We start from the raw sequence: 57,671 nt of genomic DNA, 5'->3' as shown, positions 1-57,671 counted from the left end.
CGGCCGAATCCTCACCAGCGCGGAGGATTTCATTTACCGTTACGATGAAGATGCATTGCCCAACATGGCAATCAGCTTGACGATGCCCGTTCGCCCCGACGAGTTTCGTCGACGAGACCTGCACCCTATCTTTCAGATGAACTTGCCGGAAGGCTACGTGCTGGAGCAGCTACGTAATCGCCTGGCTAAAACCGTAAACGTTGACCCCATGCTATTACTCGCTCTGTCCGGTAGCAGTTCACCCATCGGCAGGGTTCATGTGCACTCGGAGGCGGTCGATGCCCTGTTGGGGGAGCAGACATTTGCGGGAGAAAAACTTGAAGAGATTCTGACGTGGGACGGCACGGAAGATATCTTTGCAGACCTGCTTGATCGCTACATCCTGCGTGCAGGTATTTCAGGTGTTCAACCGAAAGTTCTGGTGCCGGAGCAGCAGGAGTCGCGACCACGAATCACCTCGAAAACTTCCGATTTGATTATCAAAAGTGGCCGAGACGAGTTTCCAGGTCTGGCGATCAACGAGTTCCTTTGCATGTCCATCGCCAAGGAGGCGAGCATACCCGTCCCGGAGTTTTTTCTCTCCGACAATGCCAAGTTGTTTGTGATGCGTCGTTTTGATCGAGACGACCAACTCAATCCACTTGGCTTCGAGGACATGGCGGCGTTGATGGGGCTTTCAGCCGATCAGAAGTACAGCAAAAGCTATGCAGCAATCGCCAAGGCGATTCGCCTGTTCTGCCCCGCGCAGCATCTGCGATCCTCCCTTGATCAACTCTTCGATAGTGTGGCGCTGAGCTGCATCGTCGGAAATGGCGACGCTCATCTGAAGAATTTTGGCTTACTTTACTCGGAGCCTACGCAACGTGATGCGCACCTGGCGCCAGCTTATGACATCGTCAATACCACCGCTTATATCCCGGAGGATGTATTGGCTCTGGATCTGGCGGGCAACAAGTCAATGTTTGCCTCGCGACAAGGATTGCTGGAGTTTGCGCAGACATGTGAAGTCATCCATCCGAAGGAGCGTATCCAGGCACTGCTGGCTGCGTTGGAGGTGGTGTTGGCGCGCTATCCCCAGCATCGAGAGCAGGCACCTCATGTGGTCAGTGCCATCCAAAAAGCGGCGGCGCCATTTGTACTGACTTTTGGGTAGCAATCCATTTTCACGGGTTCGACGAAAAATCATAGTTAAGCGTACTCAACAGTAAGTTACACAAAGTGAAACCTTCTGTAGGGTCAGCGTGCAGTCACACTCAAAACCCAACCAGCCAATGGTTTGCGGCATCAGCAAAAATGGGCGACCTCAATGAGGTCGCCCATTTTGCTTTTCTACGCAGAAATCTGCATCTGTAACCGTCGCATGCATCGATCCATGACAAAACCTCCATTCGATCAACGAGCGCAATCACTCAGTGAAAAACGGGAGACTTGCCCACGGCCACCGACCCGTTCGGGTCGAGGTTATCCCGCGCTCGGTTGATCAAAAGCTCGGTCAACATTGTCAACTGCTGAAGAGCCAGCGCCACATTGCGCTGCGAGCCTTCGAGTTGGTTGGCAAAGTCCAAAGTCATGACGTTGAGCGAAGCCAGAGTTTCGCTGGCATGAGCGAGCAGGGTGGTCGTGTCGACGTCGGGGCGGACGCTGAAGATGTTCCTGTTCGGGTTGCGCCGACGGGCGCTGACGGTGCGTTCGGTGGCTTGGGGAAGGTCGAGGGTTTCAGGCTCTGAAGTTGCCGGATTTTCAACTAAATGCAGGGTGATTTTTTTCATAAGGGCGTTCCATGGGGTTAGGGATCCTTACGCTATTTCGGCTTGTCAAAACCGTCCGCAGGGTTTGCAGCGAAGCGTGAAGACTATCGTCTGGAAACCTTGTTCGCCAGTTCATGGAAGCCGCTACGGGTTGCGGGAAATTTCCCAGGATGACGTGGCTCTAATCTGTCAGAGAAACTCTTTTTAGCTACGTTCAGCCCGCATAACCCGGAGCGACCATCACCCTTCGAGGCAGGGCTATCGCCGTGCCTTAACCCTGATTCATCCGATAGGCCGTCGCGCTCCAGTACCGGTTGCCATTGCTTTTATGGCGAGTCCATCCGGCAGCCTCCAACCGCTTGGCGATCATTCGATTCATGAATCCATGGCCGAGCAGGAGAACTGGCCCTTCGCTGGCAAGGGATTGAAGTTGTTGAGCTGCCGTATTGGCCCGTATTTTAGCCTTGCGGGCAGACTCGACCGTCCCTGAGAAGCCGCACAACCATAGGATTCGAAGAATAAATGCCCACGTAAACGGTGAAAGGCGCGGCCGTGTCCATCGCCCATAGGGCAACTGCGCCTCGCAGAAGATCTCGTCTACGAGGCTGGGCTGAAGGCCCAATGCCCGAACGGATGTCAACGCCCGAGGCGCAGTACTCGACACGATCACTTTGGCGGTAGCGGCCACCTCCACACTCGCCTCAGGGGCAAGTTGGTTGATGATTTCGGACAGGTCGTATTGTTCGATCCAGTGTTTCATATCGAGTGATGAAATCTTGTCGATCACAGTCAGATTCGGCTGGCCATGACGCATTAAGATGATTTCCCTTTCCATTTCTAATCACATCCTTGTCTGCGGCCCCGTGAGTACAGAGGATGCACTCTTGCGGGTATTTGGAGGGGGATGATCATGCCTGAATAAAAAACCTGAAGCATTGATCAGCATCCAGATTTTATCCCCGACGAGCGGTGAACCTGTCTCTGCGAAATGGCTGTCGACTCAACGTATGGTCACGCTGCCGTCCGTCTTAGTCGCTCAGTCGCTCAGTGTGAGTGCCTGTGATGGATATCGGGAAAGTGCGGATGACTGTGCTGGATGGGAGCATGGTCGTGTAAATGGCTATGAGGTTGAGTGCCGTCCCACTCAAAGGCATGTTCATGTTGATGGTGCTCATCGTGAATATGCGGATGGTCATGTGTTTGCGGATCGTGTTGGTGTTCGTGAGAATGGCTCTCTGTAAGGTGTATCCAGACGCCAAGCCCCATCAGGCCTGCAGCAACCCAAAACACCCATGTCACTGCTTCGCCTAACAACAGGATTGAAATGGCGGCCCCCAAGAACGGTGCAGTAGAGAAGTACGCACCTGTGCGTGCTGTTCCAAGCCCCCGTAAAGCCAGAACGAATAGCACCAGGCTAACGCCGTAGCCTAAAAAGCCTACGAGTAGCGTTGGCCCCAGCAGAGATAGTTCGGGGAGATGCATTCCAAGAGCAATCCCTAAAACGCAGTTGACGACCCCGGCGACCAGTCCTTTGATGCCTGCGATGAACAATGCATCCGATGCGGAAACCTTCCGGGTCAGGTTGTTATCGATGGCCCAACAAAAACATGCAATCGCTACTGCGACCGGGCCAACCCAACCATGAACATCTGTGGAAGTTTGAGGCCAACCCAAGAGCACGCCACCCGCCACTATTGCGATCATTCCCACGACGATCCGCCGGTCGGCGTTCTCCTTGAAAACCATCCAGGCAAGCAGGGCGGTCAACACCGCCTCAAGGTTTAGCAACAGCGAAGCAGTGGTACCCGATGTGAGAGTAAGGCCGAACAATAAAGACACCGGCCCCAACACTCCGCCGAACGCGATAGCGCCAATGAGCCATGGCCATTCGGATATTGTTAAACCGACAGGCTGCCAGCCGCGATCACGGATCAGCCTGGTGATTGTGAGACCCAAGCCGCTTCCCAGGTAAAGCAAACCGGCGAGCAAGACGGGAGAAACGTTCAGCCCTAGGACCTTGGCAAGGGGTGTGCTGGCACCAAAGAGGGCTGCAGCACCCAAGGCGTATAAAACGCTTTTGTTCATCATCTGTTCCGTAGCGAAGGCATGGTTGAGAAACACGATACCCGTCACGCATGGATAGTGCATTGAATCGCAGCAGGTGCGCTGAAAACTGGCGGGCCCCCTGAAGAATACTTGAGCGCGCGGGGGCATTCGCAACATTCCAAACCCACAAAAAAGGCACCTGCGATAGGCTCGTCAGGTGCCTTTCTGCGTTGGGTGCGCGGCAACGATTCCCTATGCCGGATTCGTTAAGACGCTGGAACCTGCATCTGCAACCGCCGCCCCACCACATCCAGCAAATCGCAACCATCGCGCAACGAAGTCACCAACACCCGCGCCAGCTCACTGTGAACGCCTTCGCTTACGGCGAAGCTCTCCAGCAATTGAGTCGCGGTGCGGATGCGGTAGGCCGCCGTTTCATGCAGCACATCCAGCGGCGCTTCGGTATCGATCAGCAGCGACGCAATGGTGCAGTCGATGCCGGTGATCGGCATGTATCGATCCATGACAAAACCTCCATTCGATCAACGAGCGTAATCACTCAGTGGCAGACGGGCGTGACCGCCGGCGTGGGCGAATCGAGGTTATCCAGCGCTCGATTGATCAACATCTCGGCCAGCACGGCCAGTTGCTGCATCGCCAATGCCACGTTGCGATGCGAGCCTTCGAGCTGGTCAGCCAAGTCGGTGGTCATGACGTTCATGGAGGCCAGGGTTTCGCTGGCGTGAGCGAGCAGGGTGGGTGTGTCGACGTCGGGGAGGATGGTGAAAACATGACTCACGGGATCGGGCTGTTTCGGGTTGCGCAAGCGGGCGCTGACGGCGCGTTGGGTGGCTTTGGAGAGTTGGGTCAGGTCGAGGGTTTCGGCTTCTGAGGGGGTATCGGTTTCTGGAGGGTTGGGGGTGATCTTCTTCATGGTGGAGCTCCTGCGTTGTTTGGAGGAGCTGCCAACACCCTGCTGTCAAACAGTATTGGGTGGCAGCTATACGCGGGTTGACAGACCGGAAACGCAGGAAACCGGTGCATCCGAAGATGCCCCACGCACAGCCGCCATGAAAAAGCTGCATGCGCGCAAGCATGCCGTTTTATCTGGAAGAGTGGAAGTTTCCGGTTTTCAGCCTGTCAAAGCCGATCGCTGATTTGCAGCGACACCTTGAGGCTATCCTCGATAAGCAGCGTCCGCTAGTTCATGGAAGTCGATGCGTTTTGAGGGAAATTTCCTAGGACGGAGCGGGGTGCCAGCGAGAGTTTTTTCTTGTAGGAGGTTCTGGATTTGTCGTGGCGTTCGAGTGGAGACGCTGGGCGGGGTGCCGTTGAGTGTTTGGATGCCAAACCCCCGATGCAACAAAGCCCGCACTTGGCGGGCTTTGTTGGCTTCGATTGGGCCGGGGTAATCTGAACTGGGTTGCTAGATATTTGACTTAATTGATTAATATGAGTTTGTATTTTTCTTTGGAATACCAACTGGAATACCGCGAGAAGTTGGAATAAGCCGTATGCTTCGTATCTGTATCTTGCAGGGCTCGGCTAAAAGGTATTTGTTTACTCGAAACCGGGCAAGCTGAGCATGCCGCCTGTGGTGCGTTTGCCAAAGCCGGTGGGCATTAGGATTTTGTGCTTCTTCATCTCTGCGAGTACCGCCAACCATTCGAGTTTGCCAAAGCGCAGCTTGGTGTCGTTCCAGCTATGCATGACTTCGTCCACGATGGCGTCATCGGAAACCGGGCGGCCTTCGAGAATAAAGTCGTTCCAGGCGGCATAGAGCGTCACTGTCATTTCGCAACGATCTGTATCCCAGTCCCGCATTAGTTCGATGACCTGCTCAATGGTGGCCCGCTCAGCGACCGACCAGGCCCTGCTATATGCCTGCCGATGCTGCCCTGCTTGGGAAAGCGGGCGATAAGCATGGCCAATAGTCTCGCGCTCGAAGCGCTCATACCATTGATGGTTTTTCAGCTCGACTTCGACCTTAGTCATCAACTGGCGATCGTGGGGGCCGGCTGCGTCGCGCAGGTAGTCACCTTGGATAGCGTTGAGCCTCGCTACGTGTTCGGCCAAGTAGATCACCTTCTGCAGCTTGCGTTGGCCGAAGGTGCGTTGACTATGCAGCCGATGGGTGACTTCTGCGGCGAGGAGGGTGCGGGCTACTTGCCGATCCGTGGCTATGGGCCCCTGCTGGCTATCTTCGGCGAGGGAGCGTTCGACCAGGGTGCTGGCCAACTGTGCGTTCAACTGACGGGCCTGGGTTAGGCGGGTTTTGAGTTGGTCGCAGAGGGCCATTAGTTGGTCGACTTTGGCGACGATGCGCTGTTGTTCTCCGAGCGGCGGTAGCGGGAAAGCGCATGCTCGAAGTTGAGTCATATTGATGGAAGCAAGGTTTGTAGTCTGCTTTGACGAACCAGCGAAATACTCTCTTGCTGAGGCAGAATTTAGATACATCTCTGCCCAGCGTGGCTCCCAATCTGTTACCACTGCACGCGCCCGGAAAACATGGTTTTGGTGAAGGCATTCAGGCAACTCATCACGCCAAATTGCTGTACGCCCGACTTTGTCCCAATCACCACCTTCTGTAATCAGCAGGTCACCGTTCCGAAGTAGGTACTTTTCGACTTCGTCTTCTGGAACTTCGACTTCCTTAATACGCTCCATCTCCAAGCGTCCACGCTGGACATTCGCCACGCGGAGGTAGGGTTTGGATAACAGTTTGCGGCCGCCAAGTTTTCGTCCAAGTGTGACCCCGCCGGTCACATGTAAAACATCATCAATGGTTTGCCATTCCCAGCCGGCAGGGACGTCAAAAGGCGGTTCCGGTTGCAAATCGGCAGCCAGATCCTTTTGTTTACGAGCCTTCGATTTGGCTAGATAGCTTTGTTTTTCGGCTTGGATACGTTTTACAAACTCACTCGCCGACTCATCGTTGGGATCTTGCGGCACCAATTTGCCCATCACGGCAAGTTGCATCAGGGTTTGTTTGAGGAGGTCGATGCTGGGTTCGGTGGTGAACAGGGTGTGGAAGTGTTCGGCCAGGCACTGCCAGTTGGTGGCGAAGTCGGTAGCGTCGCTGGCTTGGGTCAGGCTGTCGAGCAGCACTTGTACCAGTTGGGCGTGGGCGCTTTCGGAGTCGGCCTGCTGGGCTTCCATTCGGTCGCACAGGGTCATCAGCTCATCGACTTTAGCGACGATGCGGTGTTGTTCCTCCATGGGGGCTAGCGGGATTAACAGCCCTTTTAGCGCGGTTCCGTTTACATTTGGTTGCCCGGTGCCCATTGAGTTGGCATAAAGCTGCTTCCAATAAAACTGAGAACCCAAAAATACCTTCGTGAAGTTAGGGAATATAGCGTCAAGGCGGCCAATTCGGATCAGATATGAGGCAAACACAGCTGAATGGGTAAGCCCTGAAACAAGATACGACTTACCAATGGTCCCTCCTGTTCGAGCAATAACGATATCGCCATCTTTCAACTCATAACCGGTAATTTCGCTCGGAGAAATATCACACCCAGGAACGGTATCCCAGTTGACCCCATCATTTTGTATGTCAGTGATCCTGAGAAGTAAGGGCTCTCCGCTTTGGTGATCAGCGGATGCAGTGAAGCCATATTGAACATCACTAGAAATCCGCCCAAGCTGGGACCACCCCCATCCTGCCGGTAGCTCAAACGGCCTTTCCTCATTAGCAATCTCAGCCAGCGGCTTCTGCTTCTTGAGCTTCCCCTCAGTCACCAATCGCGTCTTTTCCGCCGCGATCCGCTTTAGTAACTCACTGGCCGGCTCATCACTTGGATCTTGCGGCACCAACTTGCCGCGCACCGCCAGTTCCAGAATCAGCTCGCGCAGCTTCTTAATGCCATTCGGCGCACCGGCCAGCAGCGGAAGGTTGTCTGTGAGCAACGTGGTCATGCCTGACGCTCCAGCGCTTCGGCCAGTACCGCTTTGAGCTGATCACGCAGGTCGCTGATTTCGCCTTGCAGAGCTGCGTAGTTGCTTAGCAGCTCGTCCGGGTCGTGGCTGATCCGCTCGCCGATATGCGGGTTTTTGCAATCCAGGTTCCAGTTGCGCGCTTGTAGCTCTTCGGCGCTGACCTTCCAGGCAAATTCGTGCTCTACCCGTGCGGCAAAGCCATCGGCCTCGTTGCCCCACCAGGCTTCTTCCACCGCAAACTCTTCGATACGCATGGGGCGTGTTTTGGAGTAGTTCTTAACGCCGGCCGGGTACTGGTGTTCGTAGAACCACACCTGTTTAGTCGGTGCGCCCTTGGTGAAAAACAGCAGGTTGGTCTTGATACCGGTATAGGGGTTAAAAACGCCGTTGGGCAGGCGAACGATGGTATGCAGGTTGCATTCCGTGAGCAGCTTTTCCTTGATACGGCTTTTGGTGCCTTCGCCAAACAGAAAGCCATCGGGAAGCACCACGGCGGCGCGGCCACCGTCTTTGAGCAGCTGCATGATCAGCACCAAAAACAGGTCTGCAGTCTCACGAGTGCGGAAGGCCGTAGGGAAGTTGGTTTCGATGCCGTCTTCTTCCATGCCACCGAACGGCGGATTGGCGACGATGCAGTGCACGCGCTCACTCGGTCCCCAACTGATTAGCGGTTTGCTCAGGGTGTTGTCGTGGCGAATCTGGTTCGGCACCTCGATGCCGTGCAGGATCATGTTGGTGGTAGCCAGCAAGTGCGGTAGCGGCTTTTTCTCCACGCCGAAAATGCTGGCCTGCAGGGTGCGTTCGTCTTCGGCGGTTTTTACATAGCGGCTGCGTTTGTGTTCGATGGCGCAAGTGAGAAAACCACCGGTGCCGCAGGCCGGGTCCATGACCTTTTCGTCCAACTTCGGATCGACCATCCGCACCATAAACTCGGTGACTGGGCGCGGTGTGTAGAATTCGCCAGCATTACCTGCGTTCTGTAGGTCTCGTAGCAGTTGCTCATAGAGATTGCCGAACTCGTGGCGCTCTTGGGCTTTGTTGAAGTCCACGCCGTCCTGAATCTTGTTGATCACCTGGCGCAGCAACTGCCCGGACTTCATGTAGTTGTAGGCGTCTTCAAACACGCTGCGCACCACAAAGGCTGAGGGCGTGTTGCTGTACTCGTGCAGGTTCTGCAACTGGGGGAATAGGTTGTTGTCGATAAAGTCCTTCAGTGCATCGCCGGTCATGCCTTCCGGATCGGCGGCCCAGCTACGCCAGCGGCAGCTCTCGGGGATAGGAGAGCGGTAGTTATCGTCCATTAGCTCCCATTCCAGCTCACGGTCATCGAAGATTTTCAGGAACAGCAACCAAACCAACTGGCCAATGCGCTGGGCGTCGCCGTCTACGCCAACGTCTTTGCGCATGATGTCCTGGATGGACTTGATGGTGGAGCTAATGGACATGAAGTTCTCTCAACGCGTGCCGCAAGGGGGGGCGAAATTCTACCGGATAGTGTGGACTGCTGCTTTGGCATGTCGTCGGTGCTTAGCCCTTAGCTTGCGTAAAGTTCGTCTTCCAGTTCGTGGATAGCCTTGTTGTAGCCAGCCTTGCCGCCAAAGGCTTTGACCAGCTCGATGGGCGCACCGAACTGGCTAAAAGGGTCAAGCTGAAGGATTTTGATGTCCTCTATATGCTCGATGCCGGTATCGGCGTATTTATCCAACAGGGCCTCCAGCACCTGGCGGGCTGCGCCGGAATACTTTGCGAAGTAGTTGCGCTTTTTCACCTGCTCGGCGCGCTCGCGGCGTGACAGGGCCGGCTGGTCAAAGGCGACGTGGCAGATCAAGTCAAACGGATCGAGGGGCTTGCCCTGTTTCTTTTCCACTTCTTCGGTTAGGGCTTCCCACATCACGCCCTGGACGGCCATTTCCTCAATGATCACTTTCTTTTGCTCGGAATCACTCCAACGTCGGAGGAAGTCATCCAGTGAGGCGAACTGCTTTTGTACGCAGGCGCGGGTGTAGTCGTGGAGCGATTCGGTGATCAGTCGGCCGTCCGGGCCGTAGTACTGCACACGCTCGGCGATGACATAAATCGGGACGTTGTCGATGACGTACCTGATGCGTTTTTTGCCTTCATCCTCGCCAGTGAATTCCAGGTTATCGCTACCGGTAGCATCGCCTGCGCTGATGCCGTCTTCATCGGCAAGCGGATCGTCGGGCGGTACGGGGGAGTCGTCACCGTCGGGGGCGTAGATCACCACCGGGTCTCCATCGAAGGCCGGGTCGGCAAACAGCTCGGTGGCCTTTTTGAAGTCCATGATGGTGAACCAGTACTTGCCGTAGTCCTCGTTAATGCGAGTGCCGCGACCGATGATTTGCTTGAACTCGGTCATCGATTTGATGTGCTGGTCGAGCACGATCAGCTTGCAGGTCTGAGCATCGACGCCGGTGGTCATCAGCTTGCTGGTGGTGGCAATCACCGGGTAGCGCTCTTCCGGGTTGATGAAGTTATCCAGCTCGGCCTTGCCTTCCTGGTCATCGCCGGTGATGCGCATGACGTACTTGCGATTCTCGGCCACACGCTCGGGGTTGAGGTTGACCAGTGCCTGGCGCATGCGCTCGGCGTGGTTGATGTCGTCGCAGAAGACGATGGTTTTCTGAAATGGATCGGTGGCCTTGAGGAGTTCGGTGACCTTCTGCGCCACCAGTTGGGTGCGCGCCTCGATAACCAGGGTGCGGTCCATGTCCTTGAGGTTGTAGATGCGGTCTTCGATCAGTTCGCCATTCTTATCGAGCATGCCTTTGGGGGGCCGCCAGCCTTGCAGGTCTTTATCGAAGTCGATGCGCACCACTTTGTAGGGGGCGAGAAAGCCGTCCTCGATGCCTTGCTTCAAGGTGTAGCTGTAAATCGGCTCACCGAAGTAAGTGATGCTGGAAACCTCTTTGGTTTCCTTCGGTGTGGCGGTGAGGCCAACGTGGGTGGCGCTGGAGAAGTAGTCGAGGATTTCACGCCAGGCGGAATCCTCGGCGGCGCTGCCACGGTGGCATTCGTCGATCACGATCAGGTCGAAGAAGTCGCGGGAGAACTGCTTGTAGATGTTCATCTCCTCATCAGTGCCGGTGACGGCTTGATAGAGCGACAGGTAGATCTCGTAGGAGGTATCGATCTGACGTTTGGCGATTTTGGTCATCGCCTGGCCGAAGGGCTTGAAGTCGTTGTTCTTGGTCTGGTCGACCAGGATGTTGCGGTCGGCCAGAAACAGGATGCGTTTCTTCTGTTTCGATTTCCACAGTCGCCAGATGATTTGGAAGGCTGTGTAGGTCTTGCCGGTGCCGGTGGCCATCACCAGCAGGATACGGTCTTGGCCACGCGCTACGGCTTCGACGGTGCGGTTGATGGCATTTATCTGGTAATAGCGCGGCATGCGCCCGGAGCCGTCGTCGTAGTAGGGCGCTTCGATCTTGTGCTGGGCTGTAGTATCCAGCCCCTTCCACTGGCAGTAGCGGCGCCAGAGTTCGGCAGGGCTGGGGAATTGGTTGAGGGTGAGTTCGGTTTCTACCTGGCTGCCTGTGCCACTGCGGTCATGAAACAGGAAACCATCGCCATTGCTGGAGAACACGAACGGCACGTCCAGCGCCTCTGCATAGCCCAGAGCCTGTTGCATACCGGAGCCAACGGAGTGCTTGTTGTCCTTTGCCTCGATTACAGCGATAGGCAGGTTGGCCTGGTGGTAGAGGATGAAGTCGGCACGGCGTGCTTCGCCACGGCTGTGAAGTTTGCCCCGGACGATAATGCGGCCTTTGGTAAAGCTGACTTCCTCGCGCACCTGCTTGAGCATGTCCCATCCAGCTTGCTGAACGGCTGGGGCGATGAACTTACTGCAGATGTCCCGCTCGGAAAGTGATTTCTTGTCCATGGCTGGCTATGTCCCTATGGCGTGCCGTGGACTTTACCAGATCGGGTCGGAGGCATGCTGCCAGTATTGGCACGCTAGGCTGGCACGCAGCGTGGTACGCCCGGAAAGCGTACGCTTCTAGGCGCCGGTGGTTGCGTCACCACCCTACCGGCGCAAGGTGCATGCTTAGCGTCGTCCACCGAACCCAGCAGGCGCAGTTTTCTTCTCTTTCGCCTGCTCGGCATTTCGGCTGCTTTGAAACGCTAGAAGGTCCACATCAAAGATACTGATCACAGCCTGATTGTTTCCATGAACGTGGGCAATCTGCCGCTCATGGTGCGCTTTGAAGGGCGCCTGAGCATTTGAGCCACCATACTGGCCGGTGTTAGCTAGCATGATGGGCTGGTACATATGGAATTGCAGAGCTGTCGCCATGGTGTCGAACGTACCGATGTCCTTGTTTAGCGCAGCGATTACAAAACCATCAGTGATATCGCGCATGTCGGCCGCGAGCTTCAGATCGGTAGCGTCATAGCAGACGGCGCCGGTCAGTCTGGCCGTAACGCCCTGGTTGTCTTTGAATTCGACGATGACCTGGTAGGGCCTGTGTCCCGCCACGCCAGCCTTCTTTTCCCAAGGGATTCCGTACTCCTTGCCCTGATAGGCGCGAATGATCTGCCTACCAGCGGCACTCTCCTGTCGCAGAAGCCACACAGCCCGGTTTATGGGTTTTTTGAGGTATGGGTGCTCTACGAAGGTTTGACCAGCAAATATCACTGCACCTGTGCTATCCGACAGCCTATGCAAAAGCCACATGTCGTCGGGATGGATGGCGAGTTCAGGGAAGACAATTAGGTCTAGTTGGGTTTTGCGCTGCGTGGTGACTTTCCGGTTCGCGAAGCGTGCAGCCGAAAGCTGCTGTCCTAGCAAGCGGCACATAGCCGCAAGATGCGCTCTGTGCCTGGCGCGGTAAGGTTCTGTCCAGTGCAGCGGATCACCTTCAGAAAAGTCGGCATCCTTAGGCATCAAAGACTGGACCAGTGCGACCTTGAAAGCGCTCAGGTTTGTAGCCTTCGCGCACTCAATCGGCAAAAGGTAAGCAGGAAGATTGGATTGCCTTCCGAAAATACGCCCTTGCTCTGCCAAGCGTGCCTTGACCAGGAAAAGCAAGTCGGACGGGATTGCAACTTTGGCGAATCCTACCACCACGTTCCTGTTGATCTCCAAGCCAGGCCACTGCAGCAGTCTCATGACCAGCTCGTTGAGCCATGGCGAAATGGGAGTAGGCTCTTCCCCCAGTCCGCGACTAAGGGGCATCAACCCCAGGCGACGTTTGTACCAACTGCTCTGAATACCTCGATAGCTATTAAATTGCTCCTCACGTAGCGGGAAAAAACGAGTAGTGAAGTCGCTTTCCCCGATGATGGCGGAGCGCAAGAGCCGGCCAAGACGATACGCCCAGGCCAGTTCGTCCGAACACCATGATGGTTTCTCGTTCCAAGGCTGCACAATCTTGTTGGGAGCTTTAAACGTCAAGATGATCTGAGTGCTAGGGTCTTGAATCCTGCCCCAGTCCGCGCACTCTACAAACAACCAGTCCAAACTGAGACCATCTTGATCGAGTAGGCCCGATGGCGCAGCTTTCAACAGCTCGACCGTCAATTTGAGTAACGCATTTTCCTGAACAAATGGATTTTCAGGATGAGTCACTATTGTCAGAAGTGAGCGCTTACCTCCACGCCAGTCTTTAAGGCGTACCGAGGTTTCTTGAGTTTGAGGTGGAGATAGATACCGATCTACATGCTTGACCCAACCGACTTTACCTCTGCCAATCCACGCAGCGTGAAGCTCGCCCAGGACCCTTGGTTCGATCATGGCAATATCATCGATTAGTTTGTTGGCGTCTTTGATAGATAGATTTTGCAGCCAACTACCAAGCCAGATCACAAACTTGTCGCGCTGGCCTGTGATTCGCATAACCAATAGCCCTGCCGTTAGCGCAGTGGAGAGCTCAGGAGTGAAAGGCGGTGAGAAGCGCAAGGCCGAATGCAACGCGTTATACGAAATCAATTCGGGTAACGGGGGCAACAATACCGGGTACTGCATGACCGCTAGAAAGAGGGCCGCCTGTTGATGCAGGTACCAAGGAAGGTCGGGAGCGGCGATTACCTCTAGAGCCGTCTGCAAAAGTTCTTTGCGATACCCGGCTATATCCGCTAAAGCCGGGTAGCTTTCTGGGCGATGCAGTCCTGTCTCCACTGCGCCGGCCCTTAGCAGGTCAGATAATACGAACAGCGACACCTCACGCTCTGCTCGATTTACACCAGATTTCAGTTTCATCTGCAACGCCTGAAGGACCGGCCGGAGTAGCTCCGTCGATGGGAAGATGTCTAACCCACAGCGCAGTACGCTGGCCAAAGCTGGATTGCGAGACCAGCATGCAACCAACTTCCTCGCAATTGTCTCCATTTCGTGATCGAGAGCTTGGCGCTCGGTCACTTCGGTATTCGACAGAGTATCTTCGGCAGGTAGTTCAGGATCAGCCATGCTACGACGCATTCGTAATACTTGGCGCAAGCGGTTGGCCGCGAAGCGTTTAACTGTGTCATCGCGTACGTCCGCTCGCGGAAGCGAAATCCGAGCCAATGCCAGTGGGTTCTCATCGACGTCGCCAGCGTCGTCTAGCGCGTCCGCCAGCCAGAGCAAATGGTCTAAGCTGCCGGTAGCCTGCAGCAACGTAGCAGGGTCAGGGGCTGAACTGATTTGTCCATTCACGCCACGCATGAAGCGGGACGTACTGCCTTGTACCGCGAAATCCTCCCAGGCAACAGCCTCGGACTTTTCTTTCTTGATTTCCAGTCCATTGTGCGCATCCTTGAAGCACCAACCAATCTGACTGTTAGCCCAATCGCTCATGTCATTTGCGATGGTCTCAAGCGCCATACTGTTTGCTGCTTCGTTAGGAATCGCCACCACCAGGCGCATGTCGTCTACGTAGCGGCAGTAGTCAACCAAGCGCGCTGTTACCGTACTGCCGTTCACCTTGATGGGAATGCCAGTCCTCTGAGCCACCCCCCCAAGTATCATCTGATCAAAATCATGCATATACCCGTTAGCGAAGAACCCACTTGCCACCAATCCCTGGGGTAGCCCCAACTTCAGGTCTGCACGCCCATCTGAGTCGCCGACATGCCACTGCCAGCAAAGAATTTTTTCCACTGCTTGCCAGAATGGCTCTGCTTCTGAAGTTACATAAGGTATTGAGAATTTGGTTGCGTAATTCTGGTACAGAGTGCGCAAGCGTGTCACCACCGCAGGTTGACTCACGCAATCGTAAAACTTGGCGAGGTCGAGCTTTACTACGAACAGCCGCTCGTCCTGCAATGTTGGAAGCGCTTCGCGGCACACCTCGGCCGGACGCTCAAGAAAGCGCTCATAATCAACAAAGAACTGAGAATAGGTGGTTGCGTTGCCCCAGCGAAAACGCCCTTGCTGACGGTCATCTGAGTCTTTAAGCCAGTCGCAGAAAAGTCGGTTACCGTAACTGCAAACCTGCTGCCTAGCTTGTGCCTTGCTGGAGTAGGTCGTAGGGTCTGTATTGCCCTGCAGCGTCTCCACAGCATCAGCCAAACATAGCATCACGGCTGACGCCATAACTTGCTCGCGAATACCGACATGCGCGAGAGGACGCAAATCAGGCTCGGTCTGGAGTGAGTCGTCGGACTTCGGAGTAGGTTTGAATTTCCAGTCGCCACCATCTTTTTTAGAGGGAAAGTGCCATTTGCCGTTCTTTGGGGCGGGAACCAAGCGTAGTGGGCTGGCGGAGGTGTGATCGCCCCAAGAAATCTGCGACTGCCAAGCTCGCAAAGTTTGCGGAAGCAAGAGAGAGACTTGCTCCAATTCTAGAATGTCGGCGTACCAGTTATGTCGCCGAATATACGCATCGGCTTTCTTCCATGCTTGAGCTAAAACGGCCTCATCAGCAAGCAGGGAGAGCGACGGCCCCAGACGCTCGTAACGACTTGCAACGACACTCACGTGGCAGCCTCCATTACATAATTGGTGGTAAGTATTTCGCTAAGTTGGCTTATAGGCGTCAAGCAGGCTGTGTACAGCGAGAATAGGCGGCGGGATCCACTAACCGAACGGATCTTGCTTGCTAAAGCGATGAAAGTAGAGGAGGTGGCTACACCTAGACGACCGTCATCACCGCTAAGCGACGATCCCATCACAGCTAGAGTATACGTTGCGCACTCAGGTTTGTTGGTTGGTGACGTCCTTCTCATCGCTATCTCCATTGGTATCAACGCACCTTATCGCATGCATGGCTAACGTTTCGCCATTCGACCTTTCGGCTAAAGATCGCTTGGGGACGATTTTGAAGGCGATTCAGGAGTCATGTTTTTAACCGATTGGTAATGTACACGATAGATGTTGCAGCGAACTCAAGAAAAAACTCTGCCTCTGCCTGTGAAAGAGCTGACTCGACTGTGCCGCCGTGCCTAACGAAATCTTTGTTACTCGCATAGCCATAGGCTTGGGTGATCAAACGTTCAATATCTGCGTCTAGATTTGCTCGCTTAATGATCTTGCCGAGCGTTCCGTTTGGTTCATTCAGCAGTACCATGAGGCTTGACTCAACGGAGCTGATTGACTCCTTTACGGAGTTTTCGAAGTCAGGTGTTGCTGAGTAAATGAAGTTTTTCGCCTTTAACCATTGCGCACGGATTGGCGTCAACTCATCAGCCAACGCTTCATTTGCCTTACTCCAATTCCTGGATGATGGGGCGTGACGTTGTATCCGTTTGAGGTCTAGCAAGATATCGGCATAGAGCTCCTGTACGTAGACGCGTCGGCTCGCATAAGTACTCATTTCCTGAAGCTTGCAAAATGCCATGAAGACTTCGAGCGATTTGTGCGGGTTGGGATTCGCATATTTCGCATCTTCCAGATCAATTATCACCTCCGTATAGAGCTCACGGTATTCGGCAGGCTGAGCGGAGGTTCTGCCATCGGTGGTGTACGCGATCATTAGCGTCTGTATTTCTATGATCTTTGTACTAAGTTCAATCGCCCGCTTGCTATCCATAAATCACTCCTGGCTTCCTACTGAACACATTACCCCCAGTCAACTCATGGCCTGGAAGTGAGTAGGTGGGCGAATTTTATCCTGTATTTGAGTGACACATCTGAGCGGCTGCTTTTGGCCGATTTCCGTCTGTTGCCACCGTCGGTTATGGAGCTTCGGAGCGGCGATCGGCTAAGTATTGAGTTTTGGATGGTTGGCGGTGTAAAAGCCCGTCCGCGATACGATTACGTACTCTGAGGTTTGAAGCCTCCGGCCGGTCGAATGGCCCGCGATAACCGAAGACAGTTTAATGCAGTTCAAGCGAACCAATTCACGGGGGCAATTACATCGACTTGACCGATACCACTTCCACGAACCTGAATTTTTTTCTGGCCGTCTTAGTAGCTTCTTGCTCTGCAACTAGGGAACTCAGCGTATCGGCCTCATGTATCATCTCGTGCATCTTGCCTTCAAATTCATTTCCCACCCGCAGCGTGACTCTCAGTCTGGGTGTGAAGCCTTTTGAGACTTTCTGTTTCTTGGCTGTCTTTACCGGTTGCACCATCAAGACATCCGGAACAGTGTCTTCCAGGTGTGAATGAGTTTCCGTGGAAGGGGACTCCGGTACGCCAAATAGCGCCTTACGCATTTCTTCTTCCGTCAACTCGGTATTCATACCATTTCTCATAAGGGCGTTATGTATAACCGGCCTAATTCTATCAGCATTGCTGGATTCTATAGTCGAAGGACGCTGGGTCAGGCCTGAAACGGGGGGGGCGGTCGGCAGATCCCGACCAACAAGTTTCGATGCTTGAGGCTGTAATTGACGTTTGAAACTTTGCCTTTCCCGCTAAACCCTCCGATCCAGCGATCTTTGATCGCGCCGATCGGAGGGTTCACTTGCTTTTTCTCGAAGCTACCGCGTTCCACTTTCTCCTTTCAGATTTGATTAGCGCCGCGCCTTCCTTTGCCCCTTAGCAATTGCCCGCGATCTCTATCGAGCGCAGCGCCGTTTCAGTGTCAGAGCGGATCTTTTCGTGGGGGTATGAATGTAGGTGTGGCGACAGCGGCGACAGCGGCGACAACGCACGTAGACCGTGGCATGGAGCATGGCGACAAAAGTGGCGACAGTCGCCACTTTTTTCACGCCTTGGTCGTGACGCTTGACCGCCTTTTCGAGTGGGTATAAAAATTGGCGCACGGAGCGCTGTCGTTGACAGCACCTGCCCAGGTAGTCAGAACCTTTAAGGCTACGCCACTTGCGTGGTGGTTCTCCCGAAGTGCGATTAGCGTCCGGCGGCTCGCACGGTCACTCCCCGAGAGTGATGGATGCCTACTCGACTTATCTGTCCGCTGCGGCAGACGATGGACCTTCCTCGCTGCGCTGCAGCAACCTCACCTTTCGGCACACTTCACTGCGCCAGGCCGTGCCCGTCTCTTTCTCCTGGAAAGAGACGGGCGCTCGTAACACTGCTGCAAGCCACGTCGTACAGGGCATTGCTGCAACTCTCCTCGTGACAATCGATCTGACAAATCCGATTCGTCGCCATCCGTAACGACACAGGCGCCGGTTGCCGCAGCCTATGGAAAGGCTGCACCTGACTGACAGTCAGGCATGCCCCAGGCGTCCAGGTCTTTGCCTTCTCCAACCCAGGATATCCAGGTGCTGAACTCGTCAGTCGGCACAGCCTCCACCCGCCCGTGTCTTTGGATACGTCATGGAGGTCAGGTTCATGGGTTCATGCCCTCGCTCCCGGTCGTAAGGAGTCGTTCGTTCCGCGTCAGTGAACACCTCACAGGCCGCAGGGGCCTTGATCCCTGATAACACTCAACAAGCCGTGGCGGGAGTACGTGAGGACAGCCAGCAATTACCGAGGAGAGGGCCATGCAGCAGTTAGATCCGAAGCTTGAACTCCCACAATCCCCTCGACCGTTAATCGAGTCGAATCCCCTGGCCGAGCCCTACCCGGTCCAGGCGCTGGGCGGAATTCTTGGGCCAGCAGTTGAGCGGATGGCCGAGGTCATCGGCGTGCCTCAAGCACTGGCCGCTCAATCGGTGTTGGCTGCCTCGGCACTGGCCACTCAAGGTCATGTGGGCTTGCAGCTCGACGGGAGAAATTACCCCCTGTCGCTGTACCTGATCACTGTTGCCGCGTCAGGTGATCGCAAGACGGCGGCAGACCGATTTGCACTGCTGCCTGTACGGCAATGGGAGCGCGAGCAGTGGCAGCGCTACCGCGAACAACTCGCCCGGTACCGCGTTGCACAGCGACAGGCGCAGCGTCTCAATCCCGCCGATCCCGACTCTACAAACGGTGTGTCGCTCGAAGCGGAGCCCTCTGCCCCTCGGCTGATCACCACGGACCCGACTATCGAGGCCCTGGTCAAAGGGCTCTGTCATGACTTACCGAGCATGGGTCTGTTCTGTGATGAAGGGGGCCAGTTCCTCGGCAGCAGCACCATGAATCGGGATAACCGTTTGAAAGCGATCACGACCTTGTCGTCACTCTGGGACGGCAGCCCGATTGATCGCGCTCGTTCCATGGCCGGCGAAAGCCTGCGAGCCTACGACCGACGCCTGAGCCTGCACCTGATGCTGCAACCGTATTTGGCCATGCAGTTACTCAGTGACCCGTTGCTGCAGGGGCAAGGTATTCTCGGACGCTGCCTGATGACCTGGCCTACCAGCCTGGCCGGACAACGCAGTTACCAGGCTGTCGACTTGTCCCAAGATCCCACCCTAAAGCGCTATCACCACCGCCTTTCGGCGCTGTTTTATCAGCCTTGGTCACTTTCCGCTGACGGTGCCTTGTGTCTATCACCGCTGAGCCTCAGTCCACTGGCTCGTCGTCGCTGGATTGATCTGCATGATGCCATCGAAGCCCAACTGGGTGAGTTTGGCGAGCTGGCCAGCGTACGGCCTAGCGGATCGAAGGCCGCCGATAACCTGCTGCGCGTCGCCGGCATTCTGGCAGTTGTGGAGGAGAGCAGTGTTGTGGAGGTCGACCATATCCAACGAGCCTCGTCCTTAGTCGGTTACTACCTTACGGAGATCCAGCGTCTGACCGAGCAGGAGCCAGTGTGTCGAGTTAAGGAAGAGGCGGACCGGCTGCTGCGCTGGCTCCAGGTCAAAGATTGGAAGCGCTTTAGTATTCGAGACCTGAACCGCAACGGTCCCCGTTTTGCTCGTAAGAGCAGTCGCCATGCCGCCAAGCTGTTGGTCGAGTTGCTTGATCATCAGTGGCTGATCACCGACGGCCACACCTTCGAGGTGCGCCATGTTCAATCTTGATGAGGCGCTACGCAACCATCTAGCTCAGCGCCAAAAAAAGCCAAAAACGCAGTTTGTCGCCGCTAGTGTCGCCATTTTGTCGCCACGCTCAAAGCCAGGCAGGACAAGGGTTGTCGCCGGTGTCGCCGGTGTCGCCACCACCCATAAAGCTATCACCTCTCCGACAGCCATCATCCAATGGTTGAAAGAGGAGGGCGCGCATCTCTACGTCTCCGATAACAGGCTGTGTTTTCGTCCGACGGATTGGGCCCAGTTCGCCATCGTGAGTGCGCACTGGCAAGCCCTTTTGCATGATCTCGCTGCAGTCGATCAGGAACAGAAAAATGGCTCGGGTCGGTAAGCGAGCGGAACGTAATTTTGGCTTCGGTCGCCAGCTCAGCTATGCCGGACCGCAAGCCCTGAAAGATCTGTTCGGCGACGGCCATTTTGCTACCGTCAAAGCCCATAGCGATCGCTGGCAGGCCTTTGTGCGTTGGTGTCGTTCCGAGGAAGGGCCAAGGCTCAATGACGCGCGACAGATCGACCGCGAGATCCTTTTGCGGTACGCCTTCCATTTGCGCGAGCAGGTTGATCAGGGCAACGTCGGCATCGCCACCGCGCAGAACCGCCTGTCCAGCGTGAACCGAACGATGGCCGCACTGCGCGGTGATCAATACGTCAAAATCCCCAGTCCGAGCAAGGCGCTTGGCTTGCAGCGCTCAGGTGTGCGTAGTGAGGCCCCGCAAGGCCAAGACCGTGTCCAGGTCGAGTTGATCGCACAGGCGTTGTCAGAGCGAGGCCAGCAATCGAGGGTGAGTGCCATTGTGCTCCTTGCTCGGGAGACCGGCATGCGCCTGCGTGAAGCGATCTTGGCGGACTTGCCCCGGCTGCAACGTGAGGCTCGGCAACTGGGCAAGATCAATATCCAGGACGGCACCAAAGGCGGTCGATCAGGCGCATCGGCACCGCGTTGGATTGCGGTCACGGATCAAGTTCGTGGCGCCCTCGACAGGGCCAGCGAGGCTTCACCCAAGGGCAGTCGGAATCTGTTAACACCTGATGAAAGCTACAAAGATTTCTTACAGACAATCGTACGACCGGCACGGGACATCATGCATGAGCATGGATTGAAAGGCTTTCATGAACTGCGGGCGGCTTACGCCTGTGAGCGCTATGAGCAACTGACCGGCTTCTCCGCCCCCATCAATGGCGGTCGTGGTCATCGAGAGGATCGAGCACTCGATCAGCGTGCACGTCAGCAGATCAGCCACGAGTTGGGGCATAACCGCATCGACGTGGTGAGTGCATACATCGGAGGTCGTCGATGAAGTCCGAGTTCGATATGGCGTTGTTTCTGAGTCCCGTGCTCAAAGGTGCGCATGCCACGCGGCAGCGGCATATCAGGCAGGCAGAAAGGATGCACGAGGCGATTCGTGAGCGCTGGAGTTGTGCGACCCCCTGGTCCTGGAAGGAAAAGCACACCAGATGGTTTTTAGAGCACTATCTGCGTTGCTCAGCACCAGCGACCATCTATTACTATGAGTTAACAGCAGGGCTGATCCGCCGCAGAAAGGCGCAACTCGGGGTCGTCTGATAGACGCTTTTAAGCGTGAGCCCCTGAGTATGGGAATGCGGAGCCTTCCCATACTCAGGGGCTTGGCCGAAGAAGCGCAGGCATGCGGCAGATTTAGCGACAGTCGCCACTTCAGTCGCCCTGCTGCACGACACGGATTGTCGCCGGCTCAGCGTATCGGCACGACGTTACGGTCCCTGGTTTGATTGATGGCGGATGCCGACAGGCTGCCGGTGGCTGCCTTCTGGATATGTTCACTCCACCAGGCCATCATCGGACGCCGGCGTTCGATGTAATCCGCCCGGTTGTAGGCGCTTCGAACTTCGTCTTTATCGACATGCGCCAGCGCGACTTCGATCAGCTCCGGATCCCATCCATGCTCGTTCAGGATTGTGCTGGCCATGGAGCGCATTCCGTGGCTGACCAAGCGGTCCTGAAAACCCATTCGTTTCAACGCCATGTTGGCTGTTTGGCTATTCGCGTGGGTGCGCGGGTTTCTATCTGACGGGAACACATATTCCCTGTGGGCGCTATGGGGCTTAAGCGTCTCCAATAACGAGAGTGCATGTTCGGTCAGCGGGATTGTGTGCGGGCGACGCTTTTTCATTCGCTCCGGAGGGATGGTCCAGATGCGTTTGTCGAAGTCGATATCTGCCCATCGGGTGGTCGCCGCTTCGGAGGGGCGGGTCATGGTGTGCAGCTGCCATTCGATCAGGCAGCGGGTCGTCCGCTTGATGCTGGCGTTCGCGATTTCCATCATGAGCTCGGGAAGCTCATCAGCTGGTAGCGCGGCCATGTTCTCTTTTTTGGGTTTCTTGAAGACCGCTCGAATGCCGCTGAGAGGGTTGGCAAAGATCATTCCGGAATTGACCCCGTAGGTCATGATCTCGTTAAGGCGCTGACTCACTCGCTTAACTGTCTCGAGGCTGCCTTTGGCTTCAATCGGACGAAGGAGCTTGATGACCATTGGGGCGCTGACTTCCGAGAGAGGCGTTGATTTCATGCTCGGAAAAACATGCAGTGTCAGGGAGCGCCAAATGTCTTCGGCATACGCCGGCGTGACGGAATCCTTCTTCAGCTCGAACCAGGCGGTGGCCACGTTCTCGAAGGTGTGTTCCGTTTCCGCTCGTTTGGCTTCCTGAAGCTCATTGCGCTGAGCTTTTGGGTCGATGCCCTGTGCAAGCAGCTCTCTGGCCTCAACGGTTTTCTTTCTGGCTTGTGCAAGAGAAACCTCAGGATAAGAGCCGAGCGCCATGTTGATTCGATTTTTGGTGACGGGGTGCCGGTAGTTGAAATTCCATTGCATCGAGCGATTGACCCTGACTCGCAGCTGGAGCCCGTCGCCATCGGTGAGGACGTAATCCTTGTCTTTCGGTTTGACCGCCTTGAGCTGGCGGTCGGAGAGGCGGGTGGTTTGAGCGCACATGAGAAGTACTCCATGACACCTTTTGGTATTCCCAAGATTAGCGCCGGGTAGCCGGGAATACCATTGGGAATACCAAACCGTCTGGAACTCAAAAAACCTGGAAAGCCCCCCGCAGCCCTGAAACCCCCGTATTCACTGGATTTCAGGCACAAAAAAAGACGTCCGTGGACGTCTTTAGATGATGAAGTGGTGGAGCCGGGGGGATTTGAACCCCCGTCCGCCAGTACTCCGCTGTCGGTACTACATGCGTAGCCGTGTCTATTAAGTTAACCCTCAGCGACCCGACGGGCAGGGTGCTTTGGGCGAGTTGTGTAAGTTTTAGCCGCTTCGTCCACAACGTACTGCACGGCGATTCTGTTCTATATGACAATCACTTTGGGTTTACAGACATCCCCTGATGATTGCTGGACCCGAAGGTACCAGGAGGGAAGGGCTAAGGCTGCTTACGCAGCGAGAGCGTATTCCCCGTAGGTTTCGTCATTGGCAACTATAGAAAGTTGCAACAGTGGATTTACGAGTTCTGTTACCAACTCGGCATGCACCTAAAGTTTCGCAACCGGCGTCGAATCCTAAACGGCCCCGAACCTGCTGTGTGTAACCAGCAGGCAAGCGCAGTGTACGCCAATGCGCGCGGCGAGTCGACCTTCTGTCCTTACCTGCATGTTATCCGGCCCGGCGCTAATGGCTATTCAAGTGGCTTTGAATGTCCTGAAGCGCCTGCTGCGTCAGGGAAACACACTCCTTGTCGTTGTTGGCAGCGTGGGCGGCCTTGGCTTGTTCGGCTTTGGTGGTGACGGCACCTTTGGTGGCGGCGTCCAGCGTGGCTGCGCTGGACAGCTTGCTGTTGACTTCCTGGAGCTTCATTACGCATTGATCGCTATCGTTTGAGGCGTATGCGGAGGAGGCCAGCATTGTTGCAGTGATGAGCAGTCCAGCCAGGGCGGAACGCTTCATGGGTATCTCCTGGAGCGGGGGTGGGGATGGGCCACGCTGATTGGGGCTTAACAAATGGACTGTGGGGGCGGGCAAGGGTTCTGTTTTTGCTGGCGATGGGGTGAAAGATTTTTCCGGGAGGCGGGTGCGAAAAAGGGACAAGAAACGCCTGATGCCAGTCAGTTAAGACGAAATGCAATCTGTTGCAGCTGCCGAGCTCGCGAGGCTGCGTTCGGCCACGAAGCAGTCGTGAGTCTGCCTGATGCTCCGCAAGCTTAGGGTTTACATGGCTCACAAGGCCAACCCGAAGGTTGGCCTTGTGCTGGATTACTTCCCGCCTTTGTTCGCGTTCTTGAGTTGCTGGATCGTTTGTTCGGTCTCGGCTATGCAATCATCAGTCCCTTCCTTGGTGCCTTTTGCCTGATCGGCTTTGGCTTTCGTGACGCTTTCCATTACCTGATCAGTCATCTCTGGAGGAGTCTGTGACTTGGCATTTTCGATGGTTTTCAAGTTGACCGCACAGAGGTCTTCGGCGGCAAACGAGGGAGACGCCAGCATTGAGGCAGTAACGAACAGACCTAACAGTACAGAGCGTTTCATGTGTATCTCCTTGAACTGAGGGTCCAGGCATCGCTGGCCATCAGGACGGGCTGCCAATTTTGGGAAAGGTCCCACGTTTGCGGGACTTGATCGGTGGACTGCGACGATGCGTCAGGGTTCTATTTTTCTTCAGGTCGCCCTGGCCTGCGTTACTCGATCCACCAGATAAACCAGCCCGTGGTAGTCAATTCCGCCATGTTGTGTCAGACCAATCTCACAGGTGCGGCTGGTGGAAATCCCCTCACTGCATTGCTGTACTGCGTCTTTCAGCGTGCGCAACGAATGGGCATTCAACTCCGGGGTGGTGAAGCCCTTGTCACCAGCAAAACCGCAGCAGTGAATGCCTTCCGGAATGACCACGTTTTTACTGCATTTGCGCGCAAGATCGATCAGCGCCTGGCTCTCACCGAGATGCTGAGTGCTGCACGTGACGTGTACCGCGATCGGCGCTTCCTGGGGGGTGAAATCGAGACGATCCATCAAATGAGTGCGGATGAAACGCACCGGGTCGTACAGGTCCAGCCGCGCGTCGCCCAAGTCCTGAACCAGCCGCAAGGTGCAGGGGCTGGTGTCGCAATAGATCGGGTCGAGCCCGCCACGGCTGGCGTGCAGCAGTGCGCCGATCAGTTCCTGGCGCTTGTGTTCGGCCTGTTCAGCGTAACCCTTGGAGGCGAATGGCTGACCGCAGCAGAGGTTGTCCTGATTGTCTGGAAAAACTACCTGGTAACCGGCCTTTTCCAATAGGCCACGGGTTTTGTCGTACAGCGACATTTGCTCTTTATCACCCGCTGCCGGGCCCATGACCCGCGACACGCAGGCCGCCAGGTACACCACCCGAGGCCGCTCGTCCGACACGGTCGGGCTGAAACGGATGGCTCTTTCCGGCTGTGGCATGGCGTTGGTCCATTGCGGAACCTGACCCTTGGACAGCCGCGTCAGCGATGCCGACAGCTTCGCCAGGCGTGGCGCCCCCAGCAACATCCGCGCACCGTTGGCGACGTGCAAGGTGAAGCGCGCACCTTGCAACGCGGTAGCGAAATTTCCTTCAATCCAGTTGACGGTTTTCGTATGCGTCGCTGTGCGGCCGCGGAGCTTTTTCACCAGCTCGCCGGTATTGATTCCTACAGGGCAACGTTGTGCACACAGGCCTGTCGCAGCGCACGTATCGATGCCTTGGTATTCGTAGGCCTGTTCCAGTTCGCTGGTGTCTGTGCCGGCGCGTTTCTTCGCTTGAATGTCACGCCAGATCACGATGCGTTGGCGCGGGGTCAGCGTCAGGCCTTTCGACGGGCACACCGGTTCGCAGAAGCCGCATTCGATGCACTTATCCACAATCTCATCGGCGGCGGGCAGCGGCTTCAGATGCTTGAGGTGGATCTGCGGATCGTCGCTGAGCACCACGTCCGGGTTGAGAATGCCGTTAGGGTCGAGCAGGCGTTTGAGCTGCCACATCAACTGGTAAGCGTCGCTGCCCCATTCCAGTTCGACGAAGGGCGCCATGTTGCGACCGGTGCCATGTTCGGCTTTCAGCGAGCCGCCGAATTCAACGGCTACCAACTGCGCCACGTCGTCCATGAACGCCTGGTAGCGTGCGACTTCTTCCGTACTGTTGAAGCCTTGGGTGAAGACGAAGTGCAGATTGCCTTCCAGGGCGTGTCCGAAAAGGATCGCTTCGTCGTAGTGGTGTTTGTCGAACAGCTCGATCAAGCGGTTGACGCCGCTGGCCAGTTGTTCGACCGGGAAGGTCACGTCTTCGATGATCACCGTGGTACCGGTTTTGCGCACCGCGCCGACGGCAGGGAAGGTGTCCTTGCGGATTGCCCAGAGTCGGGCGTTTTCCAGCGGGTCTTCGGTGAAGTCGACTTGCTTCTCCACCGGGAAGCCGGTCAGCGACGCCATGATTTGCGTCAGTTGTTCCTGGAGCAAAGTGGAAGAGGCGGCGCGGGATTCGATCAGCAGGGCGCAGGCATTGGTCGACAATTGTTGTACGAAAGCCGGCATGCCGGGCTTGTCCTGCACCGAGCGCAGGCTGCGACGGTCCAGCAGTTCCACCGCCGATACAGGTTGGCTTTTCAGCACGGTGACGGCGTTGCAGCAGGTTTCTACATCCGGGAACACGATCAGCGCCGACGCCTTGTTCGGGTGGTCGATCACCGTGTCGTAAGTCACCGCGCTGATAAACCCGAGCGTGCCTTCGGAGCCCACCAGCAAGTGGCTCAAGATATCCACAGGCTCGTCGAAATCCACCAGCGCATTGAGTGACAGCCCGGTGGTATTTTTCAGACGGTATTTGTGGCGAATTTTGGCAGCCAGTTCGGCATTGGCGCGGGTCTCGCGGCCCAACGTCTTCAGACGTTCCAGCAGTTTGGCGTGGCTCTCCCGGAAGGCTGCGACACTGGCGGCGTCTTCGGTATCGAGACGGCTGCCATCGGCCAGCACCAGACGAATCCCTGCCAGTGTGTGATAGGTGTTTTGCGCCGTGCCGCAGCACATGCCACTGGCATTGTTGGCGACGATGCCGCCGATTTTGCAGGCGTTGATCGACGCCGGGTCTGGGCCGATCTTGCGTCCGAACGGTGCCAGCCAGGCGTTGGCCTGGGCACCGATCACGCCCGGTTGCAGACGGATCTGTGTTCCTTGCCCGCGAATCTCGCGACCGTTCCAGTTATCGCCCAGCACGATCAGCACCGAATCGCTGATGGCCTGGCCAGACAGGCTGGTGCCGGCGGCGCGGAAGGTCACCGGGACCTGATCCCGTTGCGCCAGTTTGAGCAGCGCCACCACTTCGTCTTCGGACTCGACGCGGATCACCAGTTTCGGAATCAGCCGGTAGAAACTGGCGTCGGTGCCGAAGGCCAAGGTCGACAGCGGATCGTCGAAACGTCGTGCCTGAGGAATCAGTTGTTGTGCATCTCGCAGGAAAGCCATCGGTAGACTCATTGGTCCTCCAGGATCAGAACGACCAGGTCTTTCGGGCCGTGGGCGCCGTAGGCCAGTATTTGTTCGATGTCGGCAGTCTTCGACGGGCCGGACACCAGCAAGGCGTTGGTCGGCATGCCTTGGGCCCATTCGAACTCCTGCTGCACCTGATAGAAGTTGTCGCGGATTTCACTGGCCTTGAGCAGGGCGAAATGCACCGGCGGCACCAGGCTCATCAGGCGCGGTTCTTCCCGCGTCGGCCAGATAATCAGGCTGCCTGTCGCGGCGATCGCGCCGAGGGTGGTGGTCAGGCTGGCCGGGGTGTCGTTGAAGAACTCGGCTTTCCATTCCTCGACCGGGCGGTCGTAGGCCTTGAGCGCTGGCAGGCCAGGATTTTTCGCCCAATGCTGAGTGATGCGTTGACCGTGAGGTGTCGTCGGCGCAATCAACAGGCTCGGCAGTTGGCGAGCCTGCAGCAGTTGCACCAGCAATTCGGGCCAGCCATCTCCAGACGTCAGATGAATTTCGGTATGCACCGCCTCCATCAGTTTGCGCAGTTGCGGGATGCGTTGTTCGGGCGCGTAGGTGTAGGGCTCGGTCACCAATTCGACATCGAAGTTGTCAGGCACCGGCGTGGTGCCCGTCAGACTGTTGCGCAATTTGGCGAGGATATTTTGCTTGGCGCTCATCAGCGGTCTCCCTGTTTGGCCAAATGCTCGCGGGCCATGTCATGCAGTGAACGGGCGGCGGGTTTCGGTGCGCTGTGGTTCTGGGTCCACGGGCCGACGTTGCTCGGCGTCAGCGCGCGCAGGCGAGTGGCGAAGAAGCCGAACAGGCGATAGAGCGTTGGCGAGCTGTTGAGCTTCGCCCAGGCGTTCCAGATAAACCGTTCTTTGCGTGAGAATTTGCTGCCCTGGCCGCGCATGACTTGATGCGGGGTGTCCGGCGCTTTGACGTTCTCTTCCCGTAGGCGACGCAGCAACGCGGGGATCGGAATTTTTACCGGGCAGACTTCACCGCAAGCACCACATAACGAAGACGCACTTGGGTGGTCGGGGACTTTCGCCAGGCCGACCATGTGCGGGGTGATGATTTTTCCGATAGGCCCAGGGTAAACCTCCCCATAGGCATGGCCGCCGATTCGGGTGTAGACCGGGCAATGATTCATACAGGCGCCGCAGCGGATGCAGTTCAGGGTCTGGCGCAATTCGCTGTCGGCAAACGCTTGGCTGCGACCGTTGTCGAGCAATACCAGATGCACTTCCTGCGGGCCGTCGAGTTCATGTTCCTTGCGCGGGCCGGAGATCATGTTGACGTAGGTGGTGATGGGCTGGCCGAGAGCCGAGCGGGTCAGCAGCGACAACAGCGGTACAACGTCCCGCAGGTTTTCGACGACTTTCTCGATGCCCGTGACGGCAATGTGTACGGGCGGCACGGTGGTCGACATGCGCCCGTTGCCTTCGTTTTCCACCAGCACTAGAGTGCCGGTTTCGGCCACGGCGAAGTTGACGCCGGAAACGCCGATGTCAGCTTCAAAGAATTTCTGTCGCAAGACTTTGCGACCGATCTGAATGAGTTGGTCTACGTCCTTGGTGTACTCCACGCCAAGTTTGTCGTGGAACAAGGACGCGACCTGACCGGCATTCTTGTGGATCGCCGGCATAATGATGTGTGAAGGCTTCTCGTGGTCGAGCTGGACGATGAATTCGCCCATGTCCGACTCCAGGCATTCAATGCCTTGAGCCGCGAGGACATGGTTCATCTCCATCTCTTCGCTGACCATCGATTTGCCCTTGATCACTTGCCGCGCCTCGTGAGCGCGGATGATCGATAAGACGATGCCATTGGCCTCGTCCACCGTTTCCGCCCAATGCACTGTCACACCGTTGCGGGTCAGGTTCTGTTCAAGCTGCTCGAGCAGGTCGGGCAACTTGGATAAAGCACGGGCGCGGACAGCATTACCCAGCGCTCGCAAATGTTCTCGCTCAAAGGCATCGCTGAAGGACGCTGCCCGCTTGCTCATCAGTGAGTCCATCGCGCTGCGAAAGTTGTTTCGCAGTTGCGTGTCAGCCAAAGCCTTGTGAGCCCGGGCGCGAAAATCTTCTTCTACGGCAACCGTAGGAATAATCGTGGAAGTGCTCATCGGGCACCTCCGGTACGCTGCCACAGGAAGCTGGCCAGATGCTGACCGCGCAACGCTTCCTGCTGTTTCTCCAACGAGCCATTGATGTTCATCAGACAACCGCAGTCGGCACTGAGTACCTTGTGCGCGCCGGATTCCTTCAACGCCCGGGTCTTGTCAGCCACCATCGCGCCGGAAATATCTGGCATACGGACGCTGAAAGTCCCACCAAAGCCACAGCATTCACTTTCGTGGCTGTGGTCGACTCGCTCCACATTGCTTAGCTGCGCCAACAACTCACGGCCGTGCAGGTGGGTGTTCATTTCTCGACGTGCCGAACACGACGTGTGCAACGCCACTTTTACCGGTTCGCCGCTGTCCTTGAGCTGCACCTTGCAGACAAACAGCAGGAACTCCGCCAGTTCATAAGTCCTGGCCGCGAGGGCCTGGACCTGTTTCAGCGTTTGCGGCTCGTCCTTGAACAAGTCGGCGTAATGTTCGCGCAACATGCCCGCGCAGGATCCCGACGGCACCACCACCGGATAATCGCCGGCAAACAGCGCCAGTTGCGAGCGCGCCACGGTCCGGGCCTGTTCGGTGTAACCCGAGGTGTAGGCTGGTTGCCCGCAACAGCTTTGCCCTTGCGGGTATTCGACACGAATGCCTTCGCGTTCCAGCAGGTGTATCGCGTCCATCCCGGCTTCGGGGTAGAACAAGTCCACCACGCAAGTCCCGAACAGGTAGACCCGTGACGGTTTTTCGCTGGGGTATTGCCGAGGCTCGGGCAGTGGCGGGGCGACGCGGGTCGCGTTCGGCACAGCGTTGTAAAAAAGCTCGCTCATCAGGCGTGTCTCCGGGTGGTCCCGGTTATCCGTCCGCTGAGGCTGCTGAATATAGTGAGGGAAGCTTTCAGCAGCCTTGCAGACCCGGTTGTGAATAGCTGACGCCGGGGGCGTAACCCGGCGTCGGTTTTTTCCGTGTCGCGTGTAGTTCTTAGTGCACCAGCATGCCGGTGAACCAGTAGGCCTGAGCCAAAGTGATCAGGCCTACGATCGTTGCAAAGAATAGGCTGTGCTTGAGGGTGAAGCGGAACAGATCCGATTCCTTGCCCACCAAGCCGGTTGCGGCACAGGCCACGGCGATCGATTGCGGCGAAATCATCTTGCCGGTCACGCCGCCACTGGTATTCGCCGCCACCAGCAAGGTGTCATTGACGCCGATCTGGTGCGCGGTTGTTGCTTGCAGCGAACTGAACAGCGCGTTGGACGAGGTATCGGAACCGGTCAGGAACACGCCGAGCCAGCCGAGGAATGGCGAGAAGAACGGGAATGCCGCACCCGTGCCTGCCAGCACCAGAGCCATGGTCGACGACATGCCCGAGTAGTTGGTGACGAAGGCAAAGGCCAGCACCATGCCGATGGACAAGATCGGCCAGCGCAGTTCGTAAAAGGTCTCTTTTAAAGTGGTCAGACCAGTTCTCGGATTGATCTTCAGCACCAGCATCGAGATCAGCGCGGAGAAGAAAATTGCCGTGCCGGTCGCGGAAACCGGATCGAGTTTGAACACCGCCGGCATCGCCGTTGGGGCGGTCACGATCGGTGCGATCTTGATCACCATTTGATCCAGGTGCGGGATAGCGAAGTTGAACACCCAGCTATACATCGAGCCACCTGCAGCGAACATGGCCTTGAACGGTTTCAGCGTCCAGATCGTGACCAGCACGGTGAGGATCAGGAACGGCGACCAGGCTTTGAAAATTTCCCCCAGGCTGTAAGGCGAAGCCACGGTGGTGCGTTTCTGGCCGAAACCACCGGCGCTGGACACCACGGAAGCCGAGACGGCGCCGACGATGTGTGCGCCTGCGGCGCGTTTTGGCTGCCAGACTTTCAGGAACAGGGTTAGAGAAATCAGGCTGACCAGCGCCGAGGTGATGTCCGGCAACTCCGGGCCAATGAAGTTCGAAGTGAAGTATTGGGTGACGGCAAAGCTCAAACCGGCCACCAGTGCGGCAGGCCAGGTTTCCCGAACGCCGCGCAGGCCATCCATCATGAACACCAGCCAGAACGGCACGAACACCGACAACAATGGCAGTTGCCGACCGGCCATGGCGCCAATCTTGAACGCGTCTATACCGGTGACTTGCCCGGCGACGATGATCGGAATCCCCAATGCGCCAAAGGCCACCGGCGCAGTGTTGGCGATCAGACACAGGCCGGCGGCATACAGCGGGTTGAAACCCAGTCCTACCAGCAGCGCGGCGGTAATCGCTACCGGTGCGCCAAAACCGGCGGCACCTTCCAGGAAGGCGCCGAAGCAAAAGCCGATCAGCAGCACTTGCAGGCGTTGGTCGTCGGTGATCGACAGCACCGAGCTGCGGATCACTTCGAACTGGCCGCTTTTGACCGTCAGTTTGTAGAGGAATACCGCTGCCACGATGATCCACGCAATCGGCCACAAGCCGTAGGCGAAGCCATATCCGGCTGCCGCGAAGGCCATATCGACCGGCATCTGGAACGCGAAGATTGCCACGGCAATCGACAGCGCGAGGGTAATGCTGCCGGCCACGTGGCCTTTGAGGCGGAATACGGCCAAAGCCAGGAAGAAAAATACGATGGGGATGACGGCCGCGAGTGCGGACACGCCGAGACTGCCGAGCGGGCTGTAGAGCTGTTGCCAGGTTTGCATATGGGGTGGCCCCTAATTGTTGTTGGTCAGGCACTGGTCAGCGTTCTTGGATAATTGGTAATACCAATTTACAATCGCTGTTGGCTAGGGTAAAAGCCTTGTATGCGGTGTGTCAATTTGCCGCCCTAAAACTTTTGTCGAATGAGCGGTGCAGAACGCAGCTGATCTGTTCGATCAAACGTCGTCTGGTAGGTGCTGGCGCAGCGCCGATAGGCCAGAATAGAGAGCCCGGCGAGCCGCCGGGATCGTGGAGAATTGAGTGATGGGGTTTGATCAGATTCGGCAGCGCCGTTTGTCTGACGATATTGTCGAGCAACTCGAAGGGATGATTCTCGAGGGCACATTGAAGGCCGGCGAGCGCCTGCCGGCAGAGCGTGCGCTGGCCGAGCAGTTCGGCGTGTCACGCCCTTCGTTGCGCGAAGCGATTCAGAAACTGGCGGCCAAAGGTCTGCTGGTCAGCCGTCAGGGCGGTGGCAACTACGTGGTGGAATCACTGGGTTCGACATTCAGTGATCCACTGTTGCATCTGCTGGAAAGCAACCCCGAGGCCCAGCGCGATTTGCTGGAGTTTCGTCATACGCTGGAAGCATCTTGTGCTTACTACGCGGCATTGCGTGCCACGGACGTGGATCGCGAGCGGCTGACGGCGGCATTCGACGAGTTGCAAGACTGCTATTCGCGCCATGACGAAGTGGGGCGGGCGGAAGAGGGCGCGGCGGATGCAAAGTTTCATTTGGCGATCGCCGAGGCCAGTCATAACGCGGTGTTGCTGCACACCATTCGTGGCCTGTTCGACTTGCTCAAACGCAACGTGGTGACCAACATCGGCGGTATGTATAAACAGCGCACTGAAACCCGCGACATGCTGATTGCGCAGCACAGAGAATTGTATCTGGCGATTATCGAAGGTCGGGCAGAGCAGGCGCGGGAGGTTTCCAGTCGGCACATTTTGTATGTGCAGGAGGTACTGGAAGAGGTGCGTCAGGAAGTGCAGCGCGTGGCTCGGGCGGAGCGGCGCAAGGGGATGTAATCGTTTTTAATGCAAAAGATCGCAGCCTGCGGCAGCTCCTACATCGATCGCATTTCAACCCGATTCATTGGGTGTACACAACTTCGTAGGAGCTGCCGCAGGCTGCGATCTTTCGCTGACGCCACAAAATTCAGGCTGAAAGATTAATCTTCCTTACCCTTGTTTCGCACCGCACGCTGCAATTCACGACCGGCGTCGCGCTCGCGTTCGGTATCGCGCTTGTCGTATTCCTTCTTGCCTTTGCCCAGGGCGATCTCGCACTTGACCATGTGCTTGCTCCAGTACCAGGACAGGCACACGCAGGCGTAACCTTTTTGCTGCACGGCAGCGGCCAGCTTTTCCAGCTCGCGTCGGTTGAGCAGCAATTTCCGGGTGCGGGTCGGATCAGCGATGACGTGGGTGCTGGCAGTCATCAGCGGCGTAATGTGGCTGCCGAGCAGCCAGGCTTCGCCATCCTTGAGCAGCACGTAACTGTCAACCAGTTGTAGCTTGCTTGCCCGCAAACTTTTTACTTCCCAGCCGGCCAGGACCAGACCAGCCTCGAACTTATGCTCGATGAAGTAATCGTGTCGCGCCTTTTTGTTTTGCGCGATGGTCCCTGTTGGGTGTTTCTTCTGTTTAGCCATAGGGGCGGCATTATAGGGAGTTGCAAGCAAGTCGGCTACGGTGACGCTACGTGCTTGAGCAGGTTGATTGAATCCCGGACAATGCGGCCTCTTTTTTGAACGCTTGGGCGTGATAACGATGTCGACAGACAAGGTTTCTGTCCACGGCAGTTGGGCTAGCCGCTGGGTCTTCATACTCGCCGCGACCGGTTCGGCCGTGGGGTTGGGTAGTATCTGGAAATTCCCTTACATGGTCGGCGTCTACGGTGGCGGAGCCTTCGTGCTGATGTTCCTGGCCTGTATCGCGCTGATCGGCATGCCCGTGATGCTGGCCGAAACCCTGATCGGTCGCCGCGCACGGCAGAGCCCGGCCAATGCCTTGAAGGTCCTGGCGCTGGAAGCGGGGCATTCGGCGAAATGGTCCTGGGGCGCATTTGCCGGGATGATTACGGCGCTGCTGATTCTGTCTTTCTATAGTGTGGTCGGCGGCTGGTCACTGGATTACATCATTGACATGGGGCGTGGCGACTTCCAGGGTGTAACGCCTGATCAGGTCGGCACCTATTTCGCCAATGTGATCGCTGACCCATGGCGCCTGACACTTTGGCATACGATTTTCATGCTCCTCTCCGCCGTGGTGATCGCCAAAGGCGTGGTCGCCGGGCTGGAGCGCAGCCTGCGGATCATGATGCCGCTGCTGTTCGTAATGATCCTGGTGCTGCTGGGTTACAGCATGACCACCGGTCACTTCATGGAAGGCGTGCATTTCATGTTCGACTTTCATCCGGAAAAAGTGCTCGACGGCTTGCTGCCAGCGATGGGGCACGCTTTCTTTTCCCTGAGCGTGGGCGTCGGTTCGATTATGATCTACGGCGCTTATATGCCGAAGAGTTCGTCGATTTCCGGGACTGTGGTCGGTGTAGCACTGCTCGATACATTCGTCTCTCTGGTGGCCGGTCTGGCATTGTTTCCGATTGTGTTCGCTGCCGGCCTGAACCCGAGCGAAGGCCCAGGCCTGATGTTTGTCAGCCTGCCATTTGCCTTTGGCAACGTAGCGTTCGGCCAGTTGATGGGCGTAGTGTTCTTCGTGCTGGTGGCAATTGCGGCCTGGAGTTCGGCGATCTCCCTGCTCGAGCCAATGGTGGCTTACCTGGTTGAGCGCACGAAAATCAGCCGTGCCTGGGTCACCTTCTGGCTGGCATTCACCTGCTGGTTCGTCGGTCTGGGCACCGTGTTTTCCTTCAATATCTGGAAGGAAGCCAAGTTTTTCGTGAACGAAGGCGGGATGTTCCACCTCTATCAATGGGGGGCAGCCGGTGGTCTGGACTTCTTCGGTGTGATCGATTTTTTCACCTCGCGGATCATGTTGCCACTCGGTGGTTTGTGTTTCGTGGTGTTTGCGGGCTGGGTAATGGGGCGTGAAGCGGTGCGCGACGAATTGTCGATCCGCCGTCCGGTGCTGTTCGCCTTGTCCCTGTTCTTGATGCGCTATGTGGCGCCCATCGGCATTCTTGTAGTGTTTGCCGCCCAGCTGTGGAAGTAACGCTGACATGACGACACACATTCAACGTTCGGCCCTGCTGCCGTATCCGGCCCAAGCGCTTTATGACTTGGTCAACGACGTGGCTCGCTATCCGGAATTCCTGCCGTGGTGCTCGTCGGCGGAAGTCCTGGAAAGCACTCCTGAGCTTATGCGTGCCAGCGTCGGCGTGGCCAAGGGTGGTCTTAGTCAGCACTTCGTTACGCGTAACACCCTGGTGCCAGGGCGTTCGATCGAGATGAACCTCGAGGAAGGTCCGTTCAGCCAGTTGCACGGCGTCTGGGTGTTCAAGCCGTTGGGTGAGAAGGCCTGCAAGATCAGTCTGGACTTGTCGTTCGACTACTCGGGACCGCTGGTGCGTGCGACGTTGGGGCCTTTGTTCAACCAGGCGGCGAATACGCTGATGGACGCGTTTTGCCAGCGCGCGAAGCAGATGCATGGTTGAGGCCGTGATCAAGGTCGAAGTGGTGTATGCCGCCGTTGATCGGCAGGTACTGCTAACCGTAACGGTGCCGGTGGGTGCAACGGTGCGAGATGCGTTGCTCAACTCCGGCCTGAACAGCGAATTCCCTGAGTTGGATCTGGCCAGTTGTCCGGTTGGGATCTTTGGCAAAGTGATCGCTGAGCCGGCCAGTCGTCCGGTCCAGCCCGGGGATCGCCTCGAGATTTACCGGCCGTTGCTCGCTGATCCAAAAGAAGTTCGCCGGTTGCGCGCCGCCAAAGCGGCCGAGGCCAAAGCCCGGAATCAGTGATCCGGTTAAACGCCAGACGATAAAAAACCCGGACATGCCGGGTTTTTTATTGCGTCGCAAATTATTGCGGCGAGGTTTCCAGCGGTTCTGGTGTCGGGACTGGAACGGTTTCTACGTTGTCCACGTCCTTCTGGATCTGGTCCAGCAAGGAACCTGGTTTGACTGGTTTTTCTGGCTTCGGCTTCTCGGCGTTTTCTGCTGGTGTGGTCACGGCAGTACCACTGTCCTTGCCGAGAATGGCTTCGTCGCGGCTCACGCCTGGCATGAAATCGCCGGAGAGGCTGACAAGTTGATCATTTGGGTTGAAGATAACGCTAATGCGTTCCTGTTGGCGTTCACCGCCACCCGGTTGCAGGCTATACAGGTAATCCCAGCGATCGGCATGGAACGTGTCGGTCAGCAGAGGGTTGCCCATGATAAACCGTACTTGCCGGCGGGTCATTCCCGGGCGTAACTGGTCTATCATGTCCTGCGTGACGACATTGCCCTGCTGGATGTCGATTTTGTAAACCCCGGGGAATGAACAACCGGCGAGTGCGAGCAGTCCCACAAAGGTGAAACTGGTTAGCAAGAGCTTGGTGTTTTGCATCGGTGGGCGACTTCCACTATCTTGGCTGGGACAACGTAAACGCCGATCATACCCGCATTAAGAGAAGCTGCGAAGCAGCATCGCGAGAAAGCTGACCATGGTTGAAAATAGCGAACTACGCAAAGCCGGCCTCAAAGTGACCCTTCCACGGGTCAAAATTCTGCAAATGCTCGATTCCGCCGAGCAACGCCACATGAGTGCCGAGGATGTCTACAAGGCGCTGATGGAGGCTGGTGAGGACGTCGGTCTGGCCACGGTTTACCGTGTTCTGACCCAGTTCGAGGCAGCAGGCCTTGTGGTGCGGCACAACTTCGACGGAGGCCATGCGGTCTTCGAGCTGGACGACGGCAAGCATCACGACCATATGGTCAACGTCGAGACCAGTGAAGTGATCGAATTCTTCGACGAAGAAATCGAGCGGCTGCAGAAAGCAATCGTCGACAAGTATGGCTTCGAGATGGTCGATCACAATCTTGTACTGTACGTGCGCAAGAAAAAGTAAGCATGTCGCGCGAACCTCAGGTTCGCGAAACGAACGAAGGCGACTCAGGGTCGCCTTCGTGCTTTCTGCCGTTCTTAAATTTTCGCGGTAACGACCATCTTTTTCGCGTGAGCCAATGATTCCTTGGTGAGGTCGATGCCGCCCAGCATCCGTGCCACTTCTTCGACTCGATCGGTCTTGCTCAGTTTGGAGACAGCTGTATGCGTGGCGTCTTCACCGCGGACCTTGTGTACAAATAGATGTTGATGCCCCTGCGCCGCCACTTGCGGCAAGTGAGTTACGGTCAGAACCTGCCCTCGCTCCCCGAGGCGTCGCAGCAACTGACCGACGATCTCGGCGGTCGGGCCGCCGATACCCACGTCCACTTCGTCGAACACCAGGGTCGGTACCCGCGAGGTCTGTGCAGTGATCACCTGAATCGCCAGGCTGATACGCGAAAGTTCGCCACCCGATGCCACTTTTGCCAGGGCTTTCAGCGGTTGCCCGGGGTTGGCGCTCACCAGCAGTTCTACCTGTTCGAGCCCATTGGGCAGCAGTTCGTCGCTGCTGTTGGGGCGCAGTTCGATGGTGAAGCGGCCGCCGGGCATGCCCAGGCGCTGGATTTCCTGTTCCACGGCACTGGCCAGGCTGCTCGAGGCTTGATGCCGCAGATCGCTCAGCTCCCGAGCCTTCTCCTGATAATGGCGGGCGTAGGAGGCAAGCTCCTCGCTCAATCGCTCGATGGATTCGTCGTTGGCATTCAGGGTTTCGATTTCATCGAGTAGCTTCTGCTGCATCTCGGCGACCTCGGTCGGCTGGATGCGGTGTTTGCGCGCCAGGGTGTAGATGGCATCGAGGCGCTCTTCCAGGTATTGAAGGCGCGCCGGGTCGGCGTCGAAATTGTCGAGAAAGCGGTTCAGCTCGCCCACGGCTTCTTCAACCTGAATCTGCGCGCTGGTCAGCAGGCTGCTGGCTTCGCCCAGGGCGCCGATCGAATTGTTTACGCTTGATAGGCGATTAAGACTGGCGGTGAGCGCGTTCAATACATTGCCGGAATCGCTTTCGCTGCATTGTTCGACCACTTGCCGGCAAATGCCCAGCAGGGTTTCAGCGTTGGTCAGGTTCTTGTGTTCCTGTTCCAGTTGCTCCAGCTCGCTTTCACCAAGGCCGAGGTTTTCCAGTTCTTCGAGTTGATAACTGAGCAATTGATGACGAGCGCGCTGTTCGTCGCCGGAGTTGGAGAGGCGTTCCAGTTCCTGGCGGGTCTGGCGCCAGCGTTGGGCAGCCAGTTGCACCTGGCGGGCAAGATCCGTGGCGCCGGCATATTCATCGAGCAGGCGACGGTGGGTATCGGTTTTGAGCAGCGATTGATGTTCGTGCTGGCTGTGGATGTCGATCAGCAACTCACCCAGCGCCTTCAGGTCGCCGAGGGGGCAGGGAGTGCCGTTGATATAGCCGCGTGAGCGTCCTTCGGCTGTGATCACTCGACGCAGAATGCACGGCCCGTCGCTCTCGAGGTCGCGTTCGGCCAGCCAGGCGCTGGCTTCCGGAATGTCGATCAGGTCGAAAGTGGCCAGGATATCGGCCTTGTCGGCACCCGGGCGGACCACGCCGTTGTCGGCGCGATCGCCCAGGGTCAGGCCGAGGGCGTCGAGCATGATCGACTTGCCGGCGCCGGTTTCCCCTGTGATCACGCTCATCCCGCGATCGAGTTCGAGATCGAGATGTTCAACGATGGCGTAGTTGTGTACGGACAGGTGCACCAGCATAAAGGCCGCTCCCAGGCTTTAGGTCTGGTTATTTATACAGTGTTTTGTTTCGGGCTGACAATGCCCCCTCTTAGGTCGATTTGCTTGATTTAAGGAAATTCTTAGTGCGGTGAGGAATGACAATGCAGCTGTTTTTTGTAGGGTTAATCATCAAATAGCCCTTGAAGCTGAATTTTGCGGCCCCATATACCGGGGCAGAAGCGCGAGTTGAGCTCGCGGACGATATTGGAAGGAGAAATCTATGGCTGACGAACAGACAGTGGATACGCAAAATCTAGACGCCAACCAGGGCCCCGAGGCTTCGGGTGAAGACCTGGCGGCTCGTGTACAAGTGCTCGAAGAGCAATTGGCTGGTGCGCAGGATCAGGCTTTGCGTGTAGCCGCCGATCTGCAGAACGTCCGCCGCCGTGCCGAGCAGGACGTTGAAAAGGCTCACAAATTCGCCCTGGAAAAGTTCGCTGGCGACCTGCTGCCGATCATCGACAGCCTGGAACGCGGTCTGGAGCTATCCAACCCTGACGACGAAAACATTCGTCCGATGCGCGAAGGGATCGAGCTGACCCTGAAAATGTTCCAGGACACCCTGAAGCGCTATCACCTGGAAGCGATCGATCCTGAAGGCGAACCCTTCAATGCCTCGCATCATCAGGCAATGGCCATGCAGGAAAGCGCCGACGTCGAGCCAAACAGCGTGCTCAAGGTGTTTCAGAAGGGCTACCAGCTTCACGGTCGCCTGCTGCGCCCGGCCATGGTCGTGGTCAGCAAGGCACCTGCACCGGTTTCGCCTTCGATTGACGAGCAGGCTTGAAATTAGCCGCAAGGCCCCCATTTAGAAGTCAAGCGTTTAAGTGCTACCGCAGTCAGCCACCACTGCTGCGGCATCCAAATCCAAAGTTTCGGGAGAGTGAACATGGGCAAAATTATCGGTATCGACCTGGGGACTACCAACTCCTGCGTCTCCGTGCTGGAAAACGGCAAGGCCAAAGTTATTGAAAACGCTGAAGGCGCGCGTACTACGCCGTCGATCATCGCTTACGCCAACGACGGTGAAATCCTGGTTGGCCAATCGGCCAAGCGTCAGGCAGTGACCAATCCGCATAACACCCTGTACGCGGTGAAGCGTCTGATCGGTCGTCGTTTTGACGAAGAAGTCGTACAGAAAGACATCCAGATGGTCCCTTACAAGATCGTCAAGGCTGACAACAACGACGCCTGGGTTGAAGTGAACGGCCAGAAAATGGCGCCGCCACAAATTTCGGCTGAAATTCTGAAGAAAATGAAGAAGACCGCCGAAGACTACCTCGGCGAGCCAGTGACCGAAGCGGTGATCACCGTTCCGGCCTACTTCAACGACAGCCAGCGTCAAGCCACCAAAGACGCCGGCCGCATCGCGGGTCTGGACGTTAAACGTATCATCAACGAACCAACCGCAGCCGCACTGGCCTACGGTATGGACAAGGCGAAAGGCGATCACACCGTGATCGTTTACGACTTGGGCGGCGGTACTTTCGACGTGTCCGTGATCGAAATCGCTGAAGTCGATGGCGAGCACCAGTTCGAAGTGTTGGCCACCAACGGTGACACTTTCCTGGGCGGTGAAGACTTTGACATTCGTCTGATCGACTACCTCGTTGACGAGTTCAAGAAAGAAAGCGGCATGAACCTCAAGGGTGACCCGCTGGCCATGCAGCGCCTGAAAGAAGCCGCTGAGAAAGCCAAGATCGAACTGTCCTCGAGCCAGTCGACCGACGTGAACCTGCCGTACATCACTGCAGACGCTACCGGTCCTAAGCACTTGAACGTGAAAATCTCCCGCGCCAAGCTCGAAGCGCTGGTTGAAGACCTGGTTCAGCGCACCATCGAACCTTGCCGCATCGCCATGAAAGACGCCGGTATCGACGTTGGTTCGATCAACGACGTGATCCTGGTCGGCGGTCAGACCCGTATGCCACTGGTTCAGAAGCTGGTGACCGATTTCTTCGGTAAAGAAGCACGTAAAGACGTTAACCCTGACGAAGCTGTTGCCATGGGTGCTGCTATCCAGGGTGCGGTATTGGCTGGTGACGTGAAAGACGTTCTGCTGCTCGACGTCAGCCCGCTGACCCTGGGTATCGAAACCATGGGCGGCGTAATGACCGCGCTGATCGAGAAAAACACCACGATTCCTACCAAGAAATCGCAAGTATTCTCGACCGCCGATGACAACCAGGGCGCAGTGACCATCCACGTACTGCAAGGTGAGCGTAAGCAAGCCGCACAGAACAAGTCCTTGGGCAAGTTCGACCTGGCCGAGATTCCACCAGCACCACGTGGCGTGCCACAAATCGAAGTGACCTTCGACATCGACGCCAACGGCATCCTGCACGTCGGCGCGAAAGACAAGGCCACCGGCAAGACTCAGTCGATCGTGATCAAGGCCAACTCCGGTCTGTCCGAGGAAGAAATTCAGCAGATGGTTCGCGATGCTGAAGTGAACGCTGAAGAAGACCGCAAGTTCGAAGAGCTGGCCAGTGCCCGTAACCAAGGCGATGCCCTGGTTCACTCGACGCGCAAAATGGTCGCTGATGCTGGCGATAAAGTGAGCGCTGAAGAGAAGACTGCAATCGAAGCAGCTGTAGTTGCCCTGGAAACCGCCATCAAAGGCGACGACAAGGCCGCTATCGAAGCCAAGGTTGAAGAGCTGTCCAAGGTCTCCGCGCCAGTGGCTCAGAAGATGTACGCCGACCAGGCTCAGCCAGCTGAAGGCGCGGCGCCGAAAGACGAATCGGCTGAAAAGGCTGACGACGTTGTCGATGCCGAGTTCGAAGAAGTCAAAGACCACAAGTAAGTTGTTGGTCGCCCGGTTGACTGCCTTCAGGCGGTGACTGGTAGGATGTCGCCGCGCGGGAGCTTGCTCCCGCGTTGGCGTGTCTGGAGTAAGCGAATTTTTACAGCATGCGACAACGCTCGAATGCTGGCGGTACGGTCGGGGATGCTCCTGCTTTCTGGCCCACAGATACCGCATCGAATCAAAGACCAGGATCGTTGAATTGACGTGAGTTGGGTCCGGGCCTGTATTGGGGCTCAACGAGTTTGGCGAGGCTCAGGAGAGGTTTGCCGAACGTCCTTAAGAGTGCAAAGACTTATGGCAAAGCGTGACTATTACGAAGTATTGGGTGTTGAGCGTGGTTCAAGCGAAGCGGACCTGAAAAAGGCCTACCGTCGCCTGGCGATGAAGCACCACCCGGACCGTAATCCCGATGACAAAGCGTCGGAAGATATGTTCAAGGAGGCCAACGAGGCCTACGAAGTGCTGTCCGATTCCAGCAAGCGCGCGGCCTATGATCAATACGGTCATGCCGGTGTCGACCCGAGCATGGGTGGCGGCGGTGCCGGGTTTGGCGGTCAGAACTTCTCCGACATCTTTGGCGATGTCTTCAGTGACTTCTTCGGTGGCGGTCGCGGCGGTTCCCGTGGCGGCGCTCAGCGCGGCAGCGATCTGCGTTACACCCTGGAGCTGAACCTGGAAGAAGCGGTGCGCGGTACGACCGTGAATATCCGCGTTCCGACGCTGGTCAACTGCAAACCGTGCGATGGCTCGGGTGCCAAGAAAGGCTCCTCGCCGATCACTTGCCCGACGTGCGGCGGTATCGGTCAGGTGCGCATGCAGCAGGGCTTCTTCTCGGTGCAGCAGACCTGCCCGCGCTGCCATGGCCAGGGCAAGATCATTTCCGATCCGTGCGATTCCTGCCACGGCGAAGGTCGTGTCGAAGAGTACAAGACCCTGTCTGTGAAAGTGCCGGCCGGTGTCGATACTGGCGACCGCATTCGTCTGTCTGGCGAAGGCGAGGCGGGTGCGCAGGGTGGCCCGACTGGCGACCTGTACGTGGTGATCAATGTGCGCGAGCACGCGATCTTCCAGCGTGACGGCAAGCACCTGTTCTGCGAAGTGCCAATCAGCTTCGTCGACGCAGCGCTGGGCGGCGAGCTGGAGATTCCGACCCTCGATGGTCGGGTCAAGCTGAAGATCCCTGAAGGGACTCAGACCGGTAAGCAGTTCCGTGTTCGTGGTAAAGGCGTCGCGCCGGTTCGTGGTGGCGGTGCTGGTGACCTGATGTGCCGCGTGGCAGTCGAAACCCCGGTCAACCTGGGTCGTCGTCAGCGCGAATTGCTGGAGGAGTTGCGCAGCTCCCTGGCGGGTGACAACAGTCATTCGCCGAAAACCACCGGTTGGTTCGAAGGCGTGAAGCGCTTCTTCGGCGATTTGTAAGGAGTCGGCATGCGACGTATAGCTGTGATGGGCGCTGCCGGGCGCATGGGCAAGATTCTGGTCGAGGCGGTGCAGCAACGCGCACCGCTTACCGGTCTGACGGCAGCCATCGTGCGCCCTGGCAGCACGCTGATTGGCGTGGATGCCGGTGAGCTGGCATCGCTGGGGCGAATCGGTGTGCCGCTGTCCGGTAAGCTGGATGCGGTGGCCGATGAGTTCGATGTGTTGATCGACTTCACTCTCCCGGAAGTCATGCTGAAAAACCTGGCGTTCTGCCGCAAGGCGGGCAAGGCCATGGTGATCGGCACGACGGGATTGGACGCCGCGCAGAAGCAGTTGCTGGTCGAGGCGAGCGAAGATATTGCGATTGTGTTCGCGGCCAATTTCAGTGTCGGTGTAAACCTGTCGCTGAAGCTGCTCGATATGGCGGCTCGTGTGCTGGGTGATGAGGCTGATATCGAAATCATCGAGGCCCATCATCGGCACAAGATCGATGCGCCTTCGGGCACGGCCCTGCGCATGGGCGAAGTGATCGCCAATGCGCTGGATCGTGATCTGCAGAAGGTCGCGGTCTATGGTCGTGAAGGTCACACCGGTGTGCGCGAGCGTGAAACGATCGGCTTCGCGACTGTTCGCGGTGGTGATGTGGTTGGTGATCATACGGTGCTATTCGCCTGTGAGGGCGAACGACTGGAAATCACTCACAAGGCATCAAGTCGCATGACCTTCGCCAAGGGCGCGGTACGTGCCGCTTTGTGGCTGGACGGTCGTGAGCCAGGCCTTTACGACATGCAAGACGTGCTCGACCTGCGGTAAGATGTGCCCGAAATCGGGTTCAAACATAGCGTTTGGGCCCGGTTTTAAACTGCCAAGCGACGTCCTGTCGCATTCTCCGGCCTTTAGGCCTCATTGGCGGTAGACCAAAAATGCCTTTTTCTGTAAGCTACAGCTTTAGTGTGTCCACTAAAAGCGCGCAGAATAATTCGGTGAAGAAGCGGGGTGACGTGTCCATACGTCACTCCGCTTTTTTACAACCTGCGATCGCCCTTTCAGGCTTTATTTACGGGAGGTCTTCTTGACTAAGCCAGCCATACTCGCCCTTGCTGATGGCAGCATTTTTCGCGGCGAAGCCATTGGAGCCGACGGTCAAACCGTTGGTGAGGTGGTGTTCAACACCGCAATGACCGGCTATCAGGAAATCCTTACCGATCCTTCCTACGCCCAACAGATCGTTACCCTGACTTACCCGCACATCGGCAATACCGGCACTACGCCGGAAGATGCCGAGTCCGACCGCGTCTGGTCCGCTGGCCTGGTCATCCGTGACCTGCCACTGGTTGCGAGCAACTGGCGCAACACGATGTCACTGTCCGATTACCTGAAAGCCAACAATGTGGTGGCAATCGCCGGTATCGACACCCGTCGCCTGACACGCATCCTGCGTGAGAAAGGCGCACAGAACGGCTGCATCATGGCCGGTGACAACATTTCCGAAGAAGCCGCCATCGCCGCCGCTCAGGGTTTCCCTGGCCTCAAAGGCATGGACCTGGCAAAAGTCGTCAGCACCAAAGAGAAGTACGAGTGGCGCTCGACTGTCTGGGATCTGAAAAGCGACAGCCACGCGACTCTGGAAGCCTCCGAGCTGCCATACCACGTGGTGGCCTACGACTACGGCGTCAAGCTGAACATCCTGCGCATGCTGGTCGAGCGCGGTTGCCGCGTGACCGTGGTGCCTGCACAGACTCCGGCCGCCGAAGCGCTGGCACTGAAACCGGACGGCGTGTTCCTGTCCAACGGCCCGGGCGACCCTGAGCCATGCGACTACGCGATCCAGGCAATCAAGGACGTGCTGGAAACCGAGATTCCGGTGTTCGGCATTTGCCTCGGTCACCAACTGCTGGCTCTGGCCTCCGGCGCCAAGACCCTGAAAATGGGTCACGGCCACCACGGTGCCAACCACCCGGTCCAGGATCTGGACAGCGGTGTGGTGATGATCACCAGCCAGAACCACGGTTTTGCGGTAGACGAAGCGACCCTGCCAGGCAACGTTCGGGCGATCCACAAATCGCTGTTCGACGGCACCCTGCAAGGCATCGAGCGTACCGACAAGAGCGCCTTCAGCTTCCAGGGTCACCCTGAAGCCAGCCCTGGCCCGAACGACGTAGCGCCACTGTTTGATCGCTTCATCAACGAAATGGCCAAGCGACGCTAATCGCTCGCCCTGATGTAGCGAAGCCTGAGGGCGGTCCCGAAACCGGTGGCCCCCTCAAGGCTTCAGAGATTGAACAAGACGGCTTGCCGACTGACCTGCGGATTTGAGTGACAACCCATGCCAAAACGTACAGACATTAAAAGCATCCTGATTCTCGGCGCTGGCCCGATCGTGATCGGCCAGGCCTGCGAATTCGACTACTCCGGCGCCCAGGCCTGTAAAGCCCTGCGCGAGGAGGGTTACCGCGTCATCCTGGTGAACTCCAACCCGGCGACCATCATGACCGACCCGGCCATGGCCGACGCCACCTACATCGAGCCGATCAAGTGGCAGACCGTTGCCAAGATCATCGAGAAAGAGCGTCCGGACGCGCTGCTGCCAACCATGGGTGGCCAGACCGCGCTGAACTGCGCCCTGGACCTGGAGCGCGAAGGCGTTCTGGAGAAGTTCGGCGTAGAAATGATCGGCGCCAACGCTGACACCATCGACAAGGCCGAAGACCGTTCGCGCTTCGACAAGGCGATGAAATCCATCGGCCTGGACTGCCCGCGTTCGGGTATCGCCCACAGCATGGAAGAAGCCAACGCCGTTCTCGAACGCCTGGGCTTCCCGTGCATCATCCGCCCGTCCTTCACCATGGGCGGCACCGGTGGCGGTATCGCATACAACCGTGAAGAGTTCGAAGAAATCTGCGCCCGCGGCCTGGACCTGTCGCCGACCAAAGAGCTGCTGATCGACGAATCGCTGATTGGCTGGAAAGAGTACGAGATGGAGGTTGTCCGCGATAAGAAGGACAACTGCATCATCGTCTGCTCCATCGAAAACTTCGACCCGATGGGTGTGCATACCGGTGACTCGATCACTGTTGCGCCAGCACAGACCCTGACCGACAAGGAATACCAGATCCTGCGTAACGCCTCCCTGGCGGTATTGCGCGAGATCGGCGTCGAGACTGGCGGTTCCAACGTCCAGTTCGGCATCTGCCCGGACACTGGCCGCATGGTCGTGATCGAGATGAACCCGCGGGTATCCCGTTCTTCGGCCCTGGCCTCGAAAGCCACCGGTTTCCCGATCGCCAAGGTCGCGGCAAAACTGGCCGTCGGTTACACCCTCGACGAGCTGTCGAACGACATCACCGGTGGCAAGACTCCGGCGTCCTTCGAGCCGTCCATCGACTACGTCGTCACCAAGCTGCCACGCTTCGCCTTCGAGAAGTTCCCGAAAGCCGACGCGCGCCTGACCACTCAAATGAAGTCGGTCGGTGAAGTCATGGCCATCGGCCGGACCTTCCAGGAATCCCTGCAGAAAGCCCTGCGCGGTCTGGAAGTGGGCGTTTGTGGCCTGGACGAGAAGCTCGACCTGAGCAACCCGGAAAGCATGAGCATCCTCAAGCGCGAACTGACCGTGCCGGGCGCCGAGCGTATCTGGTACGTCGCTGACGCGTTCCGCGCTGGCCTGTCGGTCGAAGACATTTTCGGCATGAACATGATCGACCCGTGGTTCCTGGTGCAGATCGAAGATCTGATCAAGGAAGAAGAGAAGGTCAAGACCCTGGGTCTGGCCAGCATCGACCACGACTTGATGTTCCGCCTCAAGCGCAAAGGTTTCTCCGACATGCGTCTGGCCAAGCTGCTGGGCGTGACCGAGAAGGCTCTGCGTCGCCACCGTCACAAGCTGGAAATCTTCCCGGTCTACAAGCGCGTTGATACCTGCGCGGCCGAATTCGCCACCGACACCGCTTACCTCTACTCGACGTACGAGGAAGAGTGCGAAGCCGCGCCGTCGGGCCGCGACAAAATCATGATCCTCGGCGGCGGTCCAAACCGTATCGGCCAGGGCATCGAGTTCGACTATTGCTGCGTACACGCGGCACTGGCCCTGCGCGAAGACGGTTACGAGACCATCATGGTCAACTGCAACCCGGAAACCGTTTCCACCGACTACGACACCTCCGATCGCCTGTACTTCGAACCAGTGACCCTGGAAGACGTGCTGGAAATCGTCCGCGTCGAGAAGCCGAAAGGCGTGATCGTCCAGTACGGCGGCCAAACCCCGCTGAAACTGGCTCGCGCCCTGGAAGAAGCCGGCGTGCCAATCATCGGCACCAGCCCTGACGCTATCGACCGTGCCGAAGACCGTGAGCGCTTCCAGCAAATGGTCGAGCGCCTGAATCTGCGTCAGCCGCCAAACGCCACCGTGCGCAGCGAAGACGAAGCGATTCGTGCCGCGGCCAAGATCGGTTATCCGCTGGTGGTTCGTCCGTCCTACGTACTGGGCGGCCGCGCGATGGAAATCGTCTACGAAGAAGAAGAACTCAAGCGCTACCTGCGTGATGCGGTGAAAGTGTCCAACGACAGCCCGGTGCTGCTCGATCACTTCCTCAATTGCGCCATCGAAATGGACGTGGATGCAGTCTGCGACGGCACCGACGTGGTGATCGGCGCGATCATGCAGCACATCGAGCAGGCCGGCGTTCACTCCGGTGACTCCGCGTGCTCCCTGCCGCCGTACTCGCTGCCTGCTCACATCCAGGACGAGATGCGCGAACAGGTCAAGAAAATGGCCCTGGAACTGGGCGTTGTCGGTCTGATGAACGTTCAGTTGGCGCTGCAAGGCGAAGACATCTACGTCATCGAAGTCAACCCGCGCGCTTCCCGTACCGTACCGTTCGTGTCCAAGTGCATCGGTGTTTCCCTGGCAATGATCGCGGCTCGCGTGATGGCCGGTAAAACCCTGAAGGAAATCGGCTTCACCAAAGAAATCATTCCGAACTTCTACAGCGTGAAAGAGGCGGTGTTCCCATTCGCCAAATTCCCTGGCGTGGACCCGATCCTGGGCCCAGAGATGAAGTCCACCGGTGAAGTGATGGGCGTGGGCGACACCTTTGGCGAAGCCTTTGCCAAAGCCCAGATGGGCGCCAGCGAAGTGCTGCCGACTGGCGGTACCGCGTTCATCAGTGTGCGTGACGATGACAAGCCACTGGTTGCAGGCGTGGCCCGTGATCTGATCAACTTGGGCTTTGAAGTGGTCGCCACTGCCGGTACTGCCAAGCTGATCGAAGCCGCAGGCCTGAAAGTGCGTCGTGTGAACAAGGTGACCGAGGGTCGTCCGCACGTGGTCGACATGATCAAGAATGACGAAGTCACCCTGATCATCAACACCACCGAAGGTCGCCAGTCGATCGCCGATTCCTACTCCATTCGTCGTAATGCCTTGCAGCACAAGATCTACTGCACCACTACCATTGCTGCTGGCGAAGCTATCTGCGAAGCGCTGAAGTTCGGTCCCGAGAAGACCGTGCGCCGCTTGCAGGATCTACACGCAGGATTGAAGGCATGATCAAATACCCAATGACCGTCCAGGGCGCGAAAGCCCTGGAAGAAGAACACGCTCACCTGACCAAGGTCGTCCGTCCGAAGCTTAGCCAGGACATCGGTACGGCCCGCGAGTTGGGTGACTTGAAGGAAAATGCCGAATACCACGCGGCTCGTGAGCAGCAGGGGATGGTCGAGGCGCGGATTCGTGACATCGAAGGCCGGATTCAGAATCAGGTCATCATCGATGTCACGACCATTCCTCACACCGGCAAAGTGATTTTCGGCACCACCGTTGAAATCGCCAACGTCGAGACTGATGAGCGCGTCACTTACCACATCGTGGGTGAGGATGAGGCTGACTTCAAGCTCGGCAAGATTTCGGTGGGTTCGCCACTGGCCCGCGCCTTGATTGCCAAGGAAGAGGGGGATGTGGTCGCCGTGAAAACGCCGGGTGGCGTTATCGAGTATGAGATTGTCGAAGTTCGCCACCTCTGAAAGAAGGCGCCCGCTACGTGCGGGCGCCATGCTTTGGCAACTGACCCAAATGTTGTGGGTTGGCGGCTTGTGGCTGTTGCACATCGGTCTGCTGCCGGTGCTGGGGCGAATAGGCCTGGCACCGCTGCTGATCGACGAAATTGCAGGCGTGCTGAATACGCTGATGGTGGGATTTGCCACGGCGTGTGTGATTTTTCAGGCTTTGGTGCTGGTTCAGGCCGAGGGCCTTGCCAGTCTATGGCGCGATATTCGTGGGCAACTGCTGATGATGGCGCTGTATGGGGGCGTGATGTATTTCGCGGTCCACGTCGGCTGGCCGCAGGCGGCGCATTGGCAGCTGTTCAGCTATCTTGTTCTGGGATTTTCCGGGCTGGTGCTGGTGATGCAACCGGTGCCGGGATGGAGTGTGAGGGTGCGCGAAGCACACCCTTGACCCTTGTCATCACTTGAAGCGATGGACGTTCGACAGCTGCTTGTTGACGCTGAAGTTCTTGCGGTAAATCAGTGCCATCTTGCCGATGACCTGAACCAGATCGGCTTTGCCGGCCTTGCAGAGTTCTGCAATGGCTGCCAGGCGCGATTCGCGATCGAGGATGTTGAGCTTGATTTTGATCAGCTCGTGATCCGCCAAAGCGCGTTCAAGTTCGGCTAACACACCTTCAGTCAAACCGTTGTCAGCCACAATCAAAACTGGTTTCAGATGGTGGCCAATGGATTTGTACTGTTTCTTCTGCTCTTGAGTGAGCGGCATAATCTGACCCCTGCGTCTGATCTTGTAAAAAGCGGCGGCCAGTTTACCCGAGCGAGTCCGGGACCGCCCAGTTAATCACGACCCGTTTTATTTTCGAGGTGGCCCGTGGCCCGTTCCAAGACAAGTCTTAAATGGCTGCAAGAGCATTTCAACGACCCATTCGTGAAAATGGCGCAAAAAGACGGGTATCGCTCCCGTGCCAGCTACAAGCTGCTGGAGATTCAGGAAAGGGATCGTTTGATCCGTCCGGGCATGAGCGTGATCGACCTGGGCGCCGCCCCGGGTGGCTGGTCCCAGGTGACCAGTCGTCTGATTGGTGGGCAAGGCACACTGATTGCTTCCGACATCCTGGAAATGGACAGCATCCCGGATGTGACCTTCATTCAGGGCGACTTTACCGAGGACGCCGTACTGGCGCAGATCCTTGAAGCGGTCGGAAAAAACGAGGTGGACCTTGTGATTTCCGATATGGCCCCCAATATGAGTGGATTGGCGTCTGTTGATATGCCGCGATCGATGTTCCTGTGCGAGTTGGCGCTGGATCTTGCGACTCGGGTGTTGAAGCCAGGTGGTGATTTTTTGATCAAGGTCTTCCAGGGTGAAGGCTTCGACGAATACCACAAAAGCGTTCGCAAGCAGTTCGAGAAGGTCACGACGCGCAAGCCGAAATCGTCGCGCGATCGCTCCCGTGAGCAGTACCTGCTGGGCCGTGGTTTCCGTGGTCGCAGTGAGGAATAAAAGGTTTTTCGACCGGGGCGATAGGTTTTTCGTATTTCGTCCCGTGAGCATTAGCGAATATTGTGTAGAAAGTGTTTCACAAAGGGTTACAGACGGCGCCTGCCAGAGCCGTAGGTAATGTAGTAAGTTAGGCCGGTGAATATCATGCGAAGCACGCGCCATTAGCGGAGCTTGCTTCAGAGGGTAGTTAATTGAACGATATGGCAAAGAATCTGATCCTGTGGTTGATCATCGCGGCTGTCCTGGTGACAGTGATGAACAACTTCTCCAGCCCTAACGAGCCGCAGACCCTCAACTATTCCGACTTCATCCAGCAGGTCAAGGATGGCAAGGTCGAGCGCGTAGCGGTTGATGGCTACGTGATTACCGGCAAGCGCAACGATGGCGACAGCTTCAAGACCATTCGTCCGGCAATCCAGGACAATGGCCTGATCGGCGACCTCGTGGATAACCACGTGGTAGTCGAAGGCAAGCAGCCTGAGCAGCAAAGCATCTGGACTCAACTCCTGGTCGCAAGCTTCCCGATCCTCGTAATCATCGCTGTCTTCATGTTCTTCATGCGGCAGATGCAGGGCGGTGCCGGTGGCAAGGGCGGGCCGATGAGCTTCGGCAAGAGCAAGGCGCGCCTGCTCTCCGAAGATCAGGTAAAAACCACGTTGGCTGACGTTGCCGGTTGCGACGAAGCCAAGGAAGAAGTTGGCGAGCTGGTCGAATTCCTGCGTGATCCGGGCAAGTTCCAGCGTTTGGGCGGTCGCATTCCTCGTGGTGTGCTGATGGTCGGTCCTCCTGGTACTGGTAAAACCTTGATCGCCAAGGCGATTGCCGGCGAAGCCAAAGTGCCGTTCTTCACCATTTCCGGTTCCGATTTCGTCGAAATGTTCGTCGGTGTCGGTGCCAGTCGTGTTCGTGACATGTTCGAGCAGGCTAAGAAACACGCGCCATGCATCATCTTCATCGATGAAATCGACGCCGTCGGTCGCCACCGTGGTGCCGGCATGGGCGGCGGTCACGACGAGCGCGAACAGACACTCAACCAGTTGCTGGTAGAGATGGATGGCTTCGAAATGAATGACGGCATCATCGTCATTGCAGCGACCAACCGTCCCGACGTACTGGACCCTGCATTGCTGCGTCCGGGCCGTTTCGACCGTCAGGTCGTGGTCGGTCTGCCGGATATCCGTGGTCGCGAGCAGATTCTCAAAGTCCATATGCGCAAAGTGCCAATGGGTGACGACGTCGCTCCGGCCGTGATCGCGCGTGGTACTCCCGGTTTCTCCGGTGCCGACCTGGCCAACCTGGTAAACGAGGCGTCGTTGTTCGCAGCCCGTGCCGGCAAGCGCATCGTCGAGATGAAAGAGTTCGAACTGGCCAAAGACAAGATCATGATGGGTGCCGAACGCAAATCCATGGTCATGTCCGAGAAAGAGAAGCAGAACACTGCTTATCACGAAGCTGGCCACGCTATCGTCGGTCGCGTCGTACCTGAGCATGACCCGGTCTACAAAGTGTCGATCATTCCGCGCGGTCGTGCGCTCGGTGTGACCATGTTCCTGCCGGAAGAAGATCGCTACAGCTTGTCCAAGCGTGCGCTGATCAGTCAAATCTGCTCGCTGTATGGCGGTCGTATCGCTGAAGAAATGACCCTGGGCTTCGACGGTGTCACCACCGGAGCATCCAACGACATCATGCGTGCCAGCCAGATCGCACGGAACATGGTGACCAAGTGGGGCTTGTCGGAAAAACTCGGTCCGTTGATGTACGCCGAAGAAGAGGGCGAAGTGTTCCTCGGTCGTGGCGGCGGTGGTCAACATGCCAGCTTCTCCGGCGAGACAGCCAAGCTGATCGATTCCGAAGTGCGCAGCATCATTGATCAATGCTACGGCACCGCCAAGCAGATCCTCACGGATAACCGTGACAAGCTTGACGCCATGGCGGATGCCTTGATGAAGTACGAAACGATCGATGCTGATCAGATCGATGACATCATGGCGGGTCGTGCGCCACGCGAGCCTCGCGATTGGTCTGGCGGTAGTGATACTTCCGGCACGCCTCCGGCGGTGCAGGATGGGCGTCCGGAAACACCAATCGGTGGCCCGGCTGCTGACGTATAAGGTTTGAAATGACTTCTGTTCAGTCCTCGACCCGGTTGCCTTGCGGTAACCGGGTTCTTGATTTGGCCCAGACGCATGTCATGGGCATTCTCAATGTCACTCCCGACTCCTTTTCCGATGGCGGCCAATACAGCCAGCTGGATGCGGCGCTGCGCCACGCCGAGGCGATGGTGGCGGCTGGCGCGACGCTGATCGACGTTGGTGGCGAATCGACCCGGCCCGGTGCCAGGGCGGTTTCACCGCTTGAAGAGCTTGAGCGTGTAGCGCCTATCGTTGAGCGCATCAGTCGTGAACTCGATGTGATCATCTCGGTCGATACCTCTACACCGGCGGTCATGCGTGAAACCGCAAGGCTCGGGGCGGGTTTGATCAATGATGTGCGTTCGTTGCGCCGGGACGGAGCCCTGGATGCAGCAGCGGCCACCGGTTTGCCGGTGTGTCTGATGCATATGCTCGGTGAGCCGGGCGACATGCAGGACAATCCGCAGTACCAGGATGTGACAAAAGAGGTCAGCGAGTTTCTCGCCGAGCGGATGCTCCAGTGTGCGTCGGTAGGCATCCCTGCCGAGCGGATCATCCTCGATCCGGGCTTCGGCTTCGCGAAAACCTTGCAGCACAACTTGAGCTTGTTTAAGCATATGGAGGCCTTGCATGCCTTGGGGCGGCCCCTGTTGGTCGGGGTTTCGCGAAAGAGCATGATCGGGCATGCCTTGAATCGGCCGGTGGGAGAGCGCCTGCATGGCGGTTTAGCGCTCGCGGCACTGGCTTCAATCAAGGGGGCGCGTATATTGCGCGTCCATGATGTGGCTGAAACGGTCGACGTAGTGCGAATGATTGCCGCAGTAGAATCAGCCGAATAAGAATGATGGAGTACTTATGAGTAAAAAATACTTTGGCACCGACGGTATTCGTGGTCGGGTCGGTGAATACCCGATTACTCCTGATTTCATGCTCAAGCTTGGCTGGGCGGCAGGCATGGCATTTCGCAGCATGGGTGCCTGCAAGGTGCTCGTGGGCAAGGACACCCGGATTTCCGGTTACATGTTCGAGTCGGCGCTTGAGGCCGGGCTGACCTCGGCAGGTGCTGATGTGATGCTCCTGGGGCCGATGCCGACGCCGGCCATCGCCTATCTGACACGTACCTTTCATGCCGAAGCTGGCATCGTGATCAGCGCTTCGCACAACCCTCATGACGACAACGGCATCAAGTTTTTCTCCGGGAAGGGCACCAAGCTTCCGGATGAAGTCGAGCTGATGATCGAAGAGCTGCTCGACACCCCGATGACCGTGGTTGAGTCGAGCAAGATCGGCAAAGTATCGCGAATCAACGATGCCTCGGGCCGTTATATCGAATTCTGCAAGAGCAGCGTTCCGACCGGTACCAGTTTCGCTGGGCTGAAGATCGTGATCGACTGTGCCCATGGTGCGACCTATAAAGTGGCGCCTAGTGTGTTCCGTGAGCTGGGAGCCGATGTCGTTGTGCTTTCTGCTCATCCTAATGGCCTGAACATCAATGAGAATTGCGGTTCGACCCATATGGAGCCGCTGCAAGCTGCCGTATTGGCCGAGCACGCCGATTTGGGTATTGCCTTTGACGGTGATGGTGACCGGGTCCAGATGGTCGATCACACCGGCACTGTCGTCGACGGCGACGAGTTGTTGTTTATCATTGCTCGCGATCTGCAAGAGCGCGGCAAGTTGCAGGGCGGTGTCGTCGGTACGCTGATGAGTAACCTGGGGTTGGAATTGGCCCTGGCGGATCTGGCGATTCCTTTTGTGCGCGCCAACGTTGGCGACCGTTACGTGATCTCCGAGTTGCTGGAGCGCGATTGGCAGGTGGGTGGGGAAAACTCGGGGCACATTGTCTGCTTCAGTCACACCACCACGGGTGACGCGATCATTGCTGCGTTGCAGGTGTTGATGGCCCTGAAGCGGCGCGCAGAAGGCCTGGCTCAGTCCCGTCAGGCGCTGCGCAAGTGTCCTCAGGTGCTGATCAATGTCCGGTTTGGCGGTGGTGCGAATCCGATCGAACATCCGACTGTCAAGGAAGCCAGTGACCGTGTTACTCAGGCGATGGCCGGTCGTGGGCGCGTGCTATTACGCAAGTCCGGGACAGAGCCGCTGGTGCGAGTCATGGTCGAGGGCGAGGACGAAATACAGGTTCGCGGTTATGCCGAAGAGCTGGCAAAACTGGTAACTGAAGTTTCTGCCTGATTTCGGCTTGCCAGCCATGATTGTGTTGGGTAACATCTGCGCCCACTTTGACCGACGAGGTACAGCATGCGTCGCCCTATGGTAGCTGGTAACTGGAAGATGCACGGTACCCGCGCCAGCGTCGCTGAGCTGATCAATGGCCTTAGTCATCTGGCCTTGCCTAGCGGTGTTGATGTCGCGGTATTCCCGTCTTGCTTGCATATCAATCAAGTGATTGATGGCTTGAAAGGCAAGTCGATTTCGGTCGGCGCGCAGAATTCTGCAGTGGAATCCATGCAAGGTGCATTGACCGGTGAAGTTGCGCCGAGTCAGTTGGTGGATGCAGGTTGTTCCTTGGTGCTTGTCGGGCACTCCGAACGCCGCCAGATAATGGGCGAGCAGGATGGAATGCTGATTCGCAAGTTCGCAGCGGCGCAGGCATGTGGCTTGATTCCGGTGTTGTGCGTAGGGGAGACCCTCGAAGAGCGCGAAGCTGGAAAAACTCTTGAGGTTGTCGGGCGTCAGCTTGGCAGTATCATTGAGGAGCTGGGTGTAGGTGTCTTTGCAAAGGCAGTAATTGCTTACGAGCCGGTCTGGGCCATTGGCACCGGGCTGACTGCTTCGCCGCAACAGGCGCAGGATGTGCATGCAGCCATTCGCGCTCAGTTGGCGGCAGAGAATTCTGAAGTCGCGCAAGGTGTGCGGCTTCTATACGGCGGCAGCGTGAAGGCGGCCAATGCGGTCGAACTGTTCGGCATGCCGGATATCGATGGGGGGCTCATTGGTGGAGCTTCCCTGAATGCAGATGAGTTCGGTGCGATTTGTCGCGCCGCGGGAAACTGAAAAAATGCTGGAAACAGTCGTAGTCGTTTTTCATCTGCTGGGTGCATTGGGCGTAGTTGCTCTGGTTTTGCTGCAGCAGGGTAAAGGTGCGGATGCTGGCGCGTCTTTCGGAGCAGGTGCTTCAAATACTGTGTTCGGAAGCCAAGGTTCCTCTACCTTTCTTAGTAAGTTTACTGCTATACTTGCCGCCGGTTTCTTCATAACCAGCTTGGGGTTAGGTTACTTTGCTAAAGAGAAGGCTCATCAGCTGACTCAAGTAGGTTTGCCAAACCCGGCAGTGTTGGAAGTTCCAAAGCAACAACCGGCTTCTGATGATGTCCCGGTGCTTCAAGAGCAAAAGTCGGCTACTCCAGCGACTGACGTGCCTCCAGCTCAAGAGCAGAAGTAAGAAGGTTTCAAACGTAGTATTGCCGAGGTGGTGGAATTGGTAGACACGCAACCTTGAGGTGGTTGTGCCCATAGGGTGTAGGGGTTCGAGTCCCCTTCTCGGTACCAATTATCAGGAGAGCCCGCTGTTGCGGGCTTTCTTGTAGGTGGAAGGTTACATTGACCCTGTCAGGGATCGGTCGTATACTTCCGCCCCAGCTTTGTCGCGGGGTGGAGCAGTCTGGTAGCTCGTCGGGCTCATAACCCGAAGGTCGTCGGTTCAAATCCGGCCCCCGCAACCAGTTTAAGGAGCCCCTTTTAAGGGGCTTTTTGTTAGCTGGACACTTTCAACGCCGCTGTTCAACGGCGTTTCAAGGATGGGCGTTTCGCCCATTTTTTTATTTTGCACAGCATGCACATACATGCACGAGGGGGTTCAGGTGTCGAGCAAGCTAGAAGAGTTGCAGGCCTTGCTGGCCCCGGTGGTCGTGGCCCTAGGCTATGAATGCTGGGGTATTGAGTTTTCGGCTCAAGGTCGCCACTCAATGTTGCGCGTTTATATCGATAAAGAGGGCGGCGTGCTGGTGGACGATTGTGCCATCGTCAGCCGTCAGATCAGTGGTGTACTGGATGTTGAAGATCCTATCGCCGTTGAATACACCCTTGAAGTTTCCTCGCCTGGCATGGAACGCCCACTGTTCACTATTGAGCAGTTTGCAAAATTTGCCGGTGAACAAGTGAAGATCAAGCTGCGCTCGCCTTTTGAAGGTCGGCGCAACTTTCAGGGCCTTCTGCGCGGTGTAGAAGAGCAGGACGTCGTGGTGCAGGTTGAAGACCATGAGTTCCTGTTGCCGATCGATATGATCGACAAGGCCAACATTATTCCCAGTTTTGACTGAGACGCGGATCCCGCGGATCCAATGGCTTGCGAAAGGCGAGGCGTACGATGAGCAAAGAAGTACTGCTGGTTGTTGAGTCGGTATCCAATGAAAAGGGCGTACCGGCAAACGTAATTTTTGAAGCGCTGGAGCTGGCTCTGGCCACTGCTACCAAAAAGCGTTTCGAGGACGAAGTCGATCTGCGTGTGGAAATCAATCGCCACACCGGTGCTTACGAGACCTTCCGTCGCTGGACGGTCGTCGAAGAAGCAGACCTGGACGATCCGGCCATCGAAACCTGGCCGAGCAAGGTTGCAGAAACGCATCCTGGTGCCAAGGTCGGCGATGTTGTCGAAGAAAAGATCGAATCCATCGAGTTCGGCCGCATTGCTGCACAGACTGCCAAGCAAGTCATCGTGCAGAAAGTTCGCGAAGCCGAGCGTGCTCAAGTCGTTGACGCCTATCGCGAGCGCCTGGGAGAAATCATCTCCGGCACCGTGAAGAAAGTCACCCGTGACAGCGTGATCGTCGACCTGGGCAAT

General features: G+C 57.0%; 50 protein-coding genes, 2 tRNA genes and 1 other RNA gene (2 of these 53 only partly in view). 29 read left to right on the top strand and 24 right to left on the bottom strand.

What is annotated here, in order from left to right:
* On the top strand, window positions 1–1,153 hold the 3' portion of the coding sequence (locus BK662_RS01360) for a type II toxin-antitoxin system HipA family toxin (RefSeq protein ID WP_123356049.1). 44 nt of this gene lie to the left of the window's left edge; only the last 1,153 of its 1,197 coding nucleotides appear in the window; the start codon falls outside the window, past its left edge; its stop codon occupies window positions 1,151–1,153.
* 256 nt (window positions 1,154–1,409) lie between these two features.
* Here BK662_RS01360 and BK662_RS01355 read toward each other — a convergent pair whose 3' ends face one another.
* From BK662_RS01355 to BK662_RS01335, 5 genes are all read right to left on the bottom strand, one after another.
* Complete coding sequence (locus BK662_RS01355; RefSeq protein ID WP_123356047.1) at window positions 1,410–1,769, bottom strand: DUF6124 family protein; 360 nt, start codon at window positions 1,767–1,769, stop codon at window positions 1,410–1,412.
* 250 nt (window positions 1,770–2,019) lie between these two features.
* Window positions 2,020–2,583, bottom strand: a complete 564-nt coding sequence (locus BK662_RS01350) for a histidine phosphatase family protein (protein ID WP_123356045.1) — start codon at window positions 2,581–2,583, stop codon at window positions 2,020–2,022.
* Between the two features lie 209 nt (window positions 2,584–2,792).
* Entirely contained in the window at window positions 2,793–3,833 is a 1,041-nt protein-coding gene (locus BK662_RS01345) for an EamA family transporter (RefSeq protein WP_123356112.1), read from the bottom strand.
* A 227-nt stretch (window positions 3,834–4,060) separates the two neighbouring features.
* Window positions 4,061–4,318, bottom strand: a complete 258-nt coding sequence (locus tag BK662_RS01340) for a hypothetical protein (protein ID WP_123356043.1) — start codon at window positions 4,316–4,318, stop codon at window positions 4,061–4,063.
* 35 nt (window positions 4,319–4,353) lie between these two features.
* Window positions 4,354–4,728, bottom strand: a complete 375-nt coding sequence (locus BK662_RS01335; RefSeq protein WP_123356041.1) for a DUF6124 family protein — start codon at window positions 4,726–4,728, stop codon at window positions 4,354–4,356.
* Here BK662_RS01335 and BK662_RS34540 point away from each other — a divergent pair.
* A complete protein-coding gene (locus BK662_RS34540) occupies window positions 4,715–4,951 on the top strand; it encodes a hypothetical protein (RefSeq protein ID WP_148057904.1) in 237 nt (78 codons plus the stop codon). The two genes, BK662_RS01335 and BK662_RS34540, sit on opposite strands and share 14 nt — an antisense overlap.
* A 403-nt stretch (window positions 4,952–5,354) precedes the next feature.
* On the opposite strand, the gene BK662_RS01330 is transcribed toward BK662_RS34540, so the two are convergent.
* The 6 genes from BK662_RS01330 to BK662_RS01305 all read right to left on the bottom strand — a co-directional run bounded on the left by BK662_RS01330 (window position 5,355) and on the right by BK662_RS01305 (window position 17,357).
* The gene (locus BK662_RS01330) at window positions 5,355–7,712 is read right to left on the bottom strand and encodes a restriction endonuclease subunit S (RefSeq protein WP_123356039.1); all 2,358 of its coding nucleotides are present in this window, start codon (window positions 7,710–7,712) and stop codon (window positions 5,355–5,357) included.
* Complete coding sequence (locus tag BK662_RS01325; RefSeq protein ID WP_123356037.1) at window positions 7,709–9,178, bottom strand: type I restriction-modification system subunit M; 1,470 nt, start codon at window positions 9,176–9,178, stop codon at window positions 7,709–7,711. Before BK662_RS01325 ends, BK662_RS01330 begins: the two co-directional genes overlap by 4 nt.
* Before the next feature lie 89 nt (window positions 9,179–9,267).
* Complete coding sequence (hsdR, locus tag BK662_RS01320; RefSeq protein ID WP_123356035.1) at window positions 9,268–11,634, bottom strand: EcoAI/FtnUII family type I restriction enzme subunit R; 2,367 nt, start codon at window positions 11,632–11,634, stop codon at window positions 9,268–9,270.
* 165 nt (window positions 11,635–11,799) lie between these two features.
* On the bottom strand, window positions 11,800–15,651 hold the full coding sequence (locus BK662_RS01315) for an RNA-directed DNA polymerase (protein ID WP_123356033.1): 3,852 nt from the start codon (window positions 15,649–15,651) through the stop codon (window positions 11,800–11,802).
* Between the two features lie 358 nt (window positions 15,652–16,009).
* Window positions 16,010–16,702, bottom strand: coding sequence for a hypothetical protein (locus BK662_RS01310; RefSeq protein WP_123356031.1), 693 nt, complete (start codon window positions 16,700–16,702; stop codon window positions 16,010–16,012).
* Window positions 16,703–17,024: 322 nt separating this feature from the next.
* Entirely contained in the window at window positions 17,025–17,357 is a 333-nt protein-coding gene (locus tag BK662_RS01305) for a hypothetical protein (protein WP_123356029.1), read from the bottom strand.
* Window positions 17,358–18,566: 1,209 nt separating this feature from the next.
* Between BK662_RS01305 and BK662_RS01300 the strand changes: the two genes are divergently transcribed.
* From BK662_RS01300 to BK662_RS01285, 4 genes are read left to right on the top strand one after another with little or no spacing between them, the layout of a single operon-like run.
* Window positions 18,567–19,973, top strand: a complete 1,407-nt coding sequence (locus tag BK662_RS01300; protein ID WP_123356027.1) for a YfjI family protein — start codon at window positions 18,567–18,569, stop codon at window positions 19,971–19,973.
* Window positions 19,960–20,313 carry a hypothetical protein gene (locus BK662_RS01295; protein ID WP_123356025.1) on the top strand — a complete coding sequence of 118 codons (354 nt, stop codon included), beginning with the start codon at window positions 19,960–19,962 and terminating at the stop codon, window positions 20,311–20,313. Before BK662_RS01300 ends, BK662_RS01295 begins: the two co-directional genes overlap by 14 nt.
* Entirely contained in the window at window positions 20,297–21,280 is a 984-nt protein-coding gene (locus BK662_RS01290; RefSeq protein WP_123356023.1) for an integrase domain-containing protein, read from the top strand. The genes BK662_RS01295 and BK662_RS01290 overlap by 17 nt, the downstream gene beginning before the upstream one ends.
* On the top strand, window positions 21,277–21,546 hold the full coding sequence (locus BK662_RS01285; protein ID WP_123356021.1) for a hypothetical protein: 270 nt from the start codon (window positions 21,277–21,279) through the stop codon (window positions 21,544–21,546). Before BK662_RS01290 ends, BK662_RS01285 begins: the two co-directional genes overlap by 4 nt.
* Before the next feature lie 148 nt (window positions 21,547–21,694).
* Here the strand turns inward: BK662_RS01285 and BK662_RS01280 are convergent, their stop codons facing one another.
* The 9 genes from BK662_RS01280 to BK662_RS01240 all read right to left on the bottom strand — a co-directional run bounded on the left by BK662_RS01280 (window position 21,695) and on the right by BK662_RS01240 (window position 32,210).
* The gene (locus tag BK662_RS01280; protein WP_123356019.1) at window positions 21,695–22,951 is read right to left on the bottom strand and encodes an integrase domain-containing protein; all 1,257 of its coding nucleotides are present in this window, start codon (window positions 22,949–22,951) and stop codon (window positions 21,695–21,697) included.
* Window positions 22,952–23,138: 187 nt separating this feature from the next.
* Window positions 23,139–23,532: a transfer-messenger RNA gene (gene ssrA / locus BK662_RS01275) on the bottom strand.
* A 97-nt stretch (window positions 23,533–23,629) separates the two neighbouring features.
* A complete protein-coding gene (locus BK662_RS01270) occupies window positions 23,630–23,905 on the bottom strand; it encodes a PA2433 domain-containing protein (RefSeq protein ID WP_123356018.1) in 276 nt (91 codons plus the stop codon).
* A 306-nt stretch (window positions 23,906–24,211) separates the two neighbouring features.
* Window positions 24,212–24,484, bottom strand: a complete 273-nt coding sequence (locus BK662_RS01265; RefSeq protein WP_038978887.1) for a PA2433 domain-containing protein — start codon at window positions 24,482–24,484, stop codon at window positions 24,212–24,214.
* Between the two features lie 129 nt (window positions 24,485–24,613).
* Complete coding sequence (locus BK662_RS01260) at window positions 24,614–27,424, bottom strand: FAD-binding and (Fe-S)-binding domain-containing protein (protein ID WP_123356015.1); 2,811 nt, start codon at window positions 27,422–27,424, stop codon at window positions 24,614–24,616.
* The gene (locus BK662_RS01255; RefSeq protein ID WP_123356013.1) at window positions 27,421–28,092 is read right to left on the bottom strand and encodes a LutC/YkgG family protein; all 672 of its coding nucleotides are present in this window, start codon (window positions 28,090–28,092) and stop codon (window positions 27,421–27,423) included. Before BK662_RS01255 ends, BK662_RS01260 begins: the two co-directional genes overlap by 4 nt.
* Complete coding sequence (locus BK662_RS01250; protein ID WP_123356011.1) at window positions 28,092–29,546, bottom strand: LutB/LldF family L-lactate oxidation iron-sulfur protein; 1,455 nt, start codon at window positions 29,544–29,546, stop codon at window positions 28,092–28,094. The genes BK662_RS01255 and BK662_RS01250 overlap by 1 nt, the downstream gene beginning before the upstream one ends.
* Window positions 29,543–30,367 carry a (Fe-S)-binding protein gene (locus tag BK662_RS01245; protein WP_018929467.1) on the bottom strand — a complete coding sequence of 275 codons (825 nt, stop codon included), beginning with the start codon at window positions 30,365–30,367 and terminating at the stop codon, window positions 29,543–29,545. Before BK662_RS01245 ends, BK662_RS01250 begins: the two co-directional genes overlap by 4 nt.
* Window positions 30,368–30,518: 151 nt before the next feature.
* On the bottom strand, window positions 30,519–32,210 hold the full coding sequence (locus BK662_RS01240) for a lactate permease LctP family transporter (RefSeq protein ID WP_123356009.1): 1,692 nt from the start codon (window positions 32,208–32,210) through the stop codon (window positions 30,519–30,521).
* Window positions 32,211–32,472: 262 nt separating this feature from the next.
* On the opposite strand from BK662_RS01240, the gene BK662_RS01235 reads away from it, so the two are divergent.
* Window positions 32,473–33,240, top strand: coding sequence for a GntR family transcriptional regulator (locus BK662_RS01235; protein WP_123356007.1), 768 nt, complete (start codon window positions 32,473–32,475; stop codon window positions 33,238–33,240).
* 143 nt (window positions 33,241–33,383) lie between these two features.
* Here the strand turns inward: BK662_RS01235 and smpB are convergent, their stop codons facing one another.
* Window positions 33,384–33,866 carry an SsrA-binding protein SmpB gene (gene smpB, locus BK662_RS01230; RefSeq protein ID WP_007900551.1) on the bottom strand — a complete coding sequence of 161 codons (483 nt, stop codon included), beginning with the start codon at window positions 33,864–33,866 and terminating at the stop codon, window positions 33,384–33,386.
* 118 nt (window positions 33,867–33,984) lie between these two features.
* Here smpB and BK662_RS01225 point away from each other — a divergent pair, with 118 nt between their 5' ends.
* From BK662_RS01225 to BK662_RS01215, 3 genes are read left to right on the top strand one after another with little or no spacing between them, the layout of a single operon-like run.
* Window positions 33,985–35,388 (top strand): sodium-dependent transporter, encoded by a 1,404-nt coding sequence (locus BK662_RS01225; RefSeq protein WP_123356004.1) that lies wholly within the window; start codon window positions 33,985–33,987, stop codon window positions 35,386–35,388.
* A gap of 7 nt (window positions 35,389–35,395) precedes the next feature.
* On the top strand, window positions 35,396–35,830 hold the full coding sequence (locus tag BK662_RS01220) for a type II toxin-antitoxin system RatA family toxin (protein WP_030128093.1): 435 nt from the start codon (window positions 35,396–35,398) through the stop codon (window positions 35,828–35,830).
* Entirely contained in the window at window positions 35,823–36,137 is a 315-nt protein-coding gene (locus tag BK662_RS01215) for an RnfH family protein (protein WP_123356002.1), read from the top strand. Before BK662_RS01220 ends, BK662_RS01215 begins: the two co-directional genes overlap by 8 nt.
* Before the next feature lie 61 nt (window positions 36,138–36,198).
* On the opposite strand, the gene BK662_RS01210 is transcribed toward BK662_RS01215, so the two are convergent.
* Window positions 36,199–36,726: an outer membrane protein assembly factor BamE gene (locus tag BK662_RS01210; protein WP_123356000.1), complete on the bottom strand. Its 528-nt coding sequence runs from the start codon at window positions 36,724–36,726 to the stop codon at window positions 36,199–36,201.
* A 97-nt stretch (window positions 36,727–36,823) separates the two neighbouring features.
* Here BK662_RS01210 and fur point away from each other — a divergent pair, with 97 nt between their 5' ends.
* Window positions 36,824–37,228: a ferric iron uptake transcriptional regulator gene (gene fur, locus BK662_RS01205; RefSeq protein WP_003197684.1), complete on the top strand. Its 405-nt coding sequence runs from the start codon at window positions 36,824–36,826 to the stop codon at window positions 37,226–37,228.
* A 74-nt stretch (window positions 37,229–37,302) separates the two neighbouring features.
* On the opposite strand, the gene recN is transcribed toward fur, so the two are convergent.
* Window positions 37,303–38,976: a DNA repair protein RecN gene (gene recN, locus BK662_RS01200; protein ID WP_123355999.1), complete on the bottom strand. Its 1,674-nt coding sequence runs from the start codon at window positions 38,974–38,976 to the stop codon at window positions 37,303–37,305.
* Window positions 38,977–39,217: 241 nt separating this feature from the next.
* Between recN and grpE the strand changes: the two genes are divergently transcribed.
* The 8 genes from grpE to BK662_RS01160 all read left to right on the top strand — a co-directional run bounded on the left by grpE (window position 39,218) and on the right by BK662_RS01160 (window position 49,682).
* Entirely contained in the window at window positions 39,218–39,784 is a 567-nt protein-coding gene (gene grpE / locus BK662_RS01195) for a nucleotide exchange factor GrpE (protein ID WP_007900531.1), read from the top strand.
* Window positions 39,785–39,886: 102 nt separating this feature from the next.
* On the top strand, window positions 39,887–41,803 hold the full coding sequence (gene dnaK / locus BK662_RS01190; protein WP_052965675.1) for a molecular chaperone DnaK: 1,917 nt from the start codon (window positions 39,887–39,889) through the stop codon (window positions 41,801–41,803).
* Window positions 41,804–42,100: 297 nt separating this feature from the next.
* A complete protein-coding gene (gene dnaJ / locus BK662_RS01185; protein WP_123355997.1) occupies window positions 42,101–43,225 on the top strand; it encodes a molecular chaperone DnaJ in 1,125 nt (374 codons plus the stop codon).
* A gap of 9 nt (window positions 43,226–43,234) precedes the next feature.
* A complete protein-coding gene (gene dapB, locus BK662_RS01180) occupies window positions 43,235–44,041 on the top strand; it encodes a 4-hydroxy-tetrahydrodipicolinate reductase (protein WP_123355995.1) in 807 nt (268 codons plus the stop codon).
* 259 nt (window positions 44,042–44,300) lie between these two features.
* The gene (gene carA / locus BK662_RS01175) at window positions 44,301–45,437 is read left to right on the top strand and encodes a glutamine-hydrolyzing carbamoyl-phosphate synthase small subunit (RefSeq protein ID WP_123355992.1); all 1,137 of its coding nucleotides are present in this window, start codon (window positions 44,301–44,303) and stop codon (window positions 45,435–45,437) included.
* A gap of 117 nt (window positions 45,438–45,554) precedes the next feature.
* A complete protein-coding gene (gene carB / locus BK662_RS01170; RefSeq protein WP_123355990.1) occupies window positions 45,555–48,776 on the top strand; it encodes a carbamoyl-phosphate synthase large subunit in 3,222 nt (1,073 codons plus the stop codon).
* Entirely contained in the window at window positions 48,773–49,249 is a 477-nt protein-coding gene (gene greA / locus BK662_RS01165) for a transcription elongation factor GreA (RefSeq protein ID WP_007942892.1), read from the top strand. Before carB ends, greA begins: the two co-directional genes overlap by 4 nt.
* A gap of 28 nt (window positions 49,250–49,277) precedes the next feature.
* Window positions 49,278–49,682: an MFS transporter gene (locus BK662_RS01160; protein ID WP_123355989.1), complete on the top strand. Its 405-nt coding sequence runs from the start codon at window positions 49,278–49,280 to the stop codon at window positions 49,680–49,682.
* A 9-nt stretch (window positions 49,683–49,691) separates the two neighbouring features.
* Here BK662_RS01160 and BK662_RS01155 read toward each other — a convergent pair whose 3' ends face one another.
* Entirely contained in the window at window positions 49,692–50,000 is a 309-nt protein-coding gene (locus tag BK662_RS01155; protein WP_007900503.1) for a YhbY family RNA-binding protein, read from the bottom strand.
* Window positions 50,001–50,105: 105 nt separating this feature from the next.
* Here BK662_RS01155 and rlmE point away from each other — a divergent pair, with 105 nt between their 5' ends.
* The 10 genes from rlmE to nusA form a co-directional block, all read left to right on the top strand.
* Window positions 50,106–50,738, top strand: a complete 633-nt coding sequence (gene rlmE / locus BK662_RS01150; protein ID WP_003177853.1) for a 23S rRNA (uridine(2552)-2'-O)-methyltransferase RlmE — start codon at window positions 50,106–50,108, stop codon at window positions 50,736–50,738.
* Window positions 50,739–50,938: 200 nt separating this feature from the next.
* Window positions 50,939–52,849 (top strand): ATP-dependent zinc metalloprotease FtsH, encoded by a 1,911-nt coding sequence (gene ftsH, locus BK662_RS01145; RefSeq protein WP_030128083.1) that lies wholly within the window; start codon window positions 50,939–50,941, stop codon window positions 52,847–52,849.
* 8 nt (window positions 52,850–52,857) lie between these two features.
* Window positions 52,858–53,709, top strand: a complete 852-nt coding sequence (folP, locus tag BK662_RS01140; RefSeq protein WP_123355987.1) for a dihydropteroate synthase — start codon at window positions 52,858–52,860, stop codon at window positions 53,707–53,709.
* 16 nt (window positions 53,710–53,725) lie between these two features.
* Entirely contained in the window at window positions 53,726–55,063 is a 1,338-nt protein-coding gene (glmM, locus tag BK662_RS01135) for a phosphoglucosamine mutase (RefSeq protein ID WP_123355985.1), read from the top strand.
* 66 nt (window positions 55,064–55,129) lie between these two features.
* A complete protein-coding gene (gene tpiA, locus BK662_RS01130) occupies window positions 55,130–55,885 on the top strand; it encodes a triose-phosphate isomerase (protein ID WP_123355983.1) in 756 nt (251 codons plus the stop codon).
* A 4-nt stretch (window positions 55,886–55,889) separates the two neighbouring features.
* Window positions 55,890–56,273: a preprotein translocase subunit SecG gene (gene secG, locus BK662_RS01125; RefSeq protein WP_017336473.1), complete on the top strand. Its 384-nt coding sequence runs from the start codon at window positions 55,890–55,892 to the stop codon at window positions 56,271–56,273.
* 21 nt (window positions 56,274–56,294) lie between these two features.
* Window positions 56,295–56,380 (top strand) — tRNA-Leu (locus BK662_RS01120).
* Between the two features lie 96 nt (window positions 56,381–56,476).
* Window positions 56,477–56,553, top strand: a tRNA-Met gene (locus BK662_RS01115).
* Window positions 56,554–56,691: 138 nt separating this feature from the next.
* Window positions 56,692–57,150: a ribosome maturation factor RimP gene (gene rimP / locus BK662_RS01110; protein WP_010463487.1), complete on the top strand. Its 459-nt coding sequence runs from the start codon at window positions 56,692–56,694 to the stop codon at window positions 57,148–57,150.
* A 47-nt stretch (window positions 57,151–57,197) separates the two neighbouring features.
* Window positions 57,198–57,671: the 5' portion of a transcription termination factor NusA gene (gene nusA, locus BK662_RS01105; protein WP_123355981.1), read on the top strand. 1,008 nt of this gene lie beyond the right edge of the window; only the first 474 of its 1,482 coding nucleotides appear in the window; its start codon is at window positions 57,198–57,200; its stop codon lies beyond the right edge, outside the window.

It is taken from the genome of Pseudomonas frederiksbergensis (assembly GCF_003732275.1).
GTDB classification, from domain to species: Bacteria; Pseudomonadota; Gammaproteobacteria; order Pseudomonadales; family Pseudomonadaceae; genus Aquipseudomonas; species Aquipseudomonas frederiksbergensis_H.
Note: the sequence above shows the minus strand (reverse complement) of the source record. Positions and strands in the feature narration are given on the sequence as shown.

Bases quoted from the DNA above. Each gene is read 5' to 3' on its own strand.
- BK662_RS01355 (WP_123356047.1), bottom strand. From the start codon at position 1,769: ATGAAAAAAATCACCCTGCATTTAGTTGAAAATCCGGCAACTTCAGAG.
- BK662_RS01350 (WP_123356045.1), bottom strand. From the start codon at position 2,583: ATGGAAAGGGAAATCATCTTAATGCGTCATGGCCAGCCGAATCTGACT.
- BK662_RS01345 (WP_123356112.1), bottom strand. From the start codon at position 3,833: ATGAACAAAAGCGTTTTATACGCCTTGGGTGCTGCAGCCCTCTTTGGT.
- BK662_RS01340 (WP_123356043.1), bottom strand. From the start codon at position 4,318: ATGGATCGATACATGCCGATCACCGGCATCGACTGCACCATTGCGTCG.
- BK662_RS01335 (WP_123356041.1), bottom strand. From the start codon at position 4,728: ATGAAGAAGATCACCCCCAACCCTCCAGAAACCGATACCCCCTCAGAA.
- BK662_RS01330 (WP_123356039.1), bottom strand. From the start codon at position 7,712: ATGACCACGTTGCTCACAGACAACCTTCCGCTGCTGGCCGGTGCGCCG.
- BK662_RS01325 (WP_123356037.1), bottom strand. From the start codon at position 9,178: ATGTCCATTAGCTCCACCATCAAGTCCATCCAGGACATCATGCGCAAA.
- hsdR (WP_123356035.1), bottom strand. From the start codon at position 11,634: ATGGACAAGAAATCACTTTCCGAGCGGGACATCTGCAGTAAGTTCATC.
- BK662_RS01310 (WP_123356031.1), bottom strand. From the start codon at position 16,702: ATGGATAGCAAGCGGGCGATTGAACTTAGTACAAAGATCATAGAAATA.
- BK662_RS01305 (WP_123356029.1), bottom strand. From the start codon at position 17,357: ATGAATACCGAGTTGACGGAAGAAGAAATGCGTAAGGCGCTATTTGGC.
- BK662_RS01300 (WP_123356027.1), top strand. From the start codon at position 18,567: ATGCAGCAGTTAGATCCGAAGCTTGAACTCCCACAATCCCCTCGACCG.
- BK662_RS01295 (WP_123356025.1), top strand. From the start codon at position 19,960: ATGTTCAATCTTGATGAGGCGCTACGCAACCATCTAGCTCAGCGCCAA.
- BK662_RS01290 (WP_123356023.1), top strand. From the start codon at position 20,297: ATGGCTCGGGTCGGTAAGCGAGCGGAACGTAATTTTGGCTTCGGTCGC.
- BK662_RS01285 (WP_123356021.1), top strand. From the start codon at position 21,277: ATGAAGTCCGAGTTCGATATGGCGTTGTTTCTGAGTCCCGTGCTCAAA.
- BK662_RS01280 (WP_123356019.1), bottom strand. From the start codon at position 22,951: ATGTGCGCTCAAACCACCCGCCTCTCCGACCGCCAGCTCAAGGCGGTC.
- BK662_RS01270 (WP_123356018.1), bottom strand. From the start codon at position 23,905: ATGAAGCGTTCCGCCCTGGCTGGACTGCTCATCACTGCAACAATGCTG.
- BK662_RS01265 (WP_038978887.1), bottom strand. From the start codon at position 24,484: ATGAAACGCTCTGTACTGTTAGGTCTGTTCGTTACTGCCTCAATGCTG.
- BK662_RS01260 (WP_123356015.1), bottom strand. From the start codon at position 27,424: ATGAGTCTACCGATGGCTTTCCTGCGAGATGCACAACAACTGATTCCT.
- BK662_RS01255 (WP_123356013.1), bottom strand. From the start codon at position 28,092: ATGAGCGCCAAGCAAAATATCCTCGCCAAATTGCGCAACAGTCTGACG.
- BK662_RS01250 (WP_123356011.1), bottom strand. From the start codon at position 29,546: ATGAGCACTTCCACGATTATTCCTACGGTTGCCGTAGAAGAAGATTTT.
- BK662_RS01245 (WP_018929467.1), bottom strand. From the start codon at position 30,367: ATGAGCGAGCTTTTTTACAACGCTGTGCCGAACGCGACCCGCGTCGCC.
- BK662_RS01240 (WP_123356009.1), bottom strand. From the start codon at position 32,210: ATGCAAACCTGGCAACAGCTCTACAGCCCGCTCGGCAGTCTCGGCGTG.
- BK662_RS01235 (WP_123356007.1), top strand. From the start codon at position 32,473: ATGGGGTTTGATCAGATTCGGCAGCGCCGTTTGTCTGACGATATTGTC.
- smpB (WP_007900551.1), bottom strand. From the start codon at position 33,866: ATGGCTAAACAGAAGAAACACCCAACAGGGACCATCGCGCAAAACAAA.
- BK662_RS01225 (WP_123356004.1), top strand. From the start codon at position 33,985: ATGTCGACAGACAAGGTTTCTGTCCACGGCAGTTGGGCTAGCCGCTGG.
- BK662_RS01220 (WP_030128093.1), top strand. From the start codon at position 35,396: ATGACGACACACATTCAACGTTCGGCCCTGCTGCCGTATCCGGCCCAA.
- BK662_RS01215 (WP_123356002.1), top strand. From the start codon at position 35,823: ATGGTTGAGGCCGTGATCAAGGTCGAAGTGGTGTATGCCGCCGTTGAT.
- BK662_RS01210 (WP_123356000.1), bottom strand. From the start codon at position 36,726: ATGCAAAACACCAAGCTCTTGCTAACCAGTTTCACCTTTGTGGGACTG.
- fur (WP_003197684.1), top strand. From the start codon at position 36,824: ATGGTTGAAAATAGCGAACTACGCAAAGCCGGCCTCAAAGTGACCCTT.
- recN (WP_123355999.1), bottom strand. From the start codon at position 38,976: ATGCTGGTGCACCTGTCCGTACACAACTACGCCATCGTTGAACATCTC.
- grpE (WP_007900531.1), top strand. From the start codon at position 39,218: ATGGCTGACGAACAGACAGTGGATACGCAAAATCTAGACGCCAACCAG.
- dnaK (WP_052965675.1), top strand. From the start codon at position 39,887: ATGGGCAAAATTATCGGTATCGACCTGGGGACTACCAACTCCTGCGTC.
- dnaJ (WP_123355997.1), top strand. From the start codon at position 42,101: ATGGCAAAGCGTGACTATTACGAAGTATTGGGTGTTGAGCGTGGTTCA.
- dapB (WP_123355995.1), top strand. From the start codon at position 43,235: ATGCGACGTATAGCTGTGATGGGCGCTGCCGGGCGCATGGGCAAGATT.
- carB (WP_123355990.1), top strand. From the start codon at position 45,555: ATGCCAAAACGTACAGACATTAAAAGCATCCTGATTCTCGGCGCTGGC.
- greA (WP_007942892.1), top strand. From the start codon at position 48,773: ATGATCAAATACCCAATGACCGTCCAGGGCGCGAAAGCCCTGGAAGAA.
- BK662_RS01160 (WP_123355989.1), top strand. From the start codon at position 49,278: ATGCTTTGGCAACTGACCCAAATGTTGTGGGTTGGCGGCTTGTGGCTG.
- BK662_RS01155 (WP_007900503.1), bottom strand. From the start codon at position 50,000: ATGCCGCTCACTCAAGAGCAGAAGAAACAGTACAAATCCATTGGCCAC.
- ftsH (WP_030128083.1), top strand. From the start codon at position 50,939: ATGGCAAAGAATCTGATCCTGTGGTTGATCATCGCGGCTGTCCTGGTG.
- folP (WP_123355987.1), top strand. From the start codon at position 52,858: ATGACTTCTGTTCAGTCCTCGACCCGGTTGCCTTGCGGTAACCGGGTT.
- glmM (WP_123355985.1), top strand. From the start codon at position 53,726: ATGAGTAAAAAATACTTTGGCACCGACGGTATTCGTGGTCGGGTCGGT.
- tpiA (WP_123355983.1), top strand. From the start codon at position 55,130: ATGCGTCGCCCTATGGTAGCTGGTAACTGGAAGATGCACGGTACCCGC.
- secG (WP_017336473.1), top strand. From the start codon at position 55,890: ATGCTGGAAACAGTCGTAGTCGTTTTTCATCTGCTGGGTGCATTGGGC.